This is a genomic window from Micromonospora sp. GCM10011541 (assembly GCF_042650725.1).
GTDB classification, from domain to species: domain Bacteria; phylum Actinomycetota; class Actinomycetes; order Mycobacteriales; family Micromonosporaceae; genus Micromonospora; species Micromonospora sicca.
The window spans coordinates 1-56,855 of sequence record NZ_JBHSBP010000010.1 but is presented as its reverse complement, the minus strand read 5'-3'; the positions used below and the strand labels follow the sequence as shown (position 1 = coordinate 56,855).

At 72.5% G+C, this 56,855-nt stretch carries 53 protein-coding genes (1 of these 53 running past the window's edge); 39 read left to right on the top strand and 14 right to left on the bottom strand.

The window, feature by feature from the left end; all coding sequences use genetic code 11:
- Positions 1-189, bottom strand: partial view of a serine hydrolase gene (locus ACFOYX_RS04660; protein ID WP_322442080.1) — the beginning only. Its footprint begins 684 nt before the window's first position; the window shows 189 of its 873 coding nt (coding positions 1-189); its start codon is at positions 187-189; the stop codon falls past the left edge of the window.
- 72 nt (positions 190-261) lie between these two features.
- Between ACFOYX_RS04660 and ACFOYX_RS04655 the strand changes: the two genes are divergently transcribed.
- Positions 262-930, top strand: a complete 669-nt coding sequence (locus ACFOYX_RS04655) for a methyltransferase domain-containing protein (protein WP_322442081.1) — start codon at positions 262-264, stop codon at positions 928-930.
- Between the two features lie 139 nt (positions 931-1,069).
- On the opposite strand, the gene typA is transcribed toward ACFOYX_RS04655, so the two are convergent.
- The gene (gene typA, locus ACFOYX_RS04650) at positions 1,070-2,938 is read right to left on the bottom strand and encodes a translational GTPase TypA (RefSeq protein ID WP_322442082.1); all 1,869 of its coding nucleotides are present in this window, start codon (positions 2,936-2,938) and stop codon (positions 1,070-1,072) included.
- A gap of 136 nt (positions 2,939-3,074) precedes the next feature.
- Between typA and ACFOYX_RS04645 the strand changes: the two genes are divergently transcribed.
- The 7 genes from ACFOYX_RS04645 (at position 3,075) to ACFOYX_RS04615 (ending at position 10,792) form a co-directional block, all read left to right on the top strand.
- On the top strand, positions 3,075-4,487 hold the full coding sequence (locus tag ACFOYX_RS04645; RefSeq protein WP_322442083.1) for a DedA family protein: 1,413 nt from the start codon (positions 3,075-3,077) through the stop codon (positions 4,485-4,487).
- A 134-nt stretch (positions 4,488-4,621) separates the two neighbouring features.
- The gene (locus ACFOYX_RS04640; RefSeq protein ID WP_322442084.1) at positions 4,622-5,500 is read left to right on the top strand and encodes a transglycosylase SLT domain-containing protein; all 879 of its coding nucleotides are present in this window, start codon (positions 4,622-4,624) and stop codon (positions 5,498-5,500) included.
- A gap of 132 nt (positions 5,501-5,632) precedes the next feature.
- Complete coding sequence (locus tag ACFOYX_RS04635) at positions 5,633-6,148, top strand: MarR family winged helix-turn-helix transcriptional regulator (protein ID WP_109800057.1); 516 nt, start codon at positions 5,633-5,635, stop codon at positions 6,146-6,148.
- A gap of 4 nt (positions 6,149-6,152) precedes the next feature.
- Positions 6,153-7,820, top strand: a complete 1,668-nt coding sequence (locus ACFOYX_RS04630; RefSeq protein WP_322442085.1) for a CocE/NonD family hydrolase — start codon at positions 6,153-6,155, stop codon at positions 7,818-7,820.
- 156 nt (positions 7,821-7,976) lie between these two features.
- Positions 7,977-8,843, top strand: a complete 867-nt coding sequence (locus tag ACFOYX_RS04625; RefSeq protein WP_109800056.1) for a hypothetical protein — start codon at positions 7,977-7,979, stop codon at positions 8,841-8,843.
- 90 nt (positions 8,844-8,933) lie between these two features.
- Positions 8,934-9,509, top strand: a complete 576-nt coding sequence (locus tag ACFOYX_RS04620) for a metalloregulator ArsR/SmtB family transcription factor (protein WP_322442086.1) — start codon at positions 8,934-8,936, stop codon at positions 9,507-9,509.
- A complete protein-coding gene (locus ACFOYX_RS04615; RefSeq protein WP_322442087.1) occupies positions 9,506-10,792 on the top strand; it encodes an MFS transporter in 1,287 nt (428 codons plus the stop codon). Before ACFOYX_RS04620 ends, ACFOYX_RS04615 begins: the two co-directional genes overlap by 4 nt.
- A gap of 49 nt (positions 10,793-10,841) precedes the next feature.
- Here the strand turns inward: ACFOYX_RS04615 and ACFOYX_RS04610 are convergent, their stop codons facing one another.
- Positions 10,842-11,045 carry a cold-shock protein gene (locus ACFOYX_RS04610; protein ID WP_007462771.1) on the bottom strand — a complete coding sequence of 68 codons (204 nt, stop codon included), beginning with the start codon at positions 11,043-11,045 and terminating at the stop codon, positions 10,842-10,844.
- A gap of 171 nt (positions 11,046-11,216) precedes the next feature.
- Between ACFOYX_RS04610 and ACFOYX_RS04605 the strand changes: the two genes are divergently transcribed.
- Together ACFOYX_RS04605 and ACFOYX_RS04600 are read left to right on the top strand one after the other, a co-directional pair.
- Positions 11,217-11,903: a 50S ribosomal protein L11 methyltransferase gene (locus ACFOYX_RS04605; protein ID WP_322442088.1), complete on the top strand. Its 687-nt coding sequence runs from the start codon at positions 11,217-11,219 to the stop codon at positions 11,901-11,903.
- A 99-nt stretch (positions 11,904-12,002) separates the two neighbouring features.
- A complete protein-coding gene (locus ACFOYX_RS04600) occupies positions 12,003-12,626 on the top strand; it encodes a VTT domain-containing protein (protein ID WP_322442089.1) in 624 nt (207 codons plus the stop codon).
- 105 nt (positions 12,627-12,731) lie between these two features.
- Here ACFOYX_RS04600 and ACFOYX_RS04595 read toward each other — a convergent pair whose 3' ends face one another.
- Both ACFOYX_RS04595 and ACFOYX_RS04590 read right to left on the bottom strand, forming a co-directional pair.
- The gene (locus ACFOYX_RS04595; protein ID WP_322442090.1) at positions 12,732-13,385 is read right to left on the bottom strand and encodes an MBL fold metallo-hydrolase; all 654 of its coding nucleotides are present in this window, start codon (positions 13,383-13,385) and stop codon (positions 12,732-12,734) included.
- A gap of 7 nt (positions 13,386-13,392) precedes the next feature.
- The gene (locus ACFOYX_RS04590; RefSeq protein ID WP_322442091.1) at positions 13,393-14,109 is read right to left on the bottom strand and encodes a maleylpyruvate isomerase family mycothiol-dependent enzyme; all 717 of its coding nucleotides are present in this window, start codon (positions 14,107-14,109) and stop codon (positions 13,393-13,395) included.
- 179 nt (positions 14,110-14,288) lie between these two features.
- Here ACFOYX_RS04590 and rsgA point away from each other — a divergent pair, with 179 nt between their 5' ends.
- The 5 genes from rsgA (at position 14,289) to ACFOYX_RS04565 (ending at position 22,589) form a co-directional block, all read left to right on the top strand.
- A complete protein-coding gene (gene rsgA / locus ACFOYX_RS04585) occupies positions 14,289-15,368 on the top strand; it encodes a ribosome small subunit-dependent GTPase A (protein ID WP_322442092.1) in 1,080 nt (359 codons plus the stop codon).
- A 196-nt stretch (positions 15,369-15,564) separates the two neighbouring features.
- Entirely contained in the window at positions 15,565-18,510 is a 2,946-nt protein-coding gene (uvrA, locus tag ACFOYX_RS04580; protein WP_322442093.1) for an excinuclease ABC subunit UvrA, read from the top strand.
- A gap of 154 nt (positions 18,511-18,664) precedes the next feature.
- Positions 18,665-19,153, top strand: a complete 489-nt coding sequence (locus tag ACFOYX_RS04575) for a Rieske (2Fe-2S) protein (RefSeq protein ID WP_322442094.1) — start codon at positions 18,665-18,667, stop codon at positions 19,151-19,153.
- A gap of 153 nt (positions 19,154-19,306) precedes the next feature.
- Complete coding sequence (gene uvrC / locus ACFOYX_RS04570; protein ID WP_322442095.1) at positions 19,307-21,244, top strand: excinuclease ABC subunit UvrC; 1,938 nt, start codon at positions 19,307-19,309, stop codon at positions 21,242-21,244.
- A 688-nt stretch (positions 21,245-21,932) separates the two neighbouring features.
- The gene (locus ACFOYX_RS04565; protein ID WP_322442096.1) at positions 21,933-22,589 is read left to right on the top strand and encodes a C39 family peptidase; all 657 of its coding nucleotides are present in this window, start codon (positions 21,933-21,935) and stop codon (positions 22,587-22,589) included.
- 90 nt (positions 22,590-22,679) lie between these two features.
- Here ACFOYX_RS04565 and recQ read toward each other — a convergent pair whose 3' ends face one another.
- Positions 22,680-24,533 (bottom strand): DNA helicase RecQ, encoded by a 1,854-nt coding sequence (gene recQ / locus ACFOYX_RS04560; protein WP_322442097.1) that lies wholly within the window; start codon positions 24,531-24,533, stop codon positions 22,680-22,682.
- A gap of 236 nt (positions 24,534-24,769) precedes the next feature.
- On the opposite strand from recQ, the gene rapZ reads away from it, so the two are divergent.
- The 8 genes from rapZ to ACFOYX_RS04520 all read left to right on the top strand — a co-directional run bounded on the left by rapZ (position 24,770) and on the right by ACFOYX_RS04520 (position 31,825).
- Positions 24,770-25,687: an RNase adapter RapZ gene (gene rapZ / locus ACFOYX_RS04555; RefSeq protein ID WP_109805985.1), complete on the top strand. Its 918-nt coding sequence runs from the start codon at positions 24,770-24,772 to the stop codon at positions 25,685-25,687.
- Entirely contained in the window at positions 25,684-26,679 is a 996-nt protein-coding gene (gene yvcK, locus ACFOYX_RS04550) for a uridine diphosphate-N-acetylglucosamine-binding protein YvcK (protein ID WP_322442098.1), read from the top strand. Before rapZ ends, yvcK begins: the two co-directional genes overlap by 4 nt.
- 54 nt (positions 26,680-26,733) lie before the next feature.
- Positions 26,734-27,714, top strand: a complete 981-nt coding sequence (gene whiA, locus ACFOYX_RS04545; protein WP_322442099.1) for a DNA-binding protein WhiA — start codon at positions 26,734-26,736, stop codon at positions 27,712-27,714.
- A 264-nt stretch (positions 27,715-27,978) separates the two neighbouring features.
- Positions 27,979-28,983: a type I glyceraldehyde-3-phosphate dehydrogenase gene (gene gap, locus ACFOYX_RS04540; protein WP_322442100.1), complete on the top strand. Its 1,005-nt coding sequence runs from the start codon at positions 27,979-27,981 to the stop codon at positions 28,981-28,983.
- A complete protein-coding gene (locus ACFOYX_RS04535) occupies positions 28,980-30,203 on the top strand; it encodes a phosphoglycerate kinase (protein WP_322442101.1) in 1,224 nt (407 codons plus the stop codon). The genes gap and ACFOYX_RS04535 overlap by 4 nt, the downstream gene beginning before the upstream one ends.
- Entirely contained in the window at positions 30,203-30,994 is a 792-nt protein-coding gene (gene tpiA / locus ACFOYX_RS04530; protein WP_109805977.1) for a triose-phosphate isomerase, read from the top strand. The genes ACFOYX_RS04535 and tpiA overlap by 1 nt, the downstream gene beginning before the upstream one ends.
- Before the next feature lie 95 nt (positions 30,995-31,089).
- Positions 31,090-31,350, top strand: coding sequence for a preprotein translocase subunit SecG (secG, locus tag ACFOYX_RS04525; RefSeq protein ID WP_109805976.1), 261 nt, complete (start codon positions 31,090-31,092; stop codon positions 31,348-31,350).
- A 130-nt stretch (positions 31,351-31,480) separates the two neighbouring features.
- Positions 31,481-31,825, top strand: coding sequence for an RNA polymerase-binding protein RbpA (locus ACFOYX_RS04520; RefSeq protein ID WP_322442102.1), 345 nt, complete (start codon positions 31,481-31,483; stop codon positions 31,823-31,825).
- Between the two features lie 41 nt (positions 31,826-31,866).
- Here the strand turns inward: ACFOYX_RS04520 and pgl are convergent, their stop codons facing one another.
- The 6 genes from pgl to tkt form a co-directional block, all read right to left on the bottom strand.
- On the bottom strand, positions 31,867-32,637 hold the full coding sequence (pgl, locus tag ACFOYX_RS04515) for a 6-phosphogluconolactonase (protein ID WP_322442103.1): 771 nt from the start codon (positions 32,635-32,637) through the stop codon (positions 31,867-31,869).
- 108 nt (positions 32,638-32,745) lie between these two features.
- On the bottom strand, positions 32,746-33,762 hold the full coding sequence (locus ACFOYX_RS04510; protein WP_322442104.1) for a glucose-6-phosphate dehydrogenase assembly protein OpcA: 1,017 nt from the start codon (positions 33,760-33,762) through the stop codon (positions 32,746-32,748).
- Between the two features lie 31 nt (positions 33,763-33,793).
- Positions 33,794-35,344: a glucose-6-phosphate dehydrogenase gene (zwf, locus tag ACFOYX_RS04505; protein WP_322442105.1), complete on the bottom strand. Its 1,551-nt coding sequence runs from the start codon at positions 35,342-35,344 to the stop codon at positions 33,794-33,796.
- A gap of 2 nt (positions 35,345-35,346) precedes the next feature.
- Entirely contained in the window at positions 35,347-36,993 is a 1,647-nt protein-coding gene (locus ACFOYX_RS04500) for a glucose-6-phosphate isomerase (RefSeq protein ID WP_322442106.1), read from the bottom strand.
- Between the two features lie 73 nt (positions 36,994-37,066).
- The gene (gene tal / locus ACFOYX_RS04495) at positions 37,067-38,245 is read right to left on the bottom strand and encodes a transaldolase (RefSeq protein WP_322442107.1); all 1,179 of its coding nucleotides are present in this window, start codon (positions 38,243-38,245) and stop codon (positions 37,067-37,069) included.
- A gap of 16 nt (positions 38,246-38,261) precedes the next feature.
- On the bottom strand, positions 38,262-40,400 hold the full coding sequence (gene tkt / locus ACFOYX_RS04490) for a transketolase (protein WP_322442108.1): 2,139 nt from the start codon (positions 40,398-40,400) through the stop codon (positions 38,262-38,264).
- Between the two features lie 268 nt (positions 40,401-40,668).
- On the opposite strand from tkt, the gene ACFOYX_RS04485 reads away from it, so the two are divergent.
- From ACFOYX_RS04485 to ACFOYX_RS04475, 3 genes are all read left to right on the top strand, one after another.
- On the top strand, positions 40,669-41,628 hold the full coding sequence (locus tag ACFOYX_RS04485) for a heme o synthase (protein WP_322442109.1): 960 nt from the start codon (positions 40,669-40,671) through the stop codon (positions 41,626-41,628).
- Positions 41,629-41,877: 249 nt separating this feature from the next.
- Positions 41,878-42,213, top strand: a complete 336-nt coding sequence (locus ACFOYX_RS04480) for a hypothetical protein (RefSeq protein ID WP_109805968.1) — start codon at positions 41,878-41,880, stop codon at positions 42,211-42,213.
- Positions 42,214-42,221: 8 nt separating this feature from the next.
- Positions 42,222-43,139, top strand: a complete 918-nt coding sequence (locus ACFOYX_RS04475) for a hypothetical protein (protein WP_322442119.1) — start codon at positions 42,222-42,224, stop codon at positions 43,137-43,139.
- A gap of 114 nt (positions 43,140-43,253) precedes the next feature.
- Here the strand turns inward: ACFOYX_RS04475 and ACFOYX_RS04470 are convergent, their stop codons facing one another.
- Complete coding sequence (locus ACFOYX_RS04470; RefSeq protein ID WP_322442110.1) at positions 43,254-44,216, bottom strand: COX15/CtaA family protein; 963 nt, start codon at positions 44,214-44,216, stop codon at positions 43,254-43,256.
- A gap of 98 nt (positions 44,217-44,314) precedes the next feature.
- Between ACFOYX_RS04470 and ACFOYX_RS04465 the strand changes: the two genes are divergently transcribed.
- The 12 genes from ACFOYX_RS04465 to ACFOYX_RS04410 all read left to right on the top strand — a co-directional run bounded on the left by ACFOYX_RS04465 (position 44,315) and on the right by ACFOYX_RS04410 (position 53,897).
- Positions 44,315-45,064, top strand: coding sequence for a helix-turn-helix transcriptional regulator (locus tag ACFOYX_RS04465; RefSeq protein ID WP_377533822.1), 750 nt, complete (start codon positions 44,315-44,317; stop codon positions 45,062-45,064).
- Positions 45,061-46,491, top strand: coding sequence for a Fe-S cluster assembly protein SufB (sufB, locus tag ACFOYX_RS04460; protein WP_109805489.1), 1,431 nt, complete (start codon positions 45,061-45,063; stop codon positions 46,489-46,491). The genes ACFOYX_RS04465 and sufB overlap by 4 nt, the downstream gene beginning before the upstream one ends.
- Before the next feature lie 83 nt (positions 46,492-46,574).
- Positions 46,575-47,717: a Fe-S cluster assembly protein SufD gene (sufD, locus tag ACFOYX_RS04455; RefSeq protein WP_109805488.1), complete on the top strand. Its 1,143-nt coding sequence runs from the start codon at positions 46,575-46,577 to the stop codon at positions 47,715-47,717.
- The gene (locus ACFOYX_RS04450) at positions 47,717-48,043 is read left to right on the top strand and encodes a non-heme iron oxygenase ferredoxin subunit (RefSeq protein ID WP_088961257.1); all 327 of its coding nucleotides are present in this window, start codon (positions 47,717-47,719) and stop codon (positions 48,041-48,043) included. The genes sufD and ACFOYX_RS04450 overlap by 1 nt, the downstream gene beginning before the upstream one ends.
- Positions 48,043-48,816 carry a Fe-S cluster assembly ATPase SufC gene (gene sufC / locus ACFOYX_RS04445; RefSeq protein ID WP_109805487.1) on the top strand — a complete coding sequence of 258 codons (774 nt, stop codon included), beginning with the start codon at positions 48,043-48,045 and terminating at the stop codon, positions 48,814-48,816. The genes ACFOYX_RS04450 and sufC overlap by 1 nt, the downstream gene beginning before the upstream one ends.
- A gap of 23 nt (positions 48,817-48,839) precedes the next feature.
- A complete protein-coding gene (locus ACFOYX_RS04440; RefSeq protein WP_322442111.1) occupies positions 48,840-50,144 on the top strand; it encodes a cysteine desulfurase in 1,305 nt (434 codons plus the stop codon).
- On the top strand, positions 50,144-50,620 hold the full coding sequence (gene sufU / locus ACFOYX_RS04435) for a Fe-S cluster assembly sulfur transfer protein SufU (protein ID WP_109805485.1): 477 nt from the start codon (positions 50,144-50,146) through the stop codon (positions 50,618-50,620). Before ACFOYX_RS04440 ends, sufU begins: the two co-directional genes overlap by 1 nt.
- Positions 50,617-51,018: a metal-sulfur cluster assembly factor gene (locus tag ACFOYX_RS04430; RefSeq protein WP_322442112.1), complete on the top strand. Its 402-nt coding sequence runs from the start codon at positions 50,617-50,619 to the stop codon at positions 51,016-51,018. Before sufU ends, ACFOYX_RS04430 begins: the two co-directional genes overlap by 4 nt.
- Positions 51,019-51,381: 363 nt before the next feature.
- Positions 51,382-52,017, top strand: coding sequence for a LysE family transporter (locus ACFOYX_RS04425; RefSeq protein ID WP_322442113.1), 636 nt, complete (start codon positions 51,382-51,384; stop codon positions 52,015-52,017).
- A gap of 286 nt (positions 52,018-52,303) precedes the next feature.
- Positions 52,304-52,966, top strand: a complete 663-nt coding sequence (locus ACFOYX_RS04420) for an acVLRF1 family peptidyl-tRNA hydrolase (RefSeq protein WP_322442114.1) — start codon at positions 52,304-52,306, stop codon at positions 52,964-52,966.
- A gap of 131 nt (positions 52,967-53,097) precedes the next feature.
- Positions 53,098-53,397 carry a muconolactone Delta-isomerase family protein gene (locus tag ACFOYX_RS04415; RefSeq protein WP_322442115.1) on the top strand — a complete coding sequence of 100 codons (300 nt, stop codon included), beginning with the start codon at positions 53,098-53,100 and terminating at the stop codon, positions 53,395-53,397.
- A gap of 134 nt (positions 53,398-53,531) precedes the next feature.
- The gene (locus tag ACFOYX_RS04410; RefSeq protein WP_322442116.1) at positions 53,532-53,897 is read left to right on the top strand and encodes an SgcJ/EcaC family oxidoreductase; all 366 of its coding nucleotides are present in this window, start codon (positions 53,532-53,534) and stop codon (positions 53,895-53,897) included.
- Positions 53,898-54,036: 139 nt separating this feature from the next.
- Here the strand turns inward: ACFOYX_RS04410 and ACFOYX_RS04405 are convergent, their stop codons facing one another.
- The gene (locus ACFOYX_RS04405; protein WP_322442121.1) at positions 54,037-54,951 is read right to left on the bottom strand and encodes a neutral zinc metallopeptidase; all 915 of its coding nucleotides are present in this window, start codon (positions 54,949-54,951) and stop codon (positions 54,037-54,039) included.
- A gap of 246 nt (positions 54,952-55,197) precedes the next feature.
- On the opposite strand from ACFOYX_RS04405, the gene ACFOYX_RS04400 reads away from it, so the two are divergent.
- The gene (locus ACFOYX_RS04400; RefSeq protein WP_322442117.1) at positions 55,198-56,802 is read left to right on the top strand and encodes an ABC-F family ATP-binding cassette domain-containing protein; all 1,605 of its coding nucleotides are present in this window, start codon (positions 55,198-55,200) and stop codon (positions 56,800-56,802) included.
- Positions 56,803-56,855 lie beyond the last annotated feature (53 nt).

Below are 56,855 nucleotides of genomic sequence, written 5' to 3'. Positions count from 1 at the left end.
CAGGCCGAGGGTGCCGGCCTCGGCGGCCCGGTGCAGCGCCACCAGCACGGCCGCCTTCATGGTGCTGGCGGCGTAGTGGGTGGCGTCCGGCTGCCGGGTCCAGGTCGGTCGGGCGTCCAGCCGCCCCACGTACGCGGAGACGGTGCCGGGCACCTTGTCCAGGTGGGCGTCGAGGTCGTCCCAGATCATGCCGGTGAAGGTAGCCGATCATCGGGTGCGGCGGGGCAGCGGTCCACCGCCGGCAGGTCCTAACGTGCGGAGATGACGACGACCCCCGCGTACGACGAGATCGCCGACTGGTACGAGCAGTACGCCACCGACACCTCCGCCGACTACATGGACCGGGTCCGCCGGCAGCTCGCCGAGCTGCTGGGCAGCGGCCCCGGCCGCTGTCTCGACCTCTGCTGCGGCACCGGGGTGCACGCCGCCGAGCTGCGCCGGCTGGGCTGGGACCCGGTCGGCGTCGACCTCTCCGACGGGCAGCTCCGGCACGCCCGCGCCCGCCTGCCGGTGGCCCGCGCCGACGTCGCCGCGCTGCCCGTCGCCGACGGGCGCCTGCCCGCCGTCACCTGCGTGCTGGGCCACACCGACCTGCCGGACTACCGGGCGGTGATCGCCGAGGCGGCCCGGGTCCTCGCCCCGGGCGGGCGCTTCGTCCACGTCGGCGTGCACCCCTGCTTCACCGGCGCGTTCGCCGATCGGTCCGACCCCGAGCGGATCGTGATCGACGGCGGGTACGCCGAGCGGGAGCGCAGCTTCCGAGCCTGGTCGCCGCATGGTGTTCGGGCAAGGGTGGGTGCCTGGCACGTCCCGCTGGCCGACCTGCTCAACGCGGTGACCACCGCCGGCCTGACGCTGACCCGGGTCACCGAATCCGGCTCCGGCCCGGTTCCCGACATCCTCGCCCTCCAAGCCACCAAACCCACCTGACCCGCCCCGGCGTGTCATGGCGATAACTTCATGATCGCCGGGGCGGGGCGGGGCGGGGCGGGGCGGGGCGGGGGAGAGATGGCGGAGCCCGGGCCGCGTGGGGCGGTCCGGGCTCCGGTGGGTGGTGCGGGGGCTGGGGTCAGCCGGCGTGCTTGCGGCGGGCGGCCATCCGGCCCCGCTGCGTCTGGTCGAGGACGACCTTGCGGATGCGCACCGCGGTCGGGGTCACCTCGACGCACTCGTCCTCGCGGCAGAACTCGAGGGCCTGCTCCAGCGACAGCTTGCGCGGCGGGATCAGCTTCTCGGTCTCGTCCGACGTCGACGCCCGCATGTTCGTGAGCTTCTTCTCCTTGGTGATGTTGACGTCCATGTCGTCGGAGCGGGAGTTCTCCCCGACGATCATGCCCTCGTACACCTCGGTGGTCGGCTCGACGAAGAGCTGGCCGCGCTCCTGCAAGTTGATCAAGGCGAACGCGGTGACCGCCCCCGCCCGGTCGGCCACCAGCGACCCGTTGTTGCGGGTGCGCAGCTCGCCGAACCACGGCTCGTAGGACTCGAAGACGTGGTGCAGGATGCCGGTGCCCCGGGTGTCGGTGAGGAACTCGGTGCGGAAGCCGATCAGGCCGCGCGCCGGGACCAGCCACTCCATCCGGATCCAGCCGGTGCCGTGGTTGACCAGCTGCTCCATCCGGCCCTTGCGGGTCGCGAGGAGCTGCGTGATGGCGCCCAGGTACTCCTCCGGGGCGTCGATGGTCAGCCGCTCGACCGGCTCGCAGATCTTGCCGTCGATCTCCTTGGTGACCACCTGCGGCTTGCCCACGGTCAGCTCGTAGCCCTCCCGGCGCATCTGCTCGACCAGGATGGCCAGCGCCAGCTCGCCACGACCCTGCACCTCCCAGGCGTCCGGCCGCTCGGTCGGCAGGACCCGCAGCGAGACGTTGCCGACCAGCTCCTTGTCGAGCCGGTCCTTGACCATCCGCGCGGTGACCTTCGAGCCCTTGACCCGGCCGACCAGCGGCGAGGTGTTGGTGCCGATGGTCATCGAGATCGCCGGCTCGTCGACGGTGATCAGTGGCAGCGGCTGCGGGTTCTCCGCGTCGGCCAGAGTCTCACCGATCATGATCTCCGGGATGCCGGCGACCGCGATGATGTCGCCCGGGCCGGCCGAGTCGGCCGGCTTGCGCTCGAGCCCCTCGGTCATCAGCAGCTCGGAGATGCGGACCCGCTGGGTGCTGCCGTCGGTGCGGCACCAGGCCACCGTCGCGCCCTTGCGGATGGTGCCCTGCCGGACCCGGCACAGCGCGAGGCGGCCGAGGAACGGCGAGGCGTCGAGGTTGGTGACGTGCGCCTGCAGGGGCGCGTCCTCCTCGTACGCGGGCGGCGGGATGGTGTCGAGCAGGGTCCGGAACAGCGGCTCCAGGGAGCTGCTGTCGTCGGGCACCGAGCCGTCGGCTGGCTGGGTCAGCGAGGCGATGCCGTCGCGGGCGCAGGCGTAGATGATCGGGAAGTCGATCTGCTCCTCGTCGGCGTCCAGGTCGAGGAAGAGCTCGTAGGTGTCGTCCACGACCTCCTTGATCCGGGCGTCCGGCCGGTCCACCTTGTTGATCACCAGGATGATCGGCATCCGGGCGCTGAGCGCCTTGCGGAGCACGAAGCGGGTCTGCGGCAGCGGGCCCTCGCTGGCGTCGACCAGCAGGATCACTCCGTCGACCATGGTCAGGCCCCGCTCGACCTCGCCGCCGAAGTCGGCGTGGCCGGGAGTGTCGATGATGTTGATGGTGACCGGATCGGACCCGTCCGCCGGCAGGTAGTGCACGCCGGTGTTCTTGGCCAGGATGGTGATGCCCTTTTCCCGCTCCAGGTCCCCCGAGTCCATCACCCGCTCGGTCGTCTCGCCGCGGGCGCCGTAGGCGCCGGCCTGCCGCAACATGGCGTCGACCAGGGTCGTCTTGCCGTGGTCGACGTGGGCGATGATGGCGACGTTGCGGAGGTCGGTGCGAAGCTGCATACCCTCCATACTCCTGTCTGCGGTTGCCGGTGCGCGTGTCGGGGTCACCCCGAGATCGCCCGGATCTCTGCCGAAACTGCTGTTCCGACCGTTCCTGCGGCTGGCATGCTGGCCCCCGTGCGCTGCTGGGGACCGGATGCCTGACCTGCTGATGTCGCTGCAGGGCCTGCCGTCCCTGTTGATCTACCTGGTCGCCGCGACGATCGTCGCAGGTGAGACGGCGGTGATCTTCGGCTTGCTGGTGCCGGGAGAGGCGACCCTGTTGCTGGTCGGCTTCTTAGCCTACGCGGGGACGCTGCGGATTATTCCGGCGCTGCTGGTGATGACGGGTGCTGCCGTGATAGGCGACACACTGGCCTTCCGGGCCGGCCGCCGGTACGGCCCACGGCTGCGCGCCTCCGGCCTGGGCGCCCGGATCGGCCCCGAGCGCTGGCACCGGGCGGACGCGATGCTCGCCCGACTCGGCGGGCGGGGGTTCTTCGCCGCCCGCTGGGTGGCCTTCGCCCGCACCCTGGCGCCCCGGCTGGCCGGCGCGGCGGGCCTGCCGTACCGGCGGTTCGCGCCGTGGAACCTGGCCGGGGTGGTCACCTGGGTGGGCGGCTCGGTCCTGCTCGGCTACCTCGCCGGCGAGTCGTACGAGCGGGTCTCCCACCTGCTCGGCCAGGCCACCGGTGCGGTGCTGGTGCTGCTGCTCTGCCTGGTGGCCGTGGTGCTGGCCGGCCGGTGGCTGGGCCGCAACCCCGATCCGGCGCGGGCCCTGGCGTCGCGGGCCGCCGGGCTGCCGCCGCTGCGCTGGCTGCGGGCCCGGTACGGGGTGCTCTTCTTCCTGCTCACCACGCGGTTCGGACCGGCCTGGACGCTGCTGCTCAACCTCGCCGCCGGCCTGCTGCTGCTGTTCACCGCCGGGCTGGCCATCGCCTTCGCGCTGGAGGTCGGGGTCCGGTACAGCGGGCTCGCGGTGGTCGACGGCCTCCTCGCCGACTGGTTCGCCGACCGGCGTACTCCCGGGGTGGTCCACGCCGCGTCGACGGCTGCCTCGGTGCTGCGCGGGTCCGTCCTGATCGCGCTGGTCGCGCTGCTCGCCGCCGTGCTGGCCTGGCGGCACCGGCCCTGGCGGGCCGACCTGCTCAGCGTCGTCGGCACGGCGGGGGCGTTCATGCCGCTGGTGGTGCTGGCCGTGGTGGCCGATCTCACCGGACCGGGCGGGCCGGGCGACGCCGGCGTCCTGTTTCCCACCCAGAACGCGGTGGTGACGGCGAGCCTCGGCACGCTGGCCTGGCTGCTGTCCCGGGGAGCGCCGTGGCCGGCGGCGGTGGCCGCCTGGACGGTCGCGGTCGCGGGCGTGGTGGCGATCGGCGGCGCCCGGCTCTATCTGGGCTGGAGCACGGCCAGCGGCACCGCCACCTCCGTCCTGCTCGGCATGGCCTGGACGGCGGTGTTCATGGTCGCCTGGGCCACCCGGGACCGGGCGGTCGGCGACGGGGGGACGGCGGACGGCCAGACCGGTGACGAACCGACCGCGACCGCCGGCGCGAGACGCGCCCGATGACGATCCGGCCGGGAACTGCGGGCGCGCCGGAGCCGACCGACGTCGATGGGCCGGGCGGTCGCGGCGTCGTCGGGTCCCCGCGACCCGGCCGGTCCTTGCTAAGGTCCGGCCGACAGCCACGGGGGAGGGGTCGGATGCGTCGAGGGATGAGCCGGATGGGCGCCGCGATGGTGGCCGGACTGCTGCTGGCCGCCGGGATCACCGGGTGCGGCGGCGCGGAACCCGAGCCCCGGGAGCTGGCCGCGCCGGTCGCGCTGCCGACGGACGAGTCCGTCGAGGCGCCGGCCGACCAGCCGAGCGAGGCGCCGCCGGGGGTCGAGGCGATGGGCGTGGCGCCCAGCGTCAAGGCCAGCCCGACCGCCGGCCCGACGGCGAAGCCGAAGCCGAAGCCCACCCGGACGGCGGCGGGACCGCTCACCACCCCGAAGCCGCCCACCGAGACGCGGGTCCCGCCGCCCCCGCCGAAGCCGGCACCGAGCGGCTGTCAGCCCACCTACAAGGGCACCCAGGCGACCCGCAGCCAGGTCAAGGCGGCGCTCGGCGACGCCGCCGCCCGCACCTACTGGCCGACCTCCGCGCCGGACATCGCCATCCCGCTCAGTCTGCTCAAGGCGACCGCCTGGCAGGAGAGCGGCTGGCAGTCCAACATCGTCGCCTGCGACGGCGGGATCGGGCTGATGCAGATCATGCCGGCCACCGCGGACTGGATGAACCAGCGCTTCGGCCAGTCGTACGACATCGGCGACTACCGGGACAATGCCTACCTCGGCGCCAACTACCTGGCCTGGCTGACGAAGTACATCGGCGACATGTACTTCGAGTCCGACTACCGGCTGGACGCCTCGCTCTGCACCGACGAGCTGAACTCCTGCCTGCTCAACGCGATCATCTCGGCGTACAACTACGGGCACAACGCGGTGGCCCGGGAGGGCGAGCCGCTGACCATCCCCAACCCGCAGTACGTGCGCAACGTGCGGGCGCTGATGACCGAGTGCGTCTGCCTGACCTACTGACCTGACCGATGCGGACGAGGTGACGGCAGCTCCCAACGCGAGCATCTTGACCGGCGAGATTGTCGGCGGCGTTCTATGCTGCTGTCCCGGCCTGTTCGACAGGGGAATCGACAAGACGTGGCAGCGCACGGCATGTACCGGCGGCGGGACGACCCGCGCGGGCGGCTGGTCTCCGACATCGCCGACGACCTGCGGCGTTACTCCGTGGACGCGCAGCACGTCGGGCACGCCTTCGCCGCCCTGCACGGGCTCAACGCCACCGACCTGCAGGCGCTGATCGCCGTGATGGACGCCGAGCTGGCCGGCGACCCGATCACCCCCGGCCGGCTGGGGGAGCAGCTCAACCTCTCCTCCGGCTCGGTCACCGCCCTGATCGACCGGCTGGAGCGGGCCGGACACATCCGGCGTGACCGGGACACCGCCGACCGGCGCAAGGTCTTCCTGCACCACGCCGACCGGGGCGCCGCCCTGGCGACGGAGTTCTTCCAGCCGCTCGGCGCGCGGACCGACCAGGTGGTGGCCCGGTTCAGCGACGAGGAGCTGGCGGTGGTCCACCGGTTCATGACCGAGATGCGCGCCTCCCTGCGCGAACACCGCGACGCGGTGCGGGCCGCCCGCCCGGAGTCGCCGCCCCGGACCGCGGACTGACGACGTGCTCGACCGGCTCGCCACCCGACTCGCCACCGCGGTGCTGCGGTTGCCGGCCGCCCGGAGCCGGCGGGTGACCGTGACCCGGGACATCCCGGTCCGGGTCCGCGACGGGGTGACGCTCCGCGCCGACCACTACGCCCCGAACCTGCCCGGCGCGCCCACCGTGCTGATTCGTACGCCGTACGGGCGGGGCGGGCCGGTGCGGCTGCTCGGCCGGCTCGCCGCCGAACGCGGCTTCCACGTGGTCATCCAGTCCTGCCGGGGCACGTACGGCTCGGGCGGGCAGTTCGCGCCGCTGGTGCACGAACGCGACGACGGCCTGGACACCGTCGAGTGGCTGCGCCGGCAGCGCTGGTGGTCCGGGGCGTTCGGCATGTTCGGCGCCAGCTACCAGGGCTTCGTGCAGTGGGCCGTCGCCGCCGAGGCGGCTGACGAGCTGAGGGCGATGGTCGCGGTGGTGACGGCGTCGGGCACCCGCGACTCGACCTACGCGGGCGAGTCGTTCGCCCTGGACACGGTGCTGACCTGGGCGGAGCTGCTGCAGGCGCAGACCGTGCCGTGGCTGGCCCGGCAGTGGGAACTCAAGCGGGGGCAGCCCCGGCTGACCGCGGCGCTGGCCCACCTGCCGCTGGCCGAGGCCGACCGGATCGCCACCGGCGTCACCGTGCCCTTCTTCCAGGAATGGCTGCGCCACCACACGCCGGACGCCGACTACTGGCGGTCCCGGGTTTTCGGCGACCGGATCGCCGAGGTGCGCGCGCCGGTGGCGATGATCAGCGGCTGGCACGACATCTTCCTCCCCGCCCAGCTCGACGACTACGCCGCGCTGCGGGCCGCCGGCGCCCACCCGCGACTGACCGTCGGACCGTGGACCCACGGCAGCCCCGGGCTCTTCGTGGCCGCCCTGCGGGACGGCCTCGACTGGCTCGACGAGCACCTGGCCGGCCGCCCGGGCGCGCGTACCGCGCCGGTGCGGGTGCACGTCGGTGGAGCAGGCGGCGGCTGGCGGGACCTGCCCCACTGGCCGCCGCCGGCCGCGTCGACCCGCTGGCACCTGTACGCCGGGGGCGCCCTCGCGAAGGACCCACCGGCCCCGTCCGCGCCGGACCGGATCTGGTACGACCCGGCCGACCCGACGCCGTCGCTCGGCGGTCCGCTCCTGGTCGCCCAGCGGGCCGGCGCGGTGGACAACCGGCCCGCGGAGGCCCGGCCGGACGTGCTGACCTACACCAGCCCCCCGCTCGACGCGCCGGTGGAGGTGGTCGGCCCGGTCCACGCCGAGATCCACGTCCGCAGTGAACTGTCCTACCTGGACGTCTTCGTGCGGCTCTGCGACGTGGACCGCCGGGGAAGATCCTGGAACGTCTGCGACGGCCTGGTCCGCGTGGCGCCGGGCCGCTTCCCGACCGGTCCGTCCGGCGTGGTGCGGGTGCCGGTGACCCTCTGGCCGACCGCACACCGGTTCGCCCTCGGGCACCGGTTGCGGGTCCAGGTCTCCGGCGGCGCCCATCCCCGGTACGCGCGCAACCCGGGCACCGGTGAACCGCTCGGTACGGCAGTGACGCTGCGTGCCGGGGGCCGGGAGATCCTGCACGATCCGGAGCATCCGTCAGCGATCATCCTGCCGCTCCTCGACCTCGGTCCACAGTCTTCTCTCAGTTCCAGATAGTGCCTCTGACCTGGGCAAACTGGTGAACGACCAGATATGGTCGGGTCAACTGCCCGGTGCCGTGCAGCACTCGCCGGGCGCATCCCCGGATCACCCCGCCGCCTACGCGGTGTGATCACCGTGCCCGGCCGCGAACGATCGGGAGGGGGGCACCCCATGACGCGGGCTCCGGCGAACCTGTTGGCGGTACGCACTCTGCTGCTCAGTCATCTGAACGTCGATCCGAACGTCGTACGGCCGGAGGACCTGGAGCCCGCGGAGGTCGGCATCGTCGGCGACCCCAGCCACCGCGGCGGCTATCACTGCGGTTCCGACCGGGTCGTGGCGAACGACTACTCCGTGGTGGAGTCCAGCCGGGACTCCTCCGGTCTCACCCTCGACGCGGCCGCCCTGGACGTCGGCACCTTCCAGGTCTCGGCGGGCGGTCGCGCCCACAACCTCTACACGTTCTCCACCTGGTGCGTGGCGGAGTGCGTCGCCGGCGCCCCGGACACCGGGGACCTCCGGGAGATCATCTACTCGCCGGACGGCGCCGTGGTGCGGCGGTGGGACCGGCTCGGCAAGCGCAGCACCGGCGACAGTTCCCACCTGTTCCACACCCACTTCAGCTTCTTCCGCGACTCGATCAAGGCGAACCGGGACCAGACCCCGCTGTTCCGCCGCTACCTGACCAGCATCGGACTCCTGGAGGACGACATGAGCGCCGCGGCTGAGAGCCAGATCGCCAACCTCTACTCCGCCATGTTCTACGGCGGGCCGAGCATGGGGCGGAGCGTCGACCCGGACGGATCCGGGCCCCAGTCGGCCAGCAACAGCGTGGTGGCCAAGCTCGACTATCTGATGCTGCGGGTGGACGCGCTCGGCGTCGCGCTGACCAACCTGGCCAACAGGGACTTCACCAACGAGGAGGCGATCATCGCCGGCGTGCTCGCCGGGCTCACCCCGGAGAAGATCGCGGCGGCGCTCCCGCCCACCATCGCCAAGGACGTCGCCGACGAGATGGCCCGCCGGCTGGCCGCCTGACGGAGCGCGCCACCGGCCGGGCCCGATCCGGCAACGACAGTTCCGCAATAGTTATTGCGTAACTGTCGTTGCTGGTGTCAGGGTGGCCGTATGCCCAACCCCGACGTCCGACAGGTGACCGACTCCCGCGTCCTCGCCGCGCTCGCCCACCCGCTCCGCCGCCGCCTGATGGACGTGCTCAAGGTGCACGGCCCGGCGACGGTCGGCCTGCTCGCCGAGCGGACCGGCCAGGCGCCGGCGAATATCAGCCACCACCTCAAGGTGCTGGCGAGCGCCGACCTCGTCGCCGAGGCGCCCGAGCTGGCCCGGGATCGCCGGGAGCGGTGGTGGCGCCTGCAGAGCCGCGGGGTGCGCTGGTCCAACAGCGACTTCGACGCCGACCCCGCCGCCCGGGCGGTCGCCGACGCCGCGACCTCGCTCAACCTGGACCGACAGGCCGCCCTCGCCCGCGCCTGGCACGCCGCGCCCGACGAGGCCCAGGCCGCCTGGGGCGACGGGCCCTTCTCCACCGACCGCTGGCTGCACCTCACTCCGGAGGAGCTGGCCGAGCTGGGGCGCGAGGTGATCGACCTGTTCGCCCGCTGGGCGGACCGGGAGGTTCCCGACGACGGTCGGCGGCGCGAGCCGGTCTTCCTGTTCGCGCACGGCATCCCGGCGCAGCCGTGAGCGCGCCGACGACGAGCCGACTGCCCGACCCGCCGGTACGCCCACGCGGAGGGCTGTTCCGGCACCGGGACTTCCGGCTGCTCTGGACCGGGCAGGCCGTGAGCAGCATCGGCAGCAACGTGACCACCGTGGCGCTGCCACTGGTCGCGCTGGCCGTGCTGGACGCGACCACCTTCCAGGTCGCGGTCCTCACCGCCGCGGCGTGGCTGCCCTGGCTGCTGGTCGGCCTGCCGGCCGGAGCCTGGGTCGACCGGCTGCGCCGCCGCCCGGTGCTGATCGTCTGCGACCTGGTGTCGGCCCTGCTGTTCCTCAGCGTCCCGGTGGCCGCCGTGCTCGGGGTGCTCACCATCGGCCAGTTGCTGGCCGTGGCGCTCGGCGCCGGCCTGGCCCGGGTCTTCTTCGAGACCGCCGATCAGGCGTACCTGCCGACCCTGCTACGGCCCGAGGAGGTGCCGGAGGGCAACGCCAAGCTGCAGGCCACGCAGACTGCGAGCTATGTCGTCGGTCCGGGGCTGGCCGGCCTGGTCGCCCAGCTCGCCGGGGCGGTCACCGCCCTGCTGCTCGACGCGCTGAGCTTCCTCGTCTCCGCCGCCTGCCTGGGGCGGATCCGCACGGTCGAGCGTCCGGTGCCGCGCCCCGACGGGCCCCCGTCGCTGCGCCGGGAGGTGGCGGCCGGGATCCGCTTCGTCGCCCGGGACCCCTACCTGCGGGTGATGACCCTCTTCGGTGCCGCCAGCAACATCGGTCTCACCGGCTACCAGGCCGTCCTGGTGGTCTTCCTGGTCCGCACGGCCGGACTGTCGCCCGGCCTGGTCGGGCTGCTGATCGGCCTGGCCAGCGTGGGCGGGATCGTCGGCGCGACCGTGGCCACGACCGTCGCCCGCCGGGTCGGCACCGCCCGCGCGATGCTGCTGGCCGCCCTGGGCAGCGGGCCACCCGCCCTGCTCATCCCGCTCACCGGGCCCGGCGTCGGGGTGGTCTGGCTGCTCCTCGGCGGAGTCGCGATCAGCCTCGCCGTCGCCGTGGGCAACGTCGTCAAGGGCAGCTTCCGGCAGACGTACACCCCGCAGGCGCTGCTCGGCCGGGTGACGGTCAGCATGCAGCTGCTCAACTACGGGACGATCCCGCTGGCGGCCGTGCTGGCCGGGGCGCTCGGCGCCGCATACGGGCCGGGCCGGGCGATCTGGGTGATGACCGGCTGGCTGGCGCTGACCCCGCTGATCCTGCTGGTCGGGCCGCTGCGGTGGCGACGCGACCTGCCGGCGGCGCCGGAGGTGGCCTGAGATGCGCTGCGGCGGCGGTCGGAAGCCGACCGCCGCCACCGGCACAGAGCTACATCGGACGGACGTTGTCCGCCTGCGGCCCCTTCTGCCCCTGGGTCACCTCGAACTCGACCTTCTGGCCCTCGTTGAGTTCCCGGTAACCACTGCTCGCGATGGCCGAGTAGTGGACGAACACGTCCGGGCCTCCGCCGTCCTGCTCGATGAAGCCGAAGCCCTTTTCCGAGTTGAACCACTTGACCGTGCCGGTTGCCATGCAATCTCTCCCTGTTCAAAGCGGGTGAACACCGGCCGCGCGGCCGGGTGTTCGCCCTGTACCACCCTGACAGTAGCGGTCCGGGCCGCAATCCGCTGCCGGAAGTGCCGGCGCGCCCTCGAAATCCGCTCGCGGAGCGGGAAATCCACCCGGTCCCGGCCGACCCGGGGCATGCTTGCCCCGGTGAGGGAACGCGCGGCACTGGCCGACCTGGAACGGGAGATCGCCGTGCCCGGCTCCGGTCTGGACCGGCTGCAGCTGGTGGAGACCCCGTTCGTGCCCGAGGTGCGGCTGCACTTGGCCGAGGACGCGATCGTCTGGTGGGCCCGGATGGAGGCGGCGGCGGGTCACCCCCTGCCGCCGCCGTACTGGGCCTCCGCCTGGGCCGGCGGGCAGGCCCTCGCCCGCCACCTGCTCGACCACCCCGAGCTGGCCGCCGGCCGTCGGGTGCTCGACCTGGCCGCCGGGTCGGGGCTGGTGGCCATCGCCGCCGCGCTCGCCGGCGCCGACCAGGTGGTCGCCAACGACATCGACCCGTACGCCGTCGCGGCGGTCACCGTCAACGCGCGAGCCAACCGGGTGGTCGTTGCCGCCAGCGCCGACGACCTGCTCGACTCCACGGTGACCGCCGACCTGCTGGTGGCCGGGGACATCCTCTACGACGCCGCGCTGGCCGAGCGGGTGCTGCCGTTCCTGCAGCGGGCCGCCGCCCGCGGCGCCGAGGTGCTGGTCGGCGACCCCGACCGGGGGCACCTGCCGCTGGGGCGGCTGAAGGTGGTGGCCAGCTATCCGGTGCCCACCACCGAGCCGTCCGTGGACTCCCCGGTGCGTCGGGTGCAGGTGCTGCGCCCGGCCTGACCGTCGACGCGAGTCGGGGTCGACCCCGAGTCGGGATCAGGGGCCGGTGGGGGATCGGACCCGATGTGCGCAGGGTCGGGGCGGCCATAGCGTACGGGCATGACGGATCTGCTGGCCCAGTTCGGTGAGCTGCCCACCGCCCTGCTGATGAGCGCGCTCGGGATGGTCATGCTCGCCGACGCCGTACCGCTGCTCGGCGTGCTGGTGCCCGGCGACGCCGCGGTGCTGGCCGCGGTCGGCGCCGGCCGGCCCGCGACCGGGCTGGCGACCGTGGCGGCGGTGGTGGCCGGCTGCCTCGCCGGTTGGTCGCTCAGCTTCCTCGCCGGTCGGCGCTGGGGCGACCGGCTGCGGCACAGCCGGGTGGGCGGCTGGATCGGCGAGTCGCGGTGGGCGGCGGCCGAGGTGATCCTGCGCCGCGGCGGCGGCCGGATGGTGCTGGTCGCGCCGTTCCTGCCGGTGTTCAACGCGCTGCTGCCGCTGGCCGCGGGCGGGCTGCGGATGTCCTACCGGCGATTCGCGGCCTGCGCCGCGCTCGGCGCGACGGCCTGGGCGGGCCTGTACGTGCTGCTCGGCACCGTCGCCCGGGCGTTGGCCGGGCTGCTGCCCGGGGCGCCGAACCCGACCGTGCTGACCATGGCGGTCGGCCTGCTGCTCGCCGGTCCGGTGCTGCTGGGCACCCGGCACCGGCTCCGCGCGTTGGCCGCGATGGGCACGTCCGCCTGACCGGCCACGCCGGCGACGGGGGCCGGCGGTGGCCGCGGCGCGCGGCCACCGTCGGGGTCGGACCGGCGGCCGGTACGGGCGGTCGGGCCCGCACCGGCGGGGGACTCACCAGCCCCGGGCGCGCCACTGGGGCACCGAGGGACGCTCCGCGCCGAGGGTGCTGTCCTTGCCGTGGCCCGGGTAGAACCAGGTCTCGTCCGGCAGCCGGTCGAAGAGCTTGTGCTCGACGTCGTCGATGAGCTGCCCGAACCGCTCCGGGTCCTGGTCGGTGTTGCCGACCCCGCCGGGGAAGAGACTGTCGCCGGTGAACAGGTGCGGGGTGCCGGCCGGGTCGCGGTAGAGCAGCGCGATCGAGCCGGGGGTGTGCCCCTTGAGATGGATGACCTCCAGCGAACAGCCGCCGACCGCGACGGTGTCGCCGTCGGTGAGCGTCTCCGCGTCGATCGGCAGCCCGTCGGCGTCGTCGGCGTGCACCAGCGGGCGGGCGCCGGTCTTGACGACCACCTCCTCCAGGGCCACCCAGTGGTCCATGTGCCGATGCGTGGTGACCACCGCGGCCAGCCCGCCGTCGCCGACCAGTTCGACCAGCCGGGGCGCCTCGTTGGCGGCGTCGATCAGTACCTGCTCGCCGGTGTCCCGGCAGCGCAGCAGGTAGGCGTTGTTGTCCATCGGGCCCACCGACACCTTGGTGATGGTGAGCCGGTCGAGCTCACGGACGGCCGGCGCACCGCCGGACGTGACGTCTCCGCTGTAGGTCATGGGTCTGCTATATCCATTCCGGTGGGGTCGGCAGGGGACCGTCGGGGGTGACGGCGAGCACCTCGCCCGCGCTGCGTCCGATCAGCCAGGCGGCGAGTTCGGGCGCCGGGCCGGTGATGGTGGGCGCCCCGTCGGGATCGCCCACGACGAGTTCCTGGCGGACCCCGTCGAAGCGCAGCACCATGACCGGCGCCTCCGGCCGGCCGGCCAGCCCGGTGGCCACCTCGTGCAGCAGCCGCTGGGCGAACGCGTCCGGCCACTCGGCCGGCCGGTAGCCGGCGGCCAGGTCCACGTGGTGCACCTCGATCTCGCGGAGCCGACCCCAGACCAGCAGGGCCGCCGGCCACGGGCCGCGCCGCGTCTCCACGGTCGTCGCCCACGCCTCGACCGGCATCGCGTCGACCGCCTCGACGAACCGCTCCGAGCTGCGCCGCAGGTCGTCCAGGAGGGCGGCGGGCGGGCGATCGGCGCCGGCCTCGATGTCGGCGGTACGGGCGTCCGCGCTGGCGTACATCGGGATCTGCTCGCCGGTGCGCGCGGCGGTGAGCAGGTTGACGAAGCCGTCGGCGTTTCGGGCCAGGTGGGTCAGCACGTGTCCCCGGGTCCAGCCCGGGAGCAGGGATGGGGCGGCGACGTCCGCGGCGTCGAAGGCTGCCACGGTATGCAGCAGCCGGGCCCTGGCGTCGTCCACCTCGCCGGTCAGCAGGAGCGGATCGGTGGTCACGCGTCGACCCTAGCGGTCCGGCGCCCCGCCGTCGCCGTGGAAATCGCTTTCGGCGCGTCGGCGCGCCACCTACCGTCGGCCTGGAACGCGGCACCGGACGTCGGAGGAGGTGGTGGTGATCATGCCGGTCGTAGCGCGCGTGTTTTGCCAGGTACCGCCTCGACACCGATGAGGATGCCATGACCATGGATCTGACCGCCCTCGGCTGGGACGCCGGCTGGGCGGCACACGTACGACGGGGCAGCGACCACCGGCCGGGCCGGGTGGCCCGGGTCGACCGGGGGGTCTGCACCGTGCTCTGCGCCGACGGCCCGGTCCGGGCCAGCCTGGGCGGCGGGGTCCTGGCCGCCGCCGCCCGGGACCTGAGCGCGCTGCCCTGCGCGGGCGACTGGGTGCTGGTCGGCACCTGGCCCGACCGGCGGCGGACCGTCGAGGCGGTGCTGCCGCGGCGTACGGCGCTGGTCCGCCGGACCGCCGGCAAGGACGCCAGCGGGCAGCTGCTCGCCGCCAACCTCGACGCCGCCGCGGTCGTCGAGCCGGTGCACCCGACGCCGGACGTCGGCCGGATCGAGCGGGCGCTGTCCCTGGTCCACGCGTCGGGGGCCCGGCCCCTGATCGTGCTGACCAAGACGGACCTGGCCGCCGACCCGGCCGCGCTCGCCCGCCAGCTCGCCGCCGTCGCGCCCGGGGTGCCGGTGCTGCCGGTCAGCGCCGAACACGGCGTCGGGCTCGACCCGCTCCGGCCGTTCGTCGCCGCCGGGCGGACGCTCGGTCTGCTCGGGCCCTCCGGGGCCGGCAAGTCGAGCCTGGTCAACGCCCTCGCCGGGGCCGTCGTCATGCCGACCCAGGCGATCCGCCGGGTGGACGGCAAGGGGCGGCACACCACCACCTGGCGGTCGCTGGTGCCGATCCCGCGTGGGGGCGCGGTGGTGGACACCCCGGGGGTCCGGGCGGTGGGCCTGCTGGACGGGTCGGCCGGTCTGGACCGGGCCTTCGCCGACATCGTCGAGCTGGCCACCGGCTGCCGGTACGCCGACTGCGCGCACGACGGCGAGCCCGCCTGCGCCGTGCGGGAGGCGCTGGAGTGCGGGGAACTGCCGGCGCGGCGCTGGGAGAGCTGGCGCCGGCTGCAGCGGGAGGTGGCCTTCGAGAGCCGCCGCCGGGAGGTTCGGCTGGCCGCCGAGCGGCGCGGCGGCCGGCGCGGCGGCCGGCGACGGACGGGGCGTCCGGTGCCGCCCCCGTCGCCGGGCGGATTCTGAACCGGTCGACGGCGCACGCGGCCCGGATCGGGCCGGTGTGACCGGCACCTGAGCTGGGGGAATGTGCGGGCGCGGAAAGTTGTCGTACCTCGGGGCTAAAGTTGCCGAGGCGTCTCTTCTGCGCCCGCAAACCGCTCAGACTCCGCTCGGAGCGGACAGATCCGCCCCACTTTCTTCTCTCGGGAGTACACGGACCGTGGCCGATCGACTGATCATCCGTGGCGCGCGCGAGCACAACCTGCGTGACGTCAGTCTCGACCTGCCCCGGGACGCCCTGATCGTCTTCACCGGGCTCTCCGGGTCGGGCAAGTCGAGCCTGGCCTTCGACACCATCTTCGCCGAGGGCCAGCGCCGCTACGTCGAGTCGCTGTCGTCGTACGCCCGGCAGTTCCTCGGCCAGATGGACAAGCCCGACGTCGACTTCATCGAGGGCCTCAGCCCCGCGGTCTCCATCGACCAGAAGTCCACCTCGCGCAACCCGCGCTCGACCGTCGGCACCATCACCGAGGTCTACGACTACCTGCGCCTGCTCTTCGCCCGCATCGGCGAGCCGCACTGCCCGGTCTGCGGCGAGCGGATCTCCAAGCAGAGCCCGCAGCAGATCGTCGACCGGGTCCTCGCGATGGACGAGGGCACCCGGTTCATGGTGCTCGCGCCGGTGGTCCGCGGCCGCAAGGGCGAGTACGTCGACCTCTTCGCCGAGCTCCAGGCCAAGGGCTACGCCCGGGCCCGGGTCGACGGCGTGGTGCACCCGCTGACCGAGCCGCCGAAGCTCAAGAAGCAGGAGAAGCACACCATCGAGGTGGTGATCGACCGGCTCAGCGTGAAGGCGAGCGCCAAGCAGCGGCTGACCGACTCGGTGGAGGCGGCGCTCGGCCTCTCCGGCGGCCTGGTGCTGCTGGACTTCGTCGACCTGCCCGAGGACGACGCGGACCGGGAGCGCCGCTACTCCGAGCACCTGGCCTGCCCCAACGACCACCCCCTGGCGATCGAGGACCTGGAGCCCCGGGTCTTCTCCTTCAACGCGCCGTACGGCGCCTGCCCGGAGTGCACCGGCCTGGGCACCAAGAAGGAGGTCGACGCGGAGCTGGTCGTCCCCGACCCGGAGCGCACCCTGCGCGAGGGCGCCATCCAGCCCTGGGCCACCGGGCACAACCTGGAATACTTCCTCCGCCTGCTGGAGGCGCTCGGCGAGAGCCAGCACTTCGACATCGACACGCCCTGGCGGGCGCTGCCGTCGCGGGCGCAGAAGACGATCCTGCACGGCTCCGACGACCAGGTGCACGTGCGCTACCGCAACAAGTACGGCCGCGAGCGCTCCTACTACACCGGGTTCGAGGGCGTGGTGCAGTGGATCGAGCGCCGGCACACCGACACCGAGTCGGAGTGGTCGCGGGACAAGTACGAGGGCTACATGCGGGACGTGCCCTGCGCGGCCTGCGGCGGCACCCGGCTCAAGCCGGAGGTGCTCGCGGTCACGCTGGCCGGCCGGAGCATCGCCGAGGTCTGCAACCTGTCGGTGGGGGAGGCGGCCGAGCTGCTCGCCGGCATCGAGCTGACCGACCGGCAGAAGATGATCGCCGAGCGGGTGCTCAAGGAGATCAACGCCCGGCTGAAGTTCCTGCTCGACGTCGGCCTGGACTACCTCTCCCTGGACCGCGCGGCCGGCACCCTCTCCGGCGGTGAGGCGCAGCGCATCCGGCTCGCCACCCAGATCGGCTCCGGCCTGGTCGGCGTGCTCTACGTGCTGGACGAGCCGTCGATCGGCCTGCACCAGCGGGACAACCACCGGCTGATCGAGACGCTGATCCGGCTGCGCGGGCTGGGCAACACGCTGATCGTGGTCGAGCACGACGAGGACACCATCCGGGTCGCCGACTGGATCGTCGACATCGGCCCGGGCGCCGGCGAGCACGGCGGCGAGATCGTGCACAGCGGCTCGGTGCCGGCGCTGCTGGAAAACCAGGAGTCGGTCACCGGGGCGTACCTGTCGGGGCGCAAGTCGATCCCGACGCCGCGGCAGCGGCGGCCGCAGGCCCCCGGCCGGGAGCTGGTGGTGCACGGGGCGCGGGAGCACAACCTGCGCAACCTCACCGTGTCGTTCCCGCTCGGCCAGCTCATCGCGGTCACCGGGGTCAGCGGCTCCGGCAAGTCGACGCTGGTCAACGACATCCTGTACGCGGTGCTGGCCAACCAGATCAACGGCGCCCGGCTGGTCCCCGGGCGGCACACCCGGGTCACCGGCCTGGAGCACGTGGACAAGGTCGTCGGCGTCGACCAGTCGCCGATCGGCCGGACGCCGCGGTCCAACCCGGCCACCTACACCGGGGTCTGGGACCACGTCCGCAAGCTCTTCGCCGAGACCACCGAGGCGAAGGTCCGGGGGTACGGCCCGGGCCGGTTCTCGTTCAACGTCAAGGGTGGCCGCTGCGAGGCGTGCTCCGGCGACGGCACCATCAAGATCGAGATGAACTTCCTCCCGGACGTCTACGTCCCCTGCGAGGTGTGCAAGGGCGCCCGGTACAACCGGGAGACCCTGGAGGTGCACTACAAGGGCAAGACCGTCTCCGACGTGCTGGAGATGCCGATCGAGGAGGCGGCCGAGTTCTTCTCCGCCATCCCGGCCATCCACCGGCACCTGAAGACACTGGTCGACGTGGGCCTCGGCTACGTCCGGCTCGGCCAGCCCGCGCCGACGCTGTCCGGCGGTGAGGCGCAGCGGGTCAAGCTCGCCTCCGAGCTGCAGAAGCGCTCCACGGGTCGGACGGTCTACGTGCTCGACGAGCCGACCACCGGCCTGCACTTCGAGGACATCCGCAAGCTGCTGATGGTGCTCGAGGGCCTGGTCGACAAGGGCAACACGGTGATCACCATCGAGCACAACCTCGACGTGATCAAGACCGCCGACTGGCTCATCGACATGGGCCCCGAGGGCGGCCACCGGGGCGGCACGGTGCTCGCCACCGGCACCCCGGAGGAGGTCGCCGAGGTGACCGAGAGCCACACCGGCCAGTTCCTGCGCCAGGTGCTCAAGCTCGACGGCGAGCCGAAGGGCGCCAGGGCGGCCACGTCGCGGGCGGCGAAGGCCAACGGCGCGGCGACCAAGTCGCGTACCCGCAAGGTCACGGCCGGGGCGCGCTGAGCCGACGGTACGGCGGGCGGGTCGGGAAACCGGCCCGCCCGTTCGGATATCCATTTCGTGACGCGCCAGTATGAACCGTGCGGCACAGTGATCCGTGTTCCAGAAGCGTGGCCGCGGATCACGACGGGGGCGGCAGCCGAGAGAAAGGGCGGATATGAGTGACGATCAGGTGCTGACCGGGCCCGGTACGCAGACGCGCCGGGCTCTTCTCGCGGGCGCCGGCGCGGTCGGGGTGTCGGTCGCGCTGGCCGCCTGCGGCAGCGACGACGACTCCGGCGACGGGACCTCCGCCCCGACCAGCGGCGGCCCGGGCGCGACCGGCGCCGGCGACGCCGAGGGCGGCAACCGGGACACCTCCGGCCCGCTGGCCCGGACCACGGACATCCCGGTCGGGGGCGGCGCGGTGTACGCCAGCAAGGGCGTGGTGATCACCCAGCCCGAGCCGGGAACGTTCAAGGGCTTCGACCCGATCTGCACCCACCAGGGCTGCCCGGTGTCGAACGTCGACGGCGGCACCATCAACTGCACCTGCCACGGCAGCAGGTTCTCGATCACCGACGGCTCCGTGAAGCAGGGCCCGGCTACCCGTCCGCTGGCCGCCAAGAACATCAAGATCGACGGCGACCAGATCGCCCTCGCCTGACCCTTTCCTTCGCGTCACCACCGGCTCGGCGAGGGTCTCCGATCTTCCCGACCGCCGCCCCCCGACACCCTGATCCGCGTCGCCGGATGGCAGTGGGTGGGCCGCCTGTGGCGGCGGGGCCGGGTGTCGGGGGTGCGGACTAGGCTTGTTGGCGTGGCTGACCCCTCGACCTACCGTCCCGCGCCCGGCACCATTCCGGAGTCGCCAGGGGTCTACCGCTTCCGGGACGGCACCGGCCGGGTCATCTACGTCGGCAAGGCGAAGAACCTGCGCAGCCGGCTCAACTCCTACTTCGCCGACCTGTGGGGCCTGCACCAGCGCACCCAGCAGATGGTCACCACGGCCGAGTCCGTCGACTGGGTCACCGTCGGCACCGAGGTCGAGGCGCTCCAGCTCGAATACACCTGGATCAAGCAGTACGATCCGCGGTTCAACGTCCGCTACCGCGACGACAAGTCGTATCCGTACCTGGCCGTCACCCTCGACGAGGAGTACCCGCGGCTCCAGGTGATGCGGGGCGCCAAGCGCAAGGGGGTGCGCTACTTCGGGCCGTACTCGCACGCCTGGGCGATTCGCGAGACGCTCGACCTGCTGCTCCGGGTCTTCCCCGCGCGGACCTGCTCGTCCGGGGTGTTCAAGCGGGCCGGCCAGGTCGGGCGGCCCTGCCTGCTGGGTTACATCGGCAAGTGCTCCGCGCCGTGCGTCGGCAGCGTCTCCGCCGAGCAGCACCGGGACATCGTCAACGCGTTCTGCGACTTCATGGCCGGCCGCACCGATACCATGGTCCGCCGGCTCGAGCGGGAGATGACCGAGGCCAGCGAGCAACTGGAGTTCGAGCGGGCCGCCCGGCTCCGCGACGACGTCGCCGCCCTGCGGCGGGCGATGGAGAAGCAGACGGTGGTGCTCGGCGACGGCACCGACGCCGATGTGGTGGCCTTCGCCGACGATCCGCTCGAAGCCGCGGTCCAGGTCTTCCACGTCCGCGACGGCCGGGTCCGCGGCCAGCGCGGCTGGGTGGTGGAGAAGACCGAGGACCTGAGCACCGGCGACCTGGTGCACCACTTCTGCACCCAGGTCTACGGCGGGGAGCAGGGCGAGACCGATGTGCCCCGCGAGCTGCTCGTGCCCGAGCTGCCCGCCGACGCCGACGCGCTCGCCGACTGGCTCTCCACCCATCGGGGCAGCCGGGTGTCGCTGCGGGTGCCGCAGCGCGGCGACAAGAAGTCGCTGATGGAGACCGTGGAGCGCAACGCCAAGGACGCCCTCGCCCGGCACAAGCTCAGGCGGGCCGGTGACCTGACCACCCGCAGCAAGGCGCTCGACGAGATCACCGACGCGCTCGGCATGCGGACGTCGCCGCTGCGCATCGAGTGCTTCGACGTCTCCCAGATCCAGGGCACGGACGTGGTGGCCAGCATGGTCGTCTTCGAGGACGGGTTGCCCCGCAAGAGCGAATACCGGCGGTTCATCGTCCGGGGCGCCACCGACGACCTCTCCGCCATGTCCGAGGTGCTGCGCCGGCGGTTCGCCCGCTATCTGGACGTCCGTGCCGAGACGGGGGAGATCGGCGAGGAGACCGCCGGCGACCCGGACCGGTCCGGCATCGACCCGACCACCGGCCGGCCGCGCCGGTTCGCGTACCCGCCCCAACTGGTGGTGGTCGACGGCGGCGCGCCGCAGGTCGCCGCCGCCGCGCAGGCCCTCGCCGAGCTGGGCATCGACGACGTGGCGCTGTGCGGACTGGCCAAGCGGCTGGAGGAGGTCTGGCTGCCCGACGACGAGTTCCCGGTCATCCTGCCGCGCACCTCCGAGGGGCTCTACCTGCTGCAGCGGGTCCGCGACGAGGCGCACCGCTTCGCCATCACCTTCCACCGGCAGCGGCGCTCGAAGCGGATGACCGAGTCGGCGCTGGACAACATCCCCGGGCTCGGCGACATCCGGCGCAAGGCGCTGCTGCGGCACTTCGGCTCGCTCAAGCGGCTCTCCGCCGCCACCGTCGAAGAGATCACCGAGGTGCCCGGGGTGGGGAAGCGGACGGCCGAGGCGATCCAGGCCGCCCTGGACGAGGGCACCCAGACACCGCAGAGCTAGTCAGCGGTCCCGTTGGGGACGCCACCCCCGGTTCGTCGGAAGCTCCTGACCAGGCATCTTCGACTCGGCCGCCCCGAGCAGGGTTGTTCCCGCTCGCCTTTGCTCTGCTTCAGCGGAGGCAACAGTTACCGGCCGTGCCTGTTGCCCATGGTGAAGCAGAGCAAAGGGAGCGATGCGATGGTTGGCCGGCCGAGCGAGGGTGACCGTCCGTAGCTCGACGCGGGCGGCGGAACGTTGGGGCGGATATCCCTGGTGTCCGGGTCGCCCGGGCCGAGGCCAGGCCACCCCACGCACGCCTCCCGCCCGCCCGCGCAGGTGCTGTCCGGTTTGGGGTGGACCGTCCGGTGGGTGGGGGCACCCCGGCGGTGGAATGGCCGGCGGGGTCGGGGCGTTGAACATGGCATGCCACCGCGGGTCTGCCCCGGTGGTGGGGGCCGGAGCCCAGGCCGCGGGAACACCCGGCCGCCCGGCCCGGTTACATCCCCCGGAACCCCGGCCTTCCAGCCGGAACCCCGGGAGCCCGTGAGCGTGGTGGAATGCGTCGCCGGTCCGGGTCGTTACACCCCCGGACGCCCGAGCAGGCCACTGCCGCCGGGCCGATCCCCTTCAAGACTTCCCCTCTTTGCGCGGCGCGACCGCACCCCCCGTGCGGGTGTCGTGCACACCCCAAGCAGAGGAGCACGCCAACATGCGTACCGATCTGATCCGTAAGACCGCCCTGACCGCCGCCGGTCTCGCCGCCACCGCCGGTGGCATCGCCGGCCCCGCCATCGCCTCGCAGGCCACCCCGGCCGAGAAGGCCGCGCAGGTCACCACCGACCGTAAGGGCCACAGCGAGCGCGAACTCAACGTCCGTTACGAGGCGCAGCCGAACTTCTACTACTGCGGTCCGGCCGCCACCCGTAACGCCCTCTCGGTGCAGGGCAAGAACATCGACGTCGACGCCATGGCCAAGGAGATGGGCACCACCGAGGCCGGCACCAACTCCATCAACGACATCACCCCGGTCCTGAACAAGGAAACCGGCAGCAAGGACGCCTACAAGTCGGTGGAGATCCGCGAGAACAAGGCCGACGGCAAGCAGACCGACAAGCTGCGCACCGACATCGTCCACACCGTCGATGAGGGCCGCGCCGTGGTCGCCAACATCGCCGGCACCGCCGTCGACACCGACGGCAACACCCACTCCTTCGAAGGTGGGCACTACATCAGCGTCGTGGGCTACCGCGACGGCGGCCACACGGTGACCATCGCCGACTCGGCCGACCCGAACATGGCCTCCTACCGGATGAGCGTGGACAACCTCGCCGACTGGATCGCCACCCGCGGCTACACCGCCTCCTGACCCAACCAGCACCAACCCGAAAGGGCCGACCCCCACCCGGGGGCCGGCCCTTTCGTCGTATCCGGGCATGCGTGCCGCGGATCGGGTCGGTCAGGCAGGTGCCTCGCCCTCGGCGAGCACGGCGAGGATCTGGTCACCGTACTTGGCCAGCTTGTTCTCGCCGACGCCGTTGATCCGGGACAGCTCGGCCAGCGAGGCCGGCGCGTCGGTGGCGATCTGCCGCAGGGTGGCGTCGTGGAAGATGACGTACGCGGGCACGCCCTGCTCCTTCGCGGTGGCCGCCCGCCAGGCGCGCAGCCGCTCGAAGAGTGACCCGGCGGCCGGATCCAGCTCGGCGACCACGGTGGCGGCGCCGCGTGGTTTCGCGGACCGGCTGGAGGCCGGCTTCTCCGGCTCGCGGCGCATCGTCACGGTGCGCCGGCGGCCCAGCACCTCGGCACTCGCCTCGGTCAGCGCCAGCGTGCCGTAGTCGCCCTCGACGGCGAGCAGGCCCTCGGCGAGCAGTTGCCGGACCACCCCCCGCCACTCGGTCTCGCGCAGCTCGGTGCCGATGCCGAAGACGCTCAGCGTGTCGTGACCGTACTGGGTGATCTTGTCGGTCTGCTTGCCGAGCAGGATGTCGACGCATTGCCCCGCGCCGAACCGCTGGTTGCGTTCCCGGTCCAGCCGGAAGACCGTGGAGAGCAGCTTCTGCGCGGCGACCGTGCCGTCCCACGACTCCGGCGGGTTCAGGCAGGTGTCGCAGTTGCCGCACGCGGTCGTCGCCGTCTCGCCGAAGTACTCGAGAAGCTGGACCCGGCGACAGCGGACCGTCTCGCAGAGCGCGAGCATCGCGTCCAGGTGGGCGGCGAGGTTGCGGCGGTGCGCGAGGTCGCCCTCCGACGTCTCGATCATCTTCCGCTGCTGCACCACGTCCTGCAGCCCGTACGCCAGCCACGCCGTCGACGGCAGGCCGTCCCGGCCGGCGCGGCCGGTCTCCTGGTAGTAGCCCTCCACGGACTTCGGCAGGTCGAGGTGGGCGACGAAGCGGACGTCCGGCTTGTCGATGCCCATCCCGAAGGCGATCGTGGCCACCATGACCAGGCCGTCATCGCGCAGGAAGCGCTGCTGGTTGGTGGCGCGGGTCACCGCGTCCAGACCGGCGTGGTACGGCAGGGCGGGGATGCCGTTCTGCACCAGGAACTCGGCGGTCTTCTCCACCGAGGCACGGGAGAGGCAGTAGACGATGCCGGCGTCGCCCGGGTGCTCGTCGCGCAGCAGGGCCAGCAGTTGCTTGCGCGGCTCCCGCTTGGGCACGATCCGGTACTGGATGTTGGGCCGGTCGAAGCTCGCCACGAAGTGCCGGGCGTCGGTGAGCTGCAGCCGGGTGGCGATCTCGGCCCGGGTGGCGCTGGTGGCGGTGGCGGTCAGCGCGATCCGGGGCACCCCCGGCCACCGCTCGTGCAGCATCGACAGGTTGAGGTAGTCGGGACGGAAGTCGTGCCCCCACTGGGACACGCAGTGCGCCTCGTCGATCGCGAAGAGCGCGATGGCGCCGCGTTCCAGCAGCTGGAGGGTCGATCGGACGGCCAGCCCCTCCGGGGCCAGGTAGAGCAGGTCCAACTCGCCGGCGAGGAAGGCCGCCTCCACCCGCCGCCGCTCGGCCAGGTCCTGCGTCGAGTTGAGGAAGCCGGCCCGCACGCCGACCGCGGTGAGCGCGTCCACCTGGTCCTGCATGAGGGCGATCAGCGGGGAGACGACGACGGCGACGCCGTCGCGGACCAGGGCGGGAATCTGGTAGCAGAGCGACTTGCCGCCACCGGTCGGCATCAGCACCAGCGCGTCGCCACCGGCCACCACGTGGTCGACGACCTCCTGCTGGAAGCCGCGGAAGGCGTCGTAGCCGAACACCCGGTGGAGCACCCGCAGGGCGTCCTCGGTCCGCAGATCGGTGGGGGAGACCATCCGCGCAGTCTACGAGCGTCCCCCGACAGCCCGACCGACGCCGAACCGCGTGCCGGCCGGGGCCTCCGCCCGCTTTTGGGACGGAACCGGACAAGCAGGTGTTCCGGTCGTCACCCCGTGGAATCCCGGGCGGGGTCCCAGCCGTTAGAGTCGCTGATTGACCACGCGCGGCCGACCGGCCGCGGCGCCACGGCTGGGGGTAGCGGGTGAGCGAGGCGCGGACGGCGGCGGACCTGGTGCCGGCCGAGACTGCGGGGGCGGAGCCAGCGGTCGGGCAGCCCGCGCCGACCGAGGCGGACACCAGCCTGGTGGTGGTGACCGGTCTCTCCGGCGGTGGGCGGAGCACGGTGGCCCGGGCGCTGGAGAACGTCGGCTACTACGTCGTCGACAACCTGCCCCAGGCGTTGATGTTGGACATGGCGGAGCTGGCGTTCAAGGCCGGCGGCGCGGCCCGGCGTACGGCGATGGTGCTGGACGTCCGCTCGCGCGCCTTCTCCACCGACCTGGCCGGGGCGATCCGGGAGCTCAAGGATCGCGGCTTCTCCCCGCGGGTGGTCTTCGTCGACGCCGACGACGAGGTGTTGATCCGCCGGTTCGAGAGTGTCCGGCGCTCGCACCCGTTGCAGGGCGACGGGCGGCTGGCCGACGGCATCGCCGTCGAGCGCGCCCTGCTGGAGGAGGCCCGCGACCAGGCCGACGTGATCATCGACACCAGCCACCTCAACGTCAACCAGCTCCGGCGCCGGGTCGAGGAGCTCTTCGGTGGCGAGGACGCCCGCCGGCTGCGGATCACCGTCCTCTCCTTCGGCTTCAAGTACGGGCTGCCGTCCGACGCCGACTTCGTGATGGACGCCCGGTTCCTGCCGAACCCGTACTGGGTGCCGGAGTTGCGGGAGCACACCGGGCGGGAGGAGGCGGTCAGCTCGTACGTGCTGGGCCAGGAGGGGGCGGACGCCTTCGTGGCGGGGTACGCCGACCTGGTCAACGCCACCACCGCCGGGTTCGAACGCGAGGGCAAGCGCTACCTGACCGTCGCCGTGGGGTGCACCGGCGGCAAACACCGCAGCGTCGCCATCGCCGAGGAGTTGGCCGCCCGGCTGCGCCAGTCCGGCATCGCGGCCAACGCCCAGCACCGGGACCTGGGGCGGGAATGAGCCCGCGGAAGGTGGTCGCCTTCGGCGGCGGACACGGCCTGTCGGCGTCCCTGCGGGCGCTGCGGCACTGCGTACCGGAGCTGGACCTGGACATCACCGCGGTGGTCACCGTGGGCGACGACGGCGGCTCCAGCGGCCGGTTGCGCGCCGAGCGCGGCGGCCTGCCCCCGGGTGACCTGCGCCAGGCCCTCGTCGCGCTGGCCGGCGACCATCCGGCGACCCGGCGCAGCGCCGGGCTCTTCCAGCACCGCTTCGCCGCGGCGGCTGCCGCGCCGGAGGCCGGGAGCGCGGCCTGCGGCACCGATCCGCTGGCCGGGCACGCGGTCGGCAACCTCGTCCTGTGCGGGCTGATGGAGCTGCTCGGCGACCCGGTCGCCGCGCTCGACCACGCCGGGGCGATGCTCGGCGCGGTCGGCCGGGTGCTGCCGATGTCCCGCCAGCCGGTCGGCATCGAGGCCCGGGTGCGCGGCGCCGACGCCGACCACCCCGACAAGGTACGGACCGTGCGCGGCCAGCACCAGGTCGCGGTCACCAGCGGCTGGGTCGAGTCGCTCCGGCTGACCCCGGCGGCGCCGGCCGCCTGCGCGGAGGCGGTGACCGCGGTCGCCGAGGCCGATTGGCTGATCTTCGGGCCGGGCAGCTGGTACACCAGCGTGCTGCCGCACCTGCTGGTGCCGGGGCTGGCCCACGCCATCGTGTCGAGCCCGGCCCGACGGCTGGTCACGCTCAACCTGGTGGCCGAGAAGGAGACCCTCGGACTCTCCCTGGCCGACCATCTGGCCACCCTGCGGCGCTATCTGTCCGAGTTGAAGGTGGACGTGGTGTTGGCGGACTCCACGGCGGTGGGTGATCCTGAAGCGGTGCGACGTGCGGCAGAATCACTTGGTGCCCGGCTGGCCCTCGCTCCCGTCGCCGTCACCGACGGCACGCCCCGCCATGATCCGGCCGCCCTGGGCGCCGCGCTGGTGCCTGTCCTGGGCGCCGATCGTTAAGCACGTACGTAATCACCGGCGACACGCCGGTACGGGTCCGTGGAGGGGCGCAGAATGGCGATGACAGCCGCGGTCAAGGACGAGCTGAGCCGGGTCGACGTGCCCAAGCCCTGCTGCCGGCGGGCGGAGATGGCCGCCCTGCTGCGCTTCGCCGGTGGGCTGCACATCGTCTCCGGGCGGGTCGTGGTCGAGGCCGAGCTGGACACCGGCGCGGTGGCCCGGCGGCTCCGGCGGGAGATCGCCGAGGTCTACGGCTACCCCAGCGAGATTCACGTGCTCGCCTCCGGCGGGCTGCGCAAGGGCAGCCACTTCATCGTGCGGGTGGTCAAGGACGGCGAGGCCCTCGCCCGGCAGACCGGCCTGCTCGACGTGCGTGGCCGCCCGGTGCGTGGCCTGCCGCCGCACGTGGTCGCCGCCAATGTCTGCTGCGCGGTCTCCGCCTGGCGCGGCGCGTTCATGGCGCACGGCTCGCTCACTGAGCCGGGCCGCTCCAGCGCGCTGGAGATCACCTGCCCCGGCCCGGAGTCGGCGCTCGCCCTGGTCGGCGCGGCCCGCCGGATCGGCATCGTGGCCAAGAACCGCGAGGTGCGCCAGGTGGACCGGGTGGTGGTCAAGGACGGCGACGCGATCGCCGCGCTGCTCACCCGGGTCGGCGCCCACTCCAGCGTGCTGGCCTGGGAGGAACGCCGGGTCCGCCGCGAGGTCCGGGCCACCGCGAACCGGCTGGCGAACTTCGACGACGCCAACCTGCGCCGCTCGGCCCGCGCCGCGGTGGCCGCGGCCGCCCGGGTCACCCGCGCGCTGGAGATCCTCGCCGAAGACGCGCCCAACCACCTGACCTCGGCCGGCCGGCTGCGGCTGGAGCACCGGCAGGCCTCGCTGGAGGAGCTCGGTACCCTCGCCGACCCGCCGCTGACCAAGGACGCCATCGCCGGGCGGATCCGCCGGCTGCTGGCGCTGGCCGACAAGCGGGCCCGCGACCTGGGCATCCCGGATACCGAAGCGGCCGTCACGCCGGACATGCTCGTGGTCTGATAGGACGGTGAGGCGCCAGCGGGCGAGCGGGATCACGACCCGCCGCAGCGCGGCGGCGCACGCTCGGATAGGGTCGCTGCGTACGGCAAGGAGGCCGGCACAGGCACCCCTCGCCGTGCTCACCGCCTCGGGCGGTCAGGTCCTCTCAGACCGCGGCGGGGTGGCCGAGATGAACCGTCAACGGCCGGCTCCAACGGTCGGCGCACACACCTCCGCCGGCCCGGGTCTGACGCCGGCGGACCAGAACGCGAGGAGATGGGACCTGTGACCATCCGGGTTGGCATCAACGGCTTCGGCCGGATCGGCCGTAACTTCTTCCGGGCAGTGCTGGCGTCCGGCGCTGACGTCGAGGTCGTCGCGGTCAACGACCTGACCGACAACGCGACGCTCGCCCACCTTGTCAAGTACGACAGCATCCTGGGTCGCCTCCCGCACGAGGTGAAGGCCACCGCTGACGAGATCACCGTGGGCGGCAAGACCATCAAGGTGTTCGAGGAGAAGGACCCGGCGAAGCTGCCGTGGGGCGAGGTCGGCGTGGACGTGGTCATCGAGTCCACCGGTTTCTTCACCGACGCCAGCAAGGCGAAGGCGCACGTCGACGGCGGGGCCAAGAAGGTCATCATCTCCGCCCCGGCGAAGAACGAGGACGTCACGGTCGTCATGGGCGTCAACCAGGACCAGTACGACCCGGCCAAGCACACGATCATCTCGAACGCCTCCTGCACCACCAACTGCCTCGCCCCGATGGCCAAGGTGCTGCACGACACGTTCGGCATCCAGCAGGGTCTGATGACCACGATCCACGCGTACACCCAGGACCAGAACCTGCAGGACGCGCCGCACAAGGACCTGCGCCGGGCCCGGGCCGCCGCGCTGAACATCGTGCCGACCTCGACCGGTGCCGCCAAGGCGATCGGCCTGGTGCTGCCGGACCTGAAGGGCAAGCTGGACGGCTACGCGCTGCGGGTGCCGATCCCGACCGGCTCGGCCACCGACCTCACCGTGAACGTCAGCCGGGAGACCACGGTGGACGAGGTCAACGCCGCGATGAAGGCCGCCGCGGACGGCCCGCTCAAGGGCATCCTGGTCTACAACGAGGACCCGATCGTCTCCTCGGACATCGTCACCGACCCGGCGTCCTGCATCTTCGACGCGCCGCTGACCAAGGTCGTCGGCAACCAGGTCAAGGTCGTCGGCTGGTACGACAACGAGTGGGGCTACTCCAACCGCCTGGTCGACCTGGTCAAGCTGGTGGGTTCGTCGCTGTGAGCATCCGGACCCTCGACGACCTGCTCGCCGAGGGGGTGTCGGGTCGGCGCGTGCTGGTGCGCGCCGACCTGAACGTCCCGCTCGACAAGCAGACCGGTGAGATCACCGACGACGGCCGGATCCGGGCCGTGCTGCCCACGCTGAGCGCGCTGGTGCAGGCCGGCGCCAAGGTGGTCGTCTGCTCGCACCTGGGCCGCCCGAAGGGCGCGCCGGACCCGCAGTTCAGCCTCGGCCCGGTCGCCGGACGGCTCGGCGAGCTGCTCGGCGCGCCGGTGCACTTCGCCGCCGACACCGTCGGCGACTCCGCCCGGTCCACCGTGGAGGGGCTGGCCGACGGCCAGGTCGCGCTGCTGGAGAACCTCCGGTTCAACAAGGGGGAGACCAGCAAGGACGACGCCGAGCGGGGCGCCTTCGCCGACCAGCTCGCCGCCCTCGGCGACGCGTACGTGGACGACGCCTTCGGCGCGGTGCACCGGAAGCACGCCAGCGTCTTCGACGTGCCGGCGCGGCTGCCGCACGTCGCCGGCCGGCTGGTGCTGCGCGAGGTCGAGGTGCTGAGCAAGCTGACCAGCGAGCCGGAGCGCCCGTACGTGGTGGTCCTCGGCGGCTCCAAGGTCTCCGACAAGCTGGCGGTGATCGAGGCGCTGCTGCCGACGGTCGACCGGCTGCTCATCGGCGGCGGGATGTGCTTCACCTTCCTCAAGGCCCAGGGCCACGAGGTGGGCTCCTCGCTGCTGGAGGAGGAGATGGTGGAGACCTGCGGCAACCTCCTGCAGCGGTCCGAGGGCAAGATCATGCTTCCGGTCGACGTGGTGGCCGCGACCGCCTTCGCCCCCGACGCCGATCACGACGTCTTCCGCGCCGACGGCATCCCGAGCCACCGGGTGGGTCTGGACATCGGCCCGGAGACGGTCGCCGGCTTCGCCGCCGCCCTGAAGACCTCCCCAGGTGGAGCCCCGGGGAACGCGCGGACGATCTTCTGGAACGGCCCGATGGGCGTGTTCGAGATGCCGCCCTTCGCCGCGGGCACCCGGGGCGTCGCCGAGGCGATCGCCGACTCCGACGCGTTCAGCGTGGTCGGCGGCGGTGACTCGGCGGCCGCGATCCGGGTCCTCGGCCTCGACGAGAAGGCGTTCGGGCACATCTCCACCGGTGGCGGCGCCTCGCTGGAGTACCTCGAGGGCAAGACCCTCCCCGGCATCGCGGCACTGGAGGACTGATGGCGGGCGTCACCCGCCGGCCGTTGATGGCCGGCAACTGGAAGATGAACTTGAACCACCTCGAGGCCAACCTGCTGGTGCAGAAGCTGGCCGCGAGCCTGACCGAGAAGCACCTCACCGAGGTGGAGACGGTGGTCCTGCCGCCCTTCACCGACCTGCGTACCGTGCAGACCGCGGTGGACGGCGACAAGCTGCTGATCGGCTACGGCGGGCAGGACCTGTCGCCGTACCAGTCCGGGGCGTACACCGGGGACGTCTCCGGGCCGATGCTGGCGAAGCTGGGCTGCACGTACGTGGTGGTCGGGCACTCCGAGCGGCGGGCCTTCCACTACGAGGACGACGCGGTCGTCAACGCGAAGGTGGCGGCGGCGCTGGCCAACGGGCTCACCCCGATCCTCTGCATCGGCGAGGGCCTGGAGATCCGGGAGCAGCTCAAGCACGTGCCGCACTGCTGCGACCAGCTCGACGCCGCGCTGAAGGGGCTGACCCCGGAGCAGGTCACCAAGGTCGTCGTCGCGTACGAGCCGGTCTGGGCGATCGGCACGGGCAAGACGGCCACGCCGGAGGACGCCCAGGAGGTCTGCGGCGAGGTCCGCAAGCGGCTGGGGCAGACCTTCGACGAGGGCACCGCGCAGCAGGTCCGTATCCTCTACGGCGGGTCGGTCAAGGCGTCGAACGTCGCCTTGATCATGGCCCAGCCGGACGTGGACGGGGCCCTGGTGGGTGGGGCGAGCCTGGACGCCGAGGAATTCGCGCAGATCTGCCGGTTCCCGGAGCACATCGCCCGCTGACGGCTCGCTATTCTTGACTCCGCCCGTCCGCCGGCCGGTGCCGCGTGCCCGACCTGCCCGGGCAGATGATCGCTACGAGAGGACTGACCCCAGCCATGCCGATCGCGTTCGCGTACACGTTGATCGTGTTGTTGATCATCACGAGCATCCTGCTCACCCTGCTGATCCTGCTGCACCGAGGTAAGGGCGGCGGGTTGTCGAGCATGTTCGGCGGCGGCGTCAGCTCCAGCCTGGCCGGCTCCTCGGTGGCCGAGAAGAACCTCGACCGCTACACCGTTCTGGTGGGGATCGTCTGGTTCGCGTGCATCGTCGGGATCGGCCTCTGGCTGCGGCTGCAGATGAGCAGCGGGTCCTGAGCGAGCGCTTCTGGTCGTACAATCTGCGCGCGGTCCGTCACGACGGGCCGCGCGCAGTTTTTGTCCGCCGCACCCGCGTCGCCGCCGCCCCCGGGCGGCGGTCCCCGCACGACGACAGGAGCGAGCAGCCGTGCCGAGTGGCAACGTCATCCGTGGCGCCCGGGTCGGGTCCACCCCCCAGCGGCCCGCCGAGCGGTCCGCACCGGCCCCGCGCCGGGCGGTCGCCTACTGGTGCCGCAACGATCACCGGATCGAGATCCTGATCGCCGCCGAGGCGGCGGCGCCGCCGGTCTGGGACTGCCCGCACTGCGGCCAGCCGGCCGGGCCGGACGCGCAGAACCCGCCCGGCCGGGTCCGGACCGAGCCCTACAAGTCGCACCTGGCGTACGTGAAGGAGCGGCGCACCCCCGAGCAGGGCGAGGCGATCCTCGCCGAGGCCCTGGCCGCGCTGCGGCAGCGCCGCGGCGGGGCCTGACCCGCGCCGGCCCTGGTCCCGTCGGGCTCGCGGTCCGACCGTCAGCGCAGGCTGCGCAACCGCGGCGGCACCTCGGCCGCCGCGGCCCGGTCCAGCAGCCAGAGGGTACGACCAACGCCGCGCACGCCGGCCGCGGGCAGCTGCACCGGCCCCGCCCCGGCCAGCGCCATGCCCACCGCCCGGGCCTTGTCGGCCCCGCTGGCGACCAGCCAGACCTCCTCGGCCGTGTTGATCGCCGGGAGGGTGAGGGTGGTCCGCAGCGGCGGCGGCTTCGGACTGCCCCGGACCGCGCTGACCGGCCGGTTGTCGTGGTGCACCGGGTGCTCCGGGAAGACCGAGGCCACGTGCCCGTCCTCCCCGACGCCGAGCATCAGCACGTCGAAGTGGGGGAGTGCGGCGTGCCCCGGCCGGGCCGCCCGGGCCAGCTCCTCGGCGTACCGGGCGGCGGCCGCCTCCGGGTCGTTGCCGGCCGGCCCGTCGGAGGGCGGCATCGGGTGGATCCGGGCCGGGTCCAGCGGCACCACGTCCAGCAGCGCCGCCCGGGCCTGGGTCTCGTTGCGTTCCGGGTCGCCCGCCGGCAGGAACCGCTCGTCGCCCCACCACACGTCGATCCGGGACCAGTCGACGGCGTCCCGGGCCGGCAGCGCCGCCACCGCCCGGTACACCGCCGCGGCGATCCGCCCGCCGGTCAGCACCACCGACGCCTGGCCCCGGTCCGCCTGGGCGTCCAGCAGCTTCACCACCAACCGGGCCGCCACCGCCTGCGCCAGCAGGTCGGCGTCGGCGTGTACGGCGACACTCGCCTCACTCATTCGTCGTGCCTCGCGTTCCGACCGCGTACGCGGTCACCTGTGCTCTCCGACCGCCCAGCGGTCCCCGTCTGACGACCGCCGCGCAGGCGACCGCCGCGGCCCGTCCGCTCAGTGGTTCGCGGTCGTGCCGGCGTGCGCGGTGACCCCGGCCTCGGCCCGCTGGGCGGTCGCCGGATCCTTCCACACGTGCACCCGGTTGCCGGGGCGCTGGTCCAGGCCGGTGAGACCGGCCGCGGCGCCGAGCGCCTCGGCGTACACCTGGTCGGCGTCGAGCCGGCGCAGCTCCTCGGCCAGCTCGTCGCCGAGCGGCCGGCGGACCAGCGGCAGGGTCCGGTCCTCCTGCCCGGTACGCCGGAAGATGGCGACGTTGTCCTCCCGGGTGAGCGTCAGCTCGTCGCCGTTGGCGCAGCGCAACTGCACCCCGCGCATCCGGGGATGCCCGGCGGTCTGCTCCCACACCGGGTCGATACCGAGCCGGGCGGCCAGCCAGCCGCGCATCAGCGCCGCCGTCGGGTCCATCCCCGGCCCGATGACCGTCGCCCCGGTGACCCGGGCCTGGGTGGTGTCGAACGCCCCGGCGACCAGGGAGCGCCACAGGGTGATCCGGGTCCACGCCAGGTCGGTGTCGCCGGGGGCGTAGTCCCGGGCCCGCTGCCGGATGGCCTCGATCGGGTCGGCGGCCTGCGCGGCGTCGGTGATCCGCCGGTCCGCGACCACGCCGAGGAAGTCGGTGGCGATCTCGGCCGGCGGCTCGCCGTGCCACCAGGTGACCACCGGCACGTCGGGCACCAGCAGTGGCATCACCACCGACTCGGCGTGCAGGGCGAGCCGGCCGTACATCCGGGTCACCACCGCCTCGCACGGGCCGAGTCGGCCGCCGACGACGATCTCCGCGTCCAGCCGGTTGCGGTCCCGCTCGACGTCCGAGCGGACCACCACCACGATCCGGCACGGGTGGGCGGCGGCGGCGATCGTCGCCGCCGCCTCCGCCTCGCGGACCCGCTTCTCGTCCACCACGACGATCAGGGTGAGCGCCATGCCGCTGGCCACCCCGCCGGCGCTGCGTCGCTCCGCGGCGAGCGCCTTGACCACCTCGTTGCCGGTGGTGTCCCACAGCCCGATCAATGGAGCCTCCTGGTTCCCTCGCTGTGCTCGCTCACGCCCGCCGCCAGGCCCGGCCATCGCGGGCCAGCATCTCGTCGGCCGCCCGGGGGCCCCACTCACCGGCCCGGTACGGCTCCGGCGTGGTACCCGCCCAGGCGTGCTCCAGCGGGTCCACCGCCTGCCAGCTCTGCTCCACCTCGGCGGCGTCCGGGAAGAGGGTCCGGTCGCCGATCAACACGTCCAGCACCAACCGCTCGTACGCCTCGGGGCTCGACTCGGTGAACGCCTCGCCGTACTGGAAGTCCATCGCGATGTCGCGGACCTCCATGGTGGTGCCGGGCACCTTGGAGCCGAACTTGAGCACTACGCCCTCGTCCGGCTGGACCCGGATGACGAGCTGGTTGGGGCCGAGCGACTCCATGTCCGCCTGGTTGAACGGCAGGTGCGGCGCCTTCTTGAACATGATGGCCACCTCGGTGACCCGCCGGGGCAGCCGCTTGCCGGCCCGGATGTAGAAGGGCACCTCCGCCCAGCGGCGGTTCTGGATGCCGAGCTTGACGGCCACGTAGGTCTCCGTGGTGGAGTCCTCCGGTACGCCCTCCTCCTCCCGGTAGCCCACCGCGCGCTCGCCGCCGACCCAGCCGGGCAGGTACTGCCCGCGGACGGTGTCCCGGGCGACGTCCTTCGGCACAGTGATCGCCCTGAGCACCTTGAGCTTCTCGGTCCGGATCTCGTCGGCGTCGAAGCTGGTGGGCTCCTCCATCGCCACGAGGGCGAGAAGCTGAAGCAGGTGGTTCTGCAGCACGTCCCGGGCGGTGCCGACGGTGTCGTAGAAGCCGGCCCGGGTGCCGATGCCGACGTCTTCGGCCATGGTGATCTGCACCGAGTCGACGTACTTGGAGTTCCACAGCGGCTCGAACAGGTTGTTGGCGAACCGCAGGGCGAGAATGTTCTGGACCGTCTCCTTGCCCAGGTAGTGGTCGATCCGGAAGACGTCCTGCCGGGTGAAGACGTCGTCGACCAGGTCGTTGAGCGCCTTCGCCGACGGCAGGTCGTTGCCGAACGGCTTCTCCACCACCACCCGCCGCCAGCCGCCGGACTTGGCGTTGTCCGCCATGCCGGTGCGGGCCAGCTGCTTCAGCACCAGCGGAAAGGCCCCCGGGGGGATGGAGAAGTAGAAGGCGGCGTTGCCCGGGATGCCGTGGGTGTCGCGCAACTCGTCCAGGGTCGCCGCGAGGTGGTCGAACGCGGCGTCGTCGTCGAACGAGCCGCCGACGAACTTGATGTTGCCGGCGAGCCGCGCCCAGACCTCCTCCCGCCACGGGGTCCGGGCGTGCTTCTTCGCCGCCTCGTGGGCCAGCGACTCGAAGTCGCCGTCGCCCCAGTCGCGCCGGGCGAAGCCCAGGACCACGAAACCGGGCGGCAGCAGCCCCCGGTTGGCCAGGTCGTAGACCGCCGGCAACAGCTTCTTGCGGGCCAGGTCCCCGGTCACGCCGAAGATCACCAGAGCGCACGGCTCCGGGATCCGGGGCAGCCGTCGGTCCTGCGCGTCGCGCAGCGGGTTCACGCCGCCTCCTCGCTCCGCTGGGTTCAGGTCATTCATCGTCACGTCCGTGTCCGTCCGGCCGCATCCAGCAGCTGGGCGACGCCCGCCGCCCGCTCGGTCAGGTGCAGTCGCAGCACCGGTCGCTCCCGGCCGGCCAGCGCCTGCCGGTCGCCGGCGGCCTGGGCCGCCTGGAGCTCTCCGAAGGTGTACGGGCGTCCCGGGACCGGCAGATCCTCGGCGACCGCGCCGGTCACCTGGAGGAAGCTGCCGACCTGCGGGCCGCCCTTGTGGTACTGCCCGGTCGAGTGCAGGAAGCGCGGACCCCACCCGAAGGTCACCGGCCGGCCGGCCGCTTCGGCGAGCAGCGGGCGCAGCCCGGCCATCGCCGCGTCGGCCTGGCGGTCGAGGTACGCCAGCACCGCGAGGTATCCGTCGTCGCCCAGCCCGTCGAGCAGCCACCGCAGCACGCCGGCCAGGTCGCCCGGGGCGGCCGGCGGCGCGTACACCTCGATGGCGCCCTCGACGAACGACGGCGTCTCCGCCGGCGGGCCCGAGGCCAGGATCCGGCTGGTGTTCTCCTTGCTCTCGGTGACGTTCGGCTGGTCGAACGGGTCGACGCCGAGCACCACGCCGGCGATCGCGGTGGCGTACTCCCAGGTCAGGAAGTGCGCGCCGAGCGGGCCGTTGACCGCCACGTCGGGGTTGCCGCCACCGCCGGGCACGTCCCCCGCGGTCAGCGCCCCGCCGTAGGACACCGTGAGCACGTCGGGGCCGCCACCGCCGGGCGCCCGCGGGGACTCCACCACCACCGGCAGGATGCCCACGCCGGCCTTTCCGGTCGACTCGGCGAGCAGCTGCTCGACCCAGTCGCCCAGGCCGTCGATGCCGGTGCCGTCGGGCACCAGGGCGACCTTGTCGCGGCCGGTGGTGGCGGCCGCGGCCAGGGCGGCCCCCAGCGCCAGGCCCGGGTTGTCCCGGTCCCGGCCGAGCGCACCGCCCAGCGCCTCCGCGTCGTCGAGCAGCGCCATCACCTCGGCGCCGGCAAGCGCGGCCGGCACCAGCCCGAACGCGGTGAGCGCGGAGTATCGGCCGCCCACCTCGGGGTCGGCGAAGATGGTGACCACGCCCATCTCGGCGGCGGTCTCCGCCAGCGAAGAGTTCGGGTCGGTGACCGCCACGAAGTGCCGGGCGGCCTCCGCCTCTGTCATGCCGGCGTCGAGGAAGGCCTGCCAGTAGACACGCCGGTGGCTGTCGGTCTCCACCGTCGAACCCGACTTGCTGGAGATCACCACGACGGTCCGCTCCAGCCGGTCGGCCAGCGCCGCCCGCACCTGGCCCGGGTCGGTGGTGTCCAGCACGGTCAGCGGCCGGCCCAGGGTCCGGGCGATCACCTCGGGGGCGAGCGACGAGCCGCCCATCCCCGCCAGCACCACGTGGTCCAGGTCGGCCAGCTCCTCGGTCAGCTCGGCGAGCTGGGGGAGGAGCTCCCGGCTGCGCAGGTGGGTGTCCAGCCAGCCGAGCCGTGCCTTCGCCGTCGCCTCGGCCTCCGGGCCCCACAGCGTCGGGTCCTTCGCGGCCAGCGCGGCGGGCACGCCCCGGGTCACCAGGGCGTCGCGTGCCGACGCGGGCGCGGACCGGTCGACCGCGTCCGCGCCGTACACCGCCAGCCCGGCGGCGGCGGCCGGGCCGGCCAGCAGGTCGCTCATGACGCCACCTCGTGCGGTACGGCGACGGCGTGGAGCGCCCCGGGCCGGCCCGGGAGGCGTCCGACGCCGTTCGTCACGCGTTGCCCCCGGCCTGCTCGGCGGCCCGGGCGTTGCCCTTGGCGGCCTGGCCCGGCTTGCCGGTGCCCTTCGCCGCCTCGGCCAGCGACTTCTGCACGCCGTCGAGCAGTTCCAGCCAGCTCGTCTCGAACTTCTCCACGCCCTCGCGTTCCAGCGTGGCGATCACGTCGGACATGTCCACGCCGACCGCCTCGAGGTCGGTGAAGACCTTGCGGGCCTCGTCGTACGAGCCGGTGATGGTGTCGGCGCGGATTTCACCGTGGTCGGCGAAGGCGTGGATGACCGACTCCGGCATGGTGTTGACCGTGCCGGGGGCGATCAGCTCCTCCACGTAGATGACGTCCCGGTAGTCCGGGTTCTTCGTGGAGGTGGAGGCCCACAGCGGGCGCTGCGGGTGGGCGCCGGCGTCGGCCAGGGCCTGCCACCGGTCGGAGCCGAAAACCTCGCAGTAACGCTCGTACGCCAGCCTGGCGTTGGCGACGGCGGCCTTGCCGCGCAGCGCCTTCGCCTGGTCCGAGCCGATCTTCCCCAGCCGCTTGTCCACCTCGGTGTCGACCCGGGAGACGAAGAACGAGGCGACCGAGCCGATCTTGGACAGGTCGTGGCCGTTCGCCTTCGCCTGCTCCAGGCCGGCGAGGAACGCCTCCATCACCTGGGAGTAGCGGTCCAGCCCGAAGATCAGCGTCACGTTGACGCTGATCCCCTGGGCGAGGGTCCCGGTGATCGCCGGCAGGCCCGCCTCGGTGGCCGGGATCTTGATGAAGAGGTTGGGCCGGTCGATCAGCCACCACAGCGACCCGGCCTCGGCGACGGTCTTCTCCGACTCGTGGGCCAGCCGCGGGTCCACCTCGATGGAGACCCGGCCGTCCACCCCCGCGGTCGCGTCGTACGCCGGCCGCATCACGTCACAGGCCCACCGCACGTCGTACGTGGTGAGCATGCGGACGGCCTCCTCGACGTCCACCCCACGGATGGCGAGGTCCTTGAGCTGCCAGTTGTACTCGTCCGCGTCGCTCAGCGCCTTGGCGAAGATGGTCGGGTTGGACGTCACCCCGACCAGTTGCTGCTCCCGGCGGAGCTGGTCCAGCCCACCGGAACTCAGTCGGGTCCTCGAAAGATCGTCGAGCCAGATCGCCACACCCGCGGCGCTGAGCTCAGCCAGCCTGTCCGTCATACCGTCCACGCTCCCCTCAGTTACCGGTCGTGTTACCGGTGATGTCGCCCACCCGGGTCAGTGCCGCGTGCGCGGCGGCCACGATCCGGTCGGGGGTGAACCCGAACTGCTCGAAGAGCACGGTGTGCGGGGCGCTCGCGCCGTAGTGCTCCAGGCTCACGATTTCGCCGCAGTCGCCGACGATCGCGCGCCAGGACATGGCGATGCCCGCCTCCACGCTCACCCGTGCCTTTACCCCGCGTGGCAGCACCGACTCCCGGTAGGCCTCGTCCTGCTCGAAGAACCACTCCTGGCAGGGCATGGAGACGACCCGGGTCGGCGTGCCGTCGGCCTCCAGCCGCTCCCGGGCGGTGAGGCAGAGCTGCACCTCCGAGCCGGTGCCGACGATGATCACCTGCGGCTTGCCGGTGGACGCCTCGGCCAGCACGTAGCCGCCCTTGGCGACGCCCTCGGCGCCCGCCAGCGCCTGCCGGTCCAGGGTCGGCAGCGGCTGCCGGCTGAGCGCCAGCGCGGTCGGCCGGTCGGTGTGCTCCAGGGCCTGCCGCCACGCCCACGCGGTCTCGTTGGCGTCCGCCGGGCGGACCACGTCCAGGCCGGGGATGGCCCGCAGCGCGGTCAGGTGCTCCACCGGCTGGTGGGTGGGGCCGTCCTCGCCGAGCCCGATCGAGTCGTGCGTCCAGACGTAGACCACCGGCAGTTTCATCAGCGCGGCGAGTCGGACAGAGGGGCGCATGTAGTCGCTGAACACCAGGAACGTGCCGCCGTACGGGCGGGTGCCGCCGTGCAGGGCGATGCCGTTGAGGATCGCGCCCATGGCGTGCTCCCGGATGCCGAAGTGCAGCGTGCGGCCGTACTCGTCGCCGGGGAAGTCCTTGGTGGCGTGGGTGGCCGGGATGAAGGACGGCTCACCCTTCATCGTGGTGTTGTTGCTCTCCGCCAGGTCGGCCGAGCCGCCCCAGAGCTCCGGCAGCACCGGGGCGAGCGCCTCCAGCACCTTGCCGGAGGCGGCCCGGGTGGCCACGCCCTTGGCGTCGGCGGGGAAGGTCGGCAGCGCGTCCGTCCAGCCCTGCGGCAGCACCCGGCCGGCCATCCGGTCGTAGAGCGTCTTGCGCTCCGGGTTGGCCCCGGCCCAGGCGTCGAAGGCCGTGGTCCACGCCTGCTGGGCCTCGGCGCCGCGGACCATCACCGTGCGGGCGTGCTCGAGGACCTCCTCGTGGACCTCGAAGCTCTTCTGCGGGTCGAAGCCGAGGATCTCCTTGGTGGCCTTCACCTCGTCCGCGCCGAGCGCCGAGCCGTGGATCTTGCCGGTGTTCTTCTTGTTGGGGGCGGGCCAGCCGATGATGGTGCGCAGCGCGATGAAGGAGGGGCGGCCGGTCTCGGCCTTCGCCGCCACCAGCGCCCGGTACAGCGCCTCGACGTCCTCGTGGTAGTCGCCCTGGTCGGCGTCGCCGCGCCGCCAGTCGACGGTCTGCACGTGCCAGCCGTACGCCTCGTAGCGGGCCGCGACGTCCTCGCTCTTGGCGATCCGGGTGTCGTCCTCGATCGAGATCTCGTTGTCGTCGTAGATCACCGTGAGGTTGCCGAGCTGCTGGTGGCCGGCGAGCGAGCTGACCTCGTGGGAGATGCCCTCCTCGATGTCGCCGTCCGAGGCGATGCACCAGATGTCGTGGTCGAAGACCGACTCGCCCTGCTCCGGCTCCGGGTCGAAGAGGCCGCGCTCGCGGCGGGCCGCCATCGCCATCCCGACCGCGTTGCCCAGGCCCTGGCCGAGCGGGCCGGTGGTGGTCTCCACGCCCGGGGTGTGCCCGTGCTCCGGGTGGCCCGGGGTGAGGGAGCCCCACTGTCGCAGCGACTGCAGGTCCTGCAGGCTCAGCGGGTAGCCGGAGAGGAAGAGCTGGATGTAGAGGGTCAGGCTGGAGTGCCCGGCGGAGAGCACGAAGCGGTCCCGACCGGGCCAGTTCGGGTCGGTGGGGTTGTGCCGCATGACCCGGTTGAAGAGGAGGTAGGCCGCCGGGGCGAGGCTCATCGCCGTGCCGGGGTGGCCGTTGCCGGATTTCTCCACGGCGTCCATGGCCAGCACGCGGACCGTGTCGACGGCCCTGCGGTCGAGGTCGGACCAGTTGAGAGCGGGAAGCTCGGGTCGGTTGGCAGCCACGATGGTTGTGCTCCTCGGCAGATGGGCGGAACCCTCACTGATGACCCTATCGAGCGGCCCTAAACATGCGCCCGGGGATCCTCTGCATGGTGTTCTGTACGCGTCCGACCGGATCGGTCGTTCGATGCCGACTGTGACGCCTCGCACCGTTGTCGGGTCTCGCGGGCAGCCAAAACGACGACGCGTAGTGTGTGGGGCGGTGTGTGGACCCCGGACGGGGTCCGGGCCGACCGATCTCCCCCCTGCCGACGCCGGAAGGTGGCAATCCGTGAGCATGATCACCGAGCGCCCCGTCAGCAACTCTGCCGGGCAGCCGCCGGTGCGCACGGTGGGGGAGGCGCCGGCGACCAGCCGTCGGGACGTCCGGGCGGTGGTCGGGGCGTACGTGGCGCTGACCAAGCCGCGGATCGTCGAGCTGCTGCTGGTCACCACCGTGCCGGCGATGATGCTCGCCGACGGGGGGATGCCGTCGCTCTGGCTGGTCGCCGTGGTGCTGGTCGGTGGCTCGCTCGCCGCCGGGGCGGCCAGCGTCCTGAACTGCTACATCGACCGGGACATCGACCAGCTGATGCGGCGCACCAAGCGCCGTCCGCTGCCGGCGCACACCGTGGCGCCCCGCAACGCGCTCGTCTTCGGGCTGGTGCTCGCGGTGATCTCGGTCGCCCTGATGGCCGCGACCACCAACTGGCTGGCGGCCGGGCTGACCCTGGCCGCCATCGCCTACTACGACCTCGTCTACACGCTCTGGCTCAAGCGGACCACCGCGGCCAACACCTTCTGGGGCGGGGCGTGCGGGGCGGCGCCGGTGCTGATCGGCTGGGCCGCGGTCACCGGCTCGCTGGCCCCCGCCGCGTGGGGCCTGTTCGCGGTGGTCTTCTTCTGGCAGATGCCGCACTTCTACGCGCTGGCCATCAAGTACAAGGCCGACTACGCCCGGGCCGGCATCCCGATGCTGCCGGTGGTGGCCTCGGTGCGTCGGGTCAACGCCGAGATCATCGTCTTCTCCTGGCTGACCCTGCTCTCCTCGCTGGCCGTCTGGCCGCTCGGGATGAGCCCGATCTACGGCGTGACCGCGCTGGTGGTGGGCGGCATCTTCGTGGTCGAGGCGCACAAGCTCTGCGGGCGGGCGGCCCGCGGCGAGGCGGTCAAGCCGATGCGGCTGTTCCACTGGTCGACCACGTACCTCACGATCCTCTTCGCGGCCGCCGCGCTCGACGCGTTGATCTGACCCATTCGCAGTCATCCGGGCGGATGACTGCACGCAGGTCGCAGATTTCATCAGAATTTTTTTCGCCCTGAGTCCGGGTGGCTCATGTCGGACAGATTGTGACTATCCGCCCCGCCCGTTTCGCCCCGACTTAGCAGGACATGTCCGGGCGAATTACCTGTGGTCTTCCTTAAACCCGAGGGTAATTGGCATCACAAATTGTTCATGCTTCTCGCACATGCGGGTGGAAGTCTGCTTAGGCTTCGCGTCATGGCAGATGGTTCCGATACGACGCTGACGGCTCAGCAGGCCGCTGGAGAGCAGGCCCCCAACGGTCTGGTTTCCGGCATCAAGTCGTTCGCCGCCGGACACGGCGGCGCGAAGGCGGTCATCGAGTACGTCGGCAAGCGTGGAGCGCGGATCGTCCTCGTGGGTGAGGACGGGGCGTGGGCCGACCAGTTCGCGGACGACACCGTCGTCGCGCGGCAGGCCTGCGCCAAGGCGGGGGTCACCGTCGAGAACGCCTGGGAGCGGGAACTGATGGACCAGATGCGGCCGAGCAACGACCTCTGGCGGTCCATGGCCCGACGCACCATGGCCCGTTGACCGATAAATTGATCAACAACCACCAGCCGGCCCGGGGGAAACCCCGGGTCGCTCTCGTGACCTGCACCGAACTCGCCGACCTCGACCCGGACGACCGGCTCGTGCTCGGGCCGCTGGCCACCCGGGGGATCGCCGCCGACGCGGTGGTCTGGGACGACCCGGCTGTGGACTGGCCCGCGTACGACCTGGCGGTGCTCCGCTCGCCCTGGGACTACGCGCTGCGCCGCGACGAGTTCGTCGCCTGGGCGGCCAAGGTGCCGGGCCTGGTCAACCCGGCCGAGGTGGTCCGCTGGAACACCGACAAGCGCTACCTGGCCGAGCTCTCCGCAGCCGGGGTGCCCACGGTGTCCACGGCGTGGGTGGCGCCCGGGGAGGGCTGGGTGCCCGGGGACTCCGGCGAGTACGTCGTCAAGCCGGCGGTCAGCGCCGGCAGCCAGGACACCGGCCGCTACGACCTGGCGGACCCGGAGCACCGTGAGCTCGCCGCCGCGCACGTCCGGCGGCTCTCCGACGCGGGCCGGCTGACCATGGTGCAGCCGTACCTCCACGCGGTCGACACGGCCGGCGAGACGGCCCTGCTCTTCCTGGCCGGTCCGGACGGGCTCCGGTTCAGCCACGCGATCCGCAAGGGCGCCATGCTGACCGGCCCGGACCTGGGCGTCGAGGGGCTCTACAAGGCCGAGGACATCAGCGCCCGGACGGCCACGCCCGAGCAGCTGGCGGTGGCGGAGCAGACCCTCGCCGCGGTGCCCGGCGGTACCGGGCAGCTGCTCTACGCCCGGGTGGACCTCATCCCGGGCCCGGACGGATCGCCCGTTCTGGTCGAGCTGGAACTCACCGAGCCCTCGCTCTTCATCGGCCACGCCGACGGCGCCCCCGAGCGGCTGGCCGAGGCGATCGCCACCCACCTGGCCCGCCGCCCCTGACCGTCTCCGGGTGCGTGTGTCGTCGCCCGGCGACGACAGGCGCACCCGATCCCGTCCGGTGCCTGTCCCGCCGACCGGCGGATCTTCGCGCGCAGCGCGGAAGGGGCGGGGGGATCAGGCGGCGGCGGGGGCCGGTTCGGTGGCGGGGACGGGGTCCGGGGTGGGCTGGACGGGGCGGCGTTCGCGGGTCGACCAGAGCACCGCGAGGGCGGCCAGCAGCACGAGGCAGGAGCCGAGCATGTGCGCGGCCACCAGCGCCGCCGGCAGGTGGGTGAAGTACTGCACGAAGCCGATCAGGCCCTGCCCGAGTTCCACCGCGACCAGCACCACGGCGGCCCGGGTGGCCCGCGCCGCGCCGACCGCGCGGAAGGCGAAGACCAGCGCCACGGACAGCCCGATCAGCAGGAAGACGCCGTCGGCGTGCACCTGGGAGATCGCTTCGGGGTCCAGGCCGTTGCGGGCGGCGCCCTGGTCGCCGGCGTGCGGGCCGCTGCCGGTCACCCAGGTGCCGACCACCAGCACCGCCGCGCCGACCAGCGTGGTGACCAGCGCGAGGGTGCGCAGCGCGGCGGGCACGGTGGGGGTCGCCGGCCCGTCCGGCTCGACGGTGCGCCGCCAGAGGGCGTACGCGGCGGCGATGACCAGCATCGAGGCGAGGAAGTGCAGCCCGACCACCCACGGGTTGAGGTTGGTCAGCACGGTGATGCCGCCGATCACCGCCTGCGCGGGGATGCCCAGGAAGACCGCGACGGCCAAGGGCAGCAGGCCGCGCGGGCGGGGCCGCCGGGCCAGCACGGCGAGCAGCACGGCGAGCGCGATGATCCCGACCGCGAAGGTGAGCAGTCGGTTGCCGAACTCGATCACGCCGTGCCCGCCCATCTCCGGCGTGGTGACGTACGACCCGTCGGTGCACCGGGGCCAGGTGGGGCAGCCGAGACCGGAGGCGGTGAGCCGGACGGCCCCGCCGGTGACCACGATCGCGACGTTCGCGATGATCGAGGCGAACGCGAGGCGGCGCAGCAGCGAGGCGGAGACCGGGAACCGGACGGAAGGCTTCACGGAGCGAATCCTACGCACCGTAGTGGTACCCGATCGGGCGACTCTGTCGGGCCGGTGGTCGGGATCACCGGGACCCGGGTTTGCGGGCCCCGGATGAATTACGTAACGTTGGCGTTGTGAAAACCGCGGCGGAGCTCTCCGGGCACCCGCCGACGACCGCTCCGGTCGCCGGCGCGGCCGCGTCCGATCTTTCCACCCGGGACCGGGTCACCCAACTCCTGTTGGAGCGGGGGGCGACCACCGCCGCGCAGCTCGGCTCGGCGCTCGGGCTCAGCCCGGCGGCGATCCGCCGGCACCTCGACGCGATGCTCGCCGACGGCGACGTGGTCGCCCGCGAGCAGGCCGTGCGGGGCAGCCGCGGTCGGGGTCGCCCGGCCAAGGTGTTCGTGCTGACCGAGGCGGCCCGGGTCCGCTGTGGCACCCACCACTACGACAACATGGCCACCGCCGCGCTGCGCTGGATCGCCGGCAACGGCGGGCCGGAGGCGGTCGCGGCGTTCGCCGCCGACCAGGTGGCTGCACTGGAGGCCCGCTGCCGGGCCGCCATGGAGGGCGCCGGCGACGATCCGATGGCCCGGGCGGAGGCGCTCGCGGGAGCGCTGACCGCCGAGGGATACGCTGCCAACGCGTCCACGATCGCCTCCGGCGGCCAGCTCTGTCAGCACCACTGTCCGGTGGCGCACGTGGCCGCCGAGTTCCCCCAGCTGTGCGAGGCCGAGACCGCGGTGATCTCCCGTCTGGTCGGCACCCACGTGCAGCGCCTGGCCACCATCGCGCACGGCGACGGGGTGTGCACCACGCACATCCCGGCCCAGCCGCGTGCCCAGTCCGGTAAGACCGTCACCACTGTGAGGACAGATAGATGACCGAGCAGATCGTCCAGCCCCTGACCCAGGAGGAGCAGCTCGCTGCCCTCGGTCGGTACGAGTACGGCTGGTCCGACCCCGACGCCGCCGGGGCAATCGCCCAGCGTGGCCTCAACGAGGCGGTGGTGCGGGACATCTCGGCGAAGAAGAACGAGCCGGCCTGGATGCTCGACCTGCGCCTGAAGGGCCTGCGGCTGTTCGGCCGCAAGCCGATGCCGGCCTGGGGCGCGGACCTCACCGGGATCGACTTCGACAACATCAAGTACTTCGTGCGGTCCACCGAGAAGCAGGCCACCAGCTGGGAGGACCTGCCGGAGGACATCAAGAACACCTACGACCGGCTGGGCATCCCGGAGGCGGAGAAGCAGCGACTGGTCGCCGGTGTCGCGGCGCAGTACGAGTCCGAGGTGGTCTACCACAAGATCCGTGAGGACCTCGAGGAGCAGGGTGTCATCTTCCTGGACACCGACACCGCGCTGCGCGAGCACGAGGACGTCTTCAAGGAGTACTTCGGCACGGTGATCCCGGTCGGCGACAACAAGTTCGCCGCGCTGAACACCTCCGTGTGGTCCGGTGGCTCGTTCATCTACGTGCCGAAGGGCGTGCACGTGGAGATCCCGCTGCAGGCCTACTTCCGGATCAACACGGAGAACATGGGCCAGTTCGAGCGGACGCTGATCATCGTCGACGAGGGTGCGTACGTGCACTACGTCGAGGGCTGCACCGCGCCGCTGTACTCCTCCGACTCGCTGCACAGCGCGGTCGTGGAGATCATCGTCAAGAAGAACGCCCGCTGCCGTTACACGACCATCCAGAACTGGTCGAACAACGTCTACAACCTGGTCACCAAGCGCGCCGTCTGCCACGAGGGCGCGACCATGGAGTGGGTCGACGGCAACATCGGCTCCAAGGTCACCATGAAGTACCCGGCGGTCTACATGACCGGCGAGCACGCCAAGGGCGAGGTGCTCTCGGTGGCCATGGCCGGCGAGGGCCAGCACCAGGACGCCGGCGCCAAGATGGTGCACGCGGCACCGCACACCTCCTCGACCATCGTGTCGAAGTCGATCGCCCGGGGCGGCGGTCGCACCTCGTACCGCGGTCTGGTGCAGGTGCTGGAGGGTTCGCACAGCAGCCGGAGCACGGTCAAGTGCGACGCCCTGCTGGTGGACACCATCTCCCGCTCGGACACCTACCCGTACGTCGACATCCGTGAGGACGACGTGTCGATGGGGCACGAGGCGACCGTCTCCAAGATCAGTGACGACCAGCTCTTCTACCTGATGAGCCGGGGCCTGAGCGAGGACGAGGCGATGGCGATGATCGTGCGCGGCTTCATCGAGCCGATCGCCAAGGAGCTCCCGATGGAGTACGCCCTGGAACTCAACCGCCTGATCGAGCTCCAGATGGAGGGCGCGGTCGGCTGACGCCGCCCACCTTGCAGCGGGCCGTGCCCGGCCCGCCCTCCGGTTCACCTGACACCGCCGTCGCAGAACAGACCAAGGAAGAGATGACTACCCAGGCTTCCGCGCCCCCGAGCACCAAGTCGCAGGCGCTCCGCTCGTACGACGTCGCCGACTTCCCGGCCCTGACCGGCCTGGAGGAGGAGTGGCGCTTCACCCCGCTCAAGCGCCTGCGCGGCCTGGTCGGCGGGGCGCAGGCCGCGACCGGCACGGTCCGGCACGAGTACGGCGACCTGCCCGAGGGCGTCACCGTCTCCCGGATCGGCAAGGACGACCCGCGAGTGGGCAGCGTGCTCACCCCGGTCGATCGGGTCAGCGCGCTCGCCTACGGCGGCGCCGCGGACGCGCTGCTGGTCCAGGTAGATCCCTCGGCCGTGGTTGCGGCGCCGGTGAGCCTGCGGGTGGTCGGCGACGGCGCCGAGGGCGTGGCGTTCGGGCACACCTTCGTCGAGGTGGGCCGGTTCGCCGAGGTGACGGTGGTGCTGGAGCACGCCGGCTCCGCGACCCTCGCGGACAACGTCGAGGTGGCGGTGGCCGACGGCGCGAAGCTGACCCTGGTCACCGTGGCCGACTGGGCGGACGACGCCGTCCAGGCCCAGCACCTGAAGGTCAAGTTGGGCCGGGACGCCAAGATGATCCACGTCCAGGTCAGCCTGGGCGGCGACCTGGTCCGCCAGTACACCAGCGTGGAGTACGCCGACCGGGGTGGCGAGGCCGAGCTGTACGGCGTCTACTTCGCCGACTCGGGCCAGCACCTGGAGCACCGCCAGCTGGTCGACCACACCGTGCCGGACTGCCGCAGCTACGTCGGCTACCGGGGCGCCCTGCAGGGGGAGAGCGCGCACACCGTCTGGGTGGGTGACGTGCTGATCCGCGCCGAGGCGACCGGCACCGACACGTACGAGATCAACCGGAACCTGCTGCTCACCGACGGCGCGCGGGCGGACTCCGTACCGAATCTGGAGATCGAGACCGGCGAGATCGCCGGCGCCGGCCACGCGAGCGCGACCGGCCGCTTCGACGACGAGCAGCTGTTCTACCTGATGGCCCGGGGCATCCCGGAGGGCGAGGCCCGCCGCCTGGTGGTGCGCGGCTTCTTCGCCGAGCTGATCAACAAGATCCCGGTCGAGGAGCTGCGGGAGCGGCTCGGCGACGCGATCGAGGCGCGACTCACCAAGGCCGGCGCCTGATGATCAAGATCTGCTCGACCGAGGACGTGCCGAAGGGCACCGCGATCAGCGCCGACGTGGACGGCACCCAGATCGCCATCGTGCACGGCGAGGACGACAACTTCTACGCCGTGTACGACGAGTGCTCGCACGCCGCGGTGGCCCTCTCCGAGGGCGAGGTCGACGGCTGCACGCTGGAATGCTGGCTGCACGGATCCCGTTTCGACCTGAGGACGGGTGAGCCCACCGGGCTGCCCGCCACCGAACCCGTTCCCGTCTATCCCGTCGAAGTCCGCGACGGCGACATCTACGTCAGCCTGACGCCGAGCAATGGAGTGACCCGCTAATGAGCACCCTGGAGATCCGCGACCTGAAGGTGTCGGTCAAGCTGCCCGAGGGTGAGCTCAAGCCGATCCTGGCCGGTGTCGACCTGACCGTGAAGTCGGGTGAGACCCACGCGATCATGGGCCCGAACGGCTCGGGCAAGTCCACCCTCGCGTACTCGATCGCCGGTCACCCGAAGTACGAGATCACCGGCGGCTCGGTGACCCTCGACGGCGAGGACGTGCTGGCCATGTCCGTCGACGAGCGGGCCCGCGCCGGCCTCTTCCTGGCCATGCAGTACCCGGTCGAGGTCCCCGGCGTCTCGGTCGCCAACTTCCTGCGTACCGCCAAGACCGCCATCGACGGCGAGGCCCCGAAGCTGCGCACCTGGGGCGGCGAGCTGCGCGGCGCCATGGAGCGCCTCCAGATGGACCCGGCGTTCGCCCAGCGCAACGTCAACGAGGGCTTCTCCGGCGGCGAGAAGAAGCGGCACGAGATCGTGCAGCTGGAGCTGCTCAAGCCGAAGATGGCGATCCTCGACGAGACCGACTCCGGCCTCGACGTGGACGCGCTGCGCGTGGTCAGCGAGGGCGTCAACCGGGTCCGCGACACCGGCGACACCGGCCTGCTCCTGATCACCCACTACACCCGGATCCTGCGCTACATCAAGCCCGACTTCGTGCACGTCTTCGTCGCCGGCCGGATCGTCGAGCAGGGCGGCCCGGAACTGGCCGACAAGCTCGAGGAATCCGGCTACGAGCGGTACGTCGCCGGAGCCGGCGCCGCGCGGGCCTGAGACACGGAACAGGGGCTGCTGAGATGACCACGATCGCCATCCCCGAGGGGATGCCGCAGTACGACGACGTGCCGCGTTTCGACGTGGCCGCGGTGCGCGCCGACTTCCCGATCCTCGACCGGGAGGTCAACGGCCACCGGCTGGTCTATCTCGACAGCGCCAACACCGCGCACAAGCCGCGGCAGGTGCTCGACGTGCTCGCCGAGCACTACGCGATGCACAACGCCAACGTGTCGCGCTCGGTACACACCCTGGGCACCGAGGCCACCGAGGCGTACGAGGGGGCGCGGGCGAAGGTCGCCGCGTTCATCAACGCGCCGAGCGTGGACGAGGTGGTGTTCACCAAGAACTCCACCGAGGCGATCAACATCGTGGCGTACGCGTTCTCGAACGCCTCGCTGCGGCCCGACGCCGACCCGCGGTTCCGGCTGGGTTCGGGCGACGAGGTGGTGATCTCCGAGATGGAGCACCACTCGAACATCGTCCCGTGGCAACTGCTCTGCGAGCGGACCGGCGCGACCCTGCGCTGGTTCCCGGTCACCGAGCAGGGCCGGCTGGACGAGTCCGGGCTGGACGGCCTCGTCACCGAGCGGACGAAGATCGTCTCGCTGGTGCACACCTCGAACATCCTCGGCACGGTCAACGCCACCTCCCGGATCACCCAGCGGGTCCGCGAGGTCGGCGCGCTGCTGCTGCTTGACTGCTCGCAGTCGGTGCCGCACATGCCGATGGACGTGGTCGACTACGACGCCGACTTCATCGTCTTCACCGGCCACAAGATGTGTGGTCCGACCGGCGTCGGCGTGCTGTGGGGCCGGGGCGAGCTGCTCGCCGCGATGCCCCCGGTGTTCGGCGGCGGCTCGATGATCGAGACGGTCAGCATGGCCCGGTCGACGTTCGCCGCGCCGCCGGCCCGGTTCGAGGCGGGCACCCCGCCGATCGCCGAGGCGGTCGCGCTCGGCGCGGCGGTGGACTACCTCAGCGGCGTCGGCATGCGGGCCATCCAGTGGCACGAGAAGGAGCTGACGGCGTACGCGCTGGACGCCCTCGCCACCGTGCCCGGGCTGCGGATCTTCGGCCCGAACGTGCCGGTCGGCCGGGGCGGGACGATCTCCTTCGCACTCGGCGACATCCACCCGCACGACGTGGGGCAGGTCCTGGACTCGCTCGGCGTGCAGGTGCGGGTGGGGCACCACTGCGCGAAGCCGGTGTGCAGCCGGTTCGGCGTGCCCGCCATGACGCGGGCGTCGTTCTACCTGTACACCACGACGGAGGAGATCGACGCGCTGGTGGCCGGTCTCGAGCAGGTGCGGAAGGTGTTCGACTGATGCAGCTCGACCAGCTCTACCAGGAGATCATCCTGGACCACTACAAGCACCCGCACGGCCGTGGCCTGCGGGACGCGGTGGACCCGGACGCCCGGGTCGGCGAGGCGCATCACGTCAACCCGACCTGCGGTGACGAGATCACCGTGCGGGTGACCACCGACGGAAAGGTGTTCACCGACATCTCGTACGACGGCATGGGCTGCTCGATCAGCCAGGCCTCGGCGAGCGTGCTGCACGAGCTGCTGCGCGGCCGGGCCGCGGACGACGCGAGCGTGGTGCACGAGGCGTTCGTCGAGTTGATGTCCGGGCGTGGCCAGGTCACGCCGGACGAAGAGGTGCTCGGAGACGGGGTGGCGTTCGCGGGTGTCGCGCGCTACCCGGCCCGGGTGAAGTGCGCGCTGCTGTCGTGGATGGCGTTCAAGGACGCCGCGGCACGCGCCGGCGTGGGCGTGAGCCCTACGGAGGTGAAGGCATGAGTTCTGAGGAGATCACCGGCACGGCGGCCGGCGCTGTGGCGGAGGCCGGCGCGGCTTCGGCGGCGACCGGCGGCAAGGCGGCCGTCCCCGACATCGAGGAGGCGATGAAGGACGTCGTCGACCCCGAGCTGGGCATCAACGTGGTCGACCTCGGCCTCGTGTACGGCGTGCACGTCGACGACGACAACGTCGCCACGCTGGACATGACGCTGACCTCGGCGGCGTGCCCGCTCACCGACGTGATCGAGGACCAGGCCCGGCAGGCGCTGACCACCGGCCCCGGTGGGGGACTGGTCAACGACATCCGGATCAACTGGGTCTGGCTGCCGCCGTGGGGCCCCGACAAGATCACCGACGAGGGCCGGGACCAGCTCCGTTCCCTCGGCTTCAACGTCTGACCCGACTGCGGTCGGTCGTCATCGAGCGCGGTGCCCCAGGGGCACCGCGCTCGACGCTTTTCCCCGCCTGCCGGCGGGCGGATGCCCTCCGCCCGCCATGATCGGTTGCGGCTCGCGGGCCTGACCCGGCGGGTGGAAAGACCGAGGACGTCAGACGATCTTGTCGGGCCCCGGGGTCCCGCCTCGGTTCCGGGCGGCGGCCCCGGCCGTCGGCGCGAAATCCGCTTCCGCCGCCCCTCCGGCGCGGCCACAATGACCCGGTGACCGATCTCCGCATCCGCCCAGCTGTCCCCGCTCACGCCGTCGTCGACGCGGGGCGACAGCAGCAGGCCGACGCCGGGAGGTGGTCCGGGCTCGCCCGCCATGGGTGACGCCCTCCTCGCCGGCCTGCTCGCCGGCTACGGCGTCGCCATCCCGGTCGGCGCCATCGCGATCCTCATCCTCGGGCTCAGCGCCCGTACCTCGTTCCGGGTCGGGGCGGCCGCGGCGCTCGCGGTGGCCACCGCCGACGGGCTCTACGCGGCCGTCGCGACGATCGGCGGCGCGGGACTGGCCGGCGTCATCGCCCCGGTCGCCGGCCCGCTGCGGGTGGCCGCCGCGCTGGTGCTGCTCGGGCTCGCCGCCCACGGGCTGCGCTCCGCCTGGCACGCCCGCCGGCCGGACGCCGGGCCGGCGCAGGCCCGCGTCGGCAACGGGCTCACCACGCCGGGCCGGGCCTTCGCCGGGGTGCTCGGGTTGACCCTGCTCAATCCGGCCACCGTGCTCTACTTCGCGGCGCTGGTGCTCGGCCGGCGGGACGCGGTCGACCCGGACGCCGCCGCCGCGGCGCTCTTCGTGGCGGGCGCGTTCCTCGCCTCGGCGAGCTGGCAACTGCTCGTCGCCGGCGGCGGCACGCTGGTCGGCCGGGCGCTGGCCGGACCCCGGGGCCGGCTGGTCACCGGGCTGGTCTCCAGCGCACTCATCGCCGCCCTGGCGGTGGCCACCCTGCTGCCGGCCTGACCGGGGCCGGGGGCGCGGATCTGCTGCCCGGCCGATCCGGGGCCGGGAGCGAGTATCTGCTGCTTGGCTGACCGGGGGCCGGGAGCGAGTATCTGCTGCCCGGCCGATCCGGGGCCGGGAGCGAGTATCTGCTGCCCGGCCGATCCGGGGCCGGGAGCGAGTATCTGCTGCGCGGCTGACCGGGGGCCGGGAGCGCGGATCTGCTGCCCGGCCGATTCGGGGCCGGGAGCGAGTATCTGCTGCGCGGCTGACGCGGACGTGGCCGGCCGTGCCGTAGGTTCGGGCGGTGACCAGCCGACCCGCAGCCGGGGGCGGCCGGTGGGTCGAGGTCGACCCGGCCCGCGTCGCCCGCTGGGTCGAGGGCTTCGCCGACCGGCACGGCCCGCCCACCACCACCGTCGAGGCGTACGGCCTGCTGCTGGCCGCCCCGGACGGCGCGACGGCCGAGCTGCACACCCCGCCCGGGGCTCCGGCCGCGGCCGACGTACCCGGCTTCGTGGCCGCGGCCGCCGCGCCGCGCCGGCTCGGCCTGCTGCTGGCCCGCAAGGGCGCGGTGGCGGTCGGCGTCGCCGTGGGAGAGGAACTGGTGGTCTCCAAGGTGGACACCCGGTACGTGCAGGGGCGGACCGCCGCGGGCGGCTGGTCCCAGCAGCGCTTCGCCCGACGCCGGGACAACCAGGCGAAGGCGGCCCTGGCCGACGCGGTGGAGCTGGCCGTCCGCCTGCTGCTGCCGGAGGCGGCGATCCTGAGCGCCCTGGTCTGCGGCGGGGACCGTCGCGCGGTGGACATCGTCCTGGCCGAGCGGCGGCTCGCGCCGCTGGCCGCGCTGCGCGCCGAGCGGCTCCTCGACGTGCCGGAACCCCGGCACGCGGTGCTGGTCGGCGCGATCGCCGCCGCCCGTGCGGTGCGGATCCTGGTCCGCGACCCGGCACCCGACCGCGCTGGCTGACCTCAGCGGTCGGCGGCGGTGCCCGCGGTGGCGGCATCCGCCGAGGAACCAGGGGCGACAGTCGCGTCCCATAAGAGCAGTTTCCGCACAAAATATGCGGTGTTGTGCGCCCGGCGGAGGGAGTATGAGCAGTGGAGTTTCTTGTTGACATGGTCACCACGGTGCCGAACGGCACGTCAGACGATGAGGTCGCCGAGATGCGCAAGCGCGAGGCGGCGCGGTCGGCCCAGCTGGCGGCGCAGGGCAGTCTCCTGCGGCTGTGGCGGCCGCCGCTGGCGCCGGGCGAGTGGCGTACGTGGGGACTTTTCCGTGCGGACGATGCGGATCAGCTGGAAATGGTCCTCGCGTCGATGCCGCTGCGCGCGTGGCGGCACGACTCCGTCACGCCGTTGTCCCCGCACCCGAACGACCCGGGTCAGCCGGCCCGGTAAGCCCGGCACGGTCGCCCGACGGGATCCACGCCATGCCGGTGTCGAGACCGAGCGTGCCCACGTGGCGGGTCAGCCTTACCCGGCCTGCCGCCCGCTCTCATCCGCCCATCCGCCCAACAGCACGGGAGACCACCATGACCAGCACCGAGGCGCAGATTCTGCGTACCGTCCTCGACCAGTGGAGGTCCGCCGTCAACGCCCACGACCCCGATCGCGTCGCGTCGTACTTCACCGACGACGCGATCTTCCAAGGCCTGCACCCGTACACCGTCGGCCGCGACGGCGTCGCCGAGTATTACGCCGCCCAGCCGATCGGCCTGACCGCCGCGTACGACATCCGCGAGACCCGGCGCCTGGCCGACGACCTTGTCCTCGGCTACCTGAGTGTGGATTTCGCCTTCACCGACCGGCCGGTCCTGACCGTCCACCTCGGCGTGATCGTGCGCCGGATCGGCGAGGCCTGGTTCATCAGCCACTACCAGGTGTCCCGGCTCGGATGACCACAAGCCCTCGATGACCAAGTCCTGCCCGGACGTCATGCATGTGGTGCGCGCACGGCGATCGTGATGCCACCACGGAGGGACCCCGGCGCTGGGTCGCCCGCCACGGCGCCGAGGTCCTGGTGCGGTGCGGTCGGCGTCAGAGGCTGCCGCCGAAGGTGTCGCAGGCCTTCGGGTCGCCGGTGGAGTAGCCCTTGGTGAACCACTGCTGGCGCTGCTCTGAGGTGCCGTGGGTGAACTCGTCCGGGTTCACCGGCCGGCCCGAGCGCTGCTGGATCGCGTCGTCGCCGATCTTCTCGGCGGTGTCGACCGCCTGCTGGATGTCCTGCTCGGTGACGCTCTTGAAGATCTTCTGCCCCTGCGCGTCGGAGGTGCCGGTGGCGTTCTTGGCCCAGGCGCCGGCGTAGCAGTCGGCCTGGAGCTCCAGCTTCACCGACAGCGCGTTGGCGTTGTTCGGGTCGCGCTGCTGCTGGCGGCGCATCTGCGCCTCGGTGCCGAGCAGGTCCTGGACGTGGTGGCCGTACTCGTGGGCCAGCACGTACGGCTGGGCGAACTCGCCTTCGGCGCCGAGCTGGTCGGCGAGGAGCCGGTAGAAGGTGAGGTCGATGTAGACCAGGTCGTCGGCCGGGCAGTAGAACGGACCGACGCCGGAGTCGGCCTGGCCGCAGCCGGTGTTGACGCCCTGGCTGAAGAAGACGGTCTTGGACGGCCGGTACTGCTCGCCGAAGACCTCCGGCAGGGCCTTGGTCCAGTACGCCTGGATCGAGTTGACGTACAGGGTGTTGCGGCAGTCGAGCTGCTCCAGCGCGTCCTGCGCCGAGCACTTCTGCTGCAGCGAGGTGTTGTCGCCCTGCTGCGACCCGCCGCCGTCGTTCATCGCGTTCAGCCCGAAGCCGCCACCGACCAGCGCGACGAGGACGGCGATGATGAGGCCGACGATGCCCCCGCGTCCGCCGCCGATCGGGATCGGAATACCCATCCCGCCGCCTCCGCCGGACCCCCGCCGGTCGTCCACCTGGCTGGTGTCGATCCGCGCGTTCTCGTTCAGCTCCATGTTGACCCCGATCACCGATTGATCCGTTTGTGGTGGTTGCGATACCGGACAGGGTCCGGACGGCATTTCGGTACCCGATGATCTTGCCCGGTAATCCGGACGGGGTGTCGCGGGCGGCCCCGGTACACTTGGCGGGTGCTGCGCTGCGAAGGCTGAACGGCCCCGCGCCGACGGGAATCGAACCCGCCGGCGCTTTCGCGTGCCCTGAGTCAGCCCTTCCGGAACCCCGAGAGCGAGTACCCCGAGATGATCACTGCCACCGGTCTGGAACTGCGCGCCGGTTCCCGGATCCTGCTGTCCGACACCACCCTGCGGGTGCAGCCGGGCGACCGGATCGGCCTGGTCGGCCGCAACGGCGCCGGCAAGACCACCACGCTCAAGGTGCTGGCGGGCGAGGGCCAGCCGTATGCCGGGCAGATCGACCGGCGCAGCGCGATCGGCTACCTGCCGCAGGACCCGCGGACCGGTGACCTTGAGGTGACCGGGCGGGACCGGGTGCTCTCCGCCCGGGGACTCGACGTGCTGATGGCCCAGATGCAGGAGATCGAGGCCAAGCTCGCCGACGGCGTCGACGAGAAGCTGGTCCGCCGGTACGGCGCGCTGGAGGACCAGTTCGCCTCCCTCGGCGGGTACGCCGCCGAGGCCGAAGCGGCCAGGATCTGCGCCAACCTCGGCCTGCCGGACCGGGCGCTCGCGCAGACCATCGGCACCCTGTCGGGCGGCCAGCGCCGCCGTATCGAGCTGGCCCGGATCCTGTTCCGCGACGCCGGCGAGAACGGTGGCGGCATCCTGCTCCTCGACGAGCCGACCAACCACCTCGACGCCGACTCGATCACCTGGTTGCGCGGCTTCCTGGCCAATCACAAGGGCGGCCTGATCGTGATCTCCCACGACGGCTCGCTGCTGGAGTCGGTGGTCAACAAGGTCTGGTTCCTCGACGCCACCCGCTCGGTGGTGGACGTCTACAACCTGGGCTGGAAGGCGTACCTGGCGGCGCGGGAGACCGACGAGCGGCGTCGCCGGCGGGAGCGGGCCAACGCCGAGAAGAAGGCCGGCGCGCTGATGGCCCAGGCCGACAAGATGCGGGCCAAGGCCACCAAGACGGTCGCCGCGCAGAACATGGCCCGCCGCGCCGAGAAGCTGATTTCGGACCTGGAGGAGGTACGTCAGGCCGACAAGGTGGCCAAGGTGCGCTTCCCCACCCCGGCCCCGTGCGGGAAGACGCCGCTCACCGCGACCGGTCTGTCGAAGTCGTACGGCTCGCTGGAGATCTTCACCGACGTCAACGTGGCGGTGGACCGCGGTTCCCGGGTGGCCATCCTGGGCCTCAACGGCGCCGGCAAGACCACCCTGCTGCGGATGCTCGGCGGCCTGCTGGAGCCGGACACCGGCGAGGTGCACGCCGGGCACGGGCTGCGGCTGGGCTACTACGCCCAGGAGCACGAGACGCTGGACGTGGACCGGACGATCCTGGAGCACATGCGCAGCGCGGCCAGCGACCAGACCGACACGGACCTGCGCAAGATCCTCGGCGCGTTCCTCTTCTCGGGCGACGACGTCGACAAGCCGGCCGGGGTGCTCTCCGGCGGGGAGAAGACCCGGCTGGCGCTGGCCACCCTGGTCTGCTCCGGCGCGAACGTGCTGCTGCTCGACGAGCCGACGAACAACCTCGACCCGGTCAGCCGGGAGCAGGTGCTCGACGCGATCGCCCGCTACCCGGGCGCGATCGTGCTGGTCACCCACGACCCGGGCGCGGTCCTGGCGCTCAAGCCCGACCGGGCGATTCTGCTCCCCGACGGCGACGAGGACGCCTGGAGCGACGACCTCCTCGAACTGGTCGAGCTGGCCTGACTGTGAGCATGGCGGGGTCGGTTCAGCAGTGGTGAGCTGACAGTTGGCAGCGG

Coding starts and splice junctions, on each gene's coding strand:
- ACFOYX_RS04655 (WP_322442081.1), top strand. CDS start 262: ATGACGACGACCCCCGCGTACGACGAGATCGCCGACTGGTACGAGCAG.
- typA (WP_322442082.1), bottom strand. CDS start 2,938: ATGCAGCTTCGCACCGACCTCCGCAACGTCGCCATCATCGCCCACGTC.
- ACFOYX_RS04645 (WP_322442083.1), top strand. CDS start 3,075: ATGCCTGACCTGCTGATGTCGCTGCAGGGCCTGCCGTCCCTGTTGATC.
- ACFOYX_RS04640 (WP_322442084.1), top strand. CDS start 4,622: ATGCGTCGAGGGATGAGCCGGATGGGCGCCGCGATGGTGGCCGGACTG.
- ACFOYX_RS04635 (WP_109800057.1), top strand. CDS start 5,633: ATGTACCGGCGGCGGGACGACCCGCGCGGGCGGCTGGTCTCCGACATC.
- ACFOYX_RS04625 (WP_109800056.1), top strand. CDS start 7,977: ATGACGCGGGCTCCGGCGAACCTGTTGGCGGTACGCACTCTGCTGCTC.
- ACFOYX_RS04620 (WP_322442086.1), top strand. CDS start 8,934: ATGCCCAACCCCGACGTCCGACAGGTGACCGACTCCCGCGTCCTCGCC.
- ACFOYX_RS04610 (WP_007462771.1), bottom strand. CDS start 11,045: ATGGCAACCGGCACGGTCAAGTGGTTCAACTCGGAAAAGGGCTTCGGC.
- ACFOYX_RS04605 (WP_322442088.1), top strand. CDS start 11,217: ATGCTTGCCCCGGTGAGGGAACGCGCGGCACTGGCCGACCTGGAACGG.
- ACFOYX_RS04600 (WP_322442089.1), top strand. CDS start 12,003: ATGACGGATCTGCTGGCCCAGTTCGGTGAGCTGCCCACCGCCCTGCTG.
- ACFOYX_RS04595 (WP_322442090.1), bottom strand. CDS start 13,385: ATGACCTACAGCGGAGACGTCACGTCCGGCGGTGCGCCGGCCGTCCGT.
- rsgA (WP_322442092.1), top strand. CDS start 14,289: ATGACCATGGATCTGACCGCCCTCGGCTGGGACGCCGGCTGGGCGGCA.
- ACFOYX_RS04575 (WP_322442094.1), top strand. CDS start 18,665: ATGAGTGACGATCAGGTGCTGACCGGGCCCGGTACGCAGACGCGCCGG.
- ACFOYX_RS04565 (WP_322442096.1), top strand. CDS start 21,933: ATGCGTACCGATCTGATCCGTAAGACCGCCCTGACCGCCGCCGGTCTC.
- recQ (WP_322442097.1), bottom strand. CDS start 24,533: ATGGTCTCCCCCACCGATCTGCGGACCGAGGACGCCCTGCGGGTGCTC.
- yvcK (WP_322442098.1), top strand. CDS start 25,684: ATGAGCCCGCGGAAGGTGGTCGCCTTCGGCGGCGGACACGGCCTGTCG.
- whiA (WP_322442099.1), top strand. CDS start 26,734: ATGGCGATGACAGCCGCGGTCAAGGACGAGCTGAGCCGGGTCGACGTG.
- tpiA (WP_109805977.1), top strand. CDS start 30,203: ATGGCGGGCGTCACCCGCCGGCCGTTGATGGCCGGCAACTGGAAGATG.
- secG (WP_109805976.1), top strand. CDS start 31,090: ATGCCGATCGCGTTCGCGTACACGTTGATCGTGTTGTTGATCATCACG.
- pgl (WP_322442103.1), bottom strand. CDS start 32,637: ATGAGTGAGGCGAGTGTCGCCGTACACGCCGACGCCGACCTGCTGGCG.
- zwf (WP_322442105.1), bottom strand. CDS start 35,344: ATGAATGACCTGAACCCAGCGGAGCGAGGAGGCGGCGTGAACCCGCTG.
- ACFOYX_RS04500 (WP_322442106.1), bottom strand. CDS start 36,993: ATGAGCGACCTGCTGGCCGGCCCGGCCGCCGCCGCCGGGCTGGCGGTG.
- tal (WP_322442107.1), bottom strand. CDS start 38,245: ATGACGGACAGGCTGGCTGAGCTCAGCGCCGCGGGTGTGGCGATCTGG.
- ACFOYX_RS04480 (WP_109805968.1), top strand. CDS start 41,878: ATGGCAGATGGTTCCGATACGACGCTGACGGCTCAGCAGGCCGCTGGA.
- sufB (WP_109805489.1), top strand. CDS start 45,061: ATGACCGAGCAGATCGTCCAGCCCCTGACCCAGGAGGAGCAGCTCGCT.
- sufD (WP_109805488.1), top strand. CDS start 46,575: ATGACTACCCAGGCTTCCGCGCCCCCGAGCACCAAGTCGCAGGCGCTC.
- ACFOYX_RS04450 (WP_088961257.1), top strand. CDS start 47,717: ATGATCAAGATCTGCTCGACCGAGGACGTGCCGAAGGGCACCGCGATC.
- sufC (WP_109805487.1), top strand. CDS start 48,043: ATGAGCACCCTGGAGATCCGCGACCTGAAGGTGTCGGTCAAGCTGCCC.
- ACFOYX_RS04440 (WP_322442111.1), top strand. CDS start 48,840: ATGACCACGATCGCCATCCCCGAGGGGATGCCGCAGTACGACGACGTG.
- sufU (WP_109805485.1), top strand. CDS start 50,144: ATGCAGCTCGACCAGCTCTACCAGGAGATCATCCTGGACCACTACAAG.
- ACFOYX_RS04430 (WP_322442112.1), top strand. CDS start 50,617: ATGAGTTCTGAGGAGATCACCGGCACGGCGGCCGGCGCTGTGGCGGAG.
- ACFOYX_RS04425 (WP_322442113.1), top strand. CDS start 51,382: ATGGGTGACGCCCTCCTCGCCGGCCTGCTCGCCGGCTACGGCGTCGCC.
- ACFOYX_RS04410 (WP_322442116.1), top strand. CDS start 53,532: ATGACCAGCACCGAGGCGCAGATTCTGCGTACCGTCCTCGACCAGTGG.
- ACFOYX_RS04405 (WP_322442121.1), bottom strand. CDS start 54,951: ATGGAGCTGAACGAGAACGCGCGGATCGACACCAGCCAGGTGGACGAC.
- ACFOYX_RS04400 (WP_322442117.1), top strand. CDS start 55,198: ATGATCACTGCCACCGGTCTGGAACTGCGCGCCGGTTCCCGGATCCTG.